Consider the following 50,876-nt stretch of genomic DNA (forward strand, 5'->3'; position numbering starts at 1 on the left):
GGCCGGGGCGTCCTGGGGGGAGGGCCGGGTGGCGCTAGCCGCGGGCGGCACGGCCGGCCCCCGTCTCCCCGCCGGCGGCCAGGCCGGCCCGCTTGCGCTCGACCAGCGCGGCGATCCGCTCGGCGGTGCGGAAGGAGTCCAGGTCGAGGTCGTCGACCTCGATCCGGATGTCGAACCGCTCCTCGACGAAGACCACCAGCTCCAGCGCGAACAGCGAGTCCGCGAGCCCCAGCGCGAAGTAGTCCTCGTCCGGTGCCACCGGCCGGCGCAGCGCGACGGTCAGGAACTCCCGTATCTCGATAGCCGTGTCGGTCACGCGGTGCTCTCCCAGGGTCCGATTTCCACCAGCAGCAGGTTCCATGCCGCCACCGGGCTGACGTTGACCAGGACGACCCGGTCGCCCTCGGCCAGCCGCCCGTTCGCCAGCGCCGTCCAGAGGTTGAGGAAGACGTCGTTCGGCCCCAGGTGGCCGTACCGGGCCAGGTTCTCCCGGCACTCCGGCAGGAGTTCGACGCCCAGCGACTCCGCCAGGAAGCGGAGTCCGCCCGCCGAGAGGTTCTGGCTGGCGTATCCGGCGATGTCGGCGCGGTCCAGGCCGTGCCGCTTCAGCAGGCGGTCCAGGAGCGCGGCGAGCCGGTTCCTGGTCTCCACCGCGAGCCGGAAGGAGTAGCCGGGCAGATCCCGGCACTCCTCCTGCCAGCTCTCCCAGGGGCGGTCCCGGTAGTCCACCCGGAAGAGGTCCCAGTACGCGCCGTTGGTCTCCTGGACCAGGTCCAGCACCCGCGCCGGGCCGGTGCGGGCGAGCAGCAGGGCCTGCCCGGCGTCGCCGTTGACGGTGACGGGGTGCCGGTAGCGGCCGGGGGTGGCCGGGGTGGACGCGTGGGCGACCAGGACGTGCCGGACGTCCGGGTCGGCGGCGAGCAGCCCGCGGGCGGCGAGCAGGGCCGGGCCGATCGAGACGCAGCCTAGGCCGCCCACCCCGAAGGTGACGGCCTGTTCGGCGCCGAGCCGGGCCTGCAGCCGGGTCGCCTCGGAGCTGAGCAGGGTCTCGGGGGCCCGGGAGTCGACGACGATCAGGGCGGACAGGTCCTGCGCGGCGAGCCCCGCGCGGGCGAGCGCGCTGCGGGCCGCCCGCTCGGCCAGCCCGGTCGGCCCGAGGTCGCGGTCGACGGCCACGGTGTCGATCCCGAGGCCGGCCAGGACGGTCCTGCGCTCGGCGTCCAGGCCCGCCACTTCCGGCAGCTCGCCGACCGGCACCCGGTGCTCCGGGAGGTGCCAGGCCGCCGCCCGGACCGCGAGCGGCGCGGGGGCGCCACCCGTCCTCGTCGTCACCATGACGTGTCCTCACTTTCCGGTGTCACTCGAACCACTCCGACCACTCCGCCACGCTCCGTCCGGGGCCGCGCTCCGTCCGGGGCCGCGGTTCAGGCACTGCGCAGGCAGCCGTCCGCCGCCGACTCGGCGAAGGCCTCCCCCAGTTCGCGCACCGCCTCGGCGACGCCGCTGCGGGGCACCCCGGCGTAGCCCACCACCAGGGCCGGCCCGGACTGCCAGGACCGGTGGTGGTACGAGCGGGCGCCGCGCACCAGCACCGAGCGGCGCAGCGCCCGGGCCACCAGCGCGGCCTCGTCCACCCGGTGCGGGAGCTGCACGTAGGCGTGCAGGCCGGCGAAGGCGCCGATGATCCGGGCCCCGGGCAGCCGGCGGCGGACGGCCTCGTGGAAGACCTCCCGGCGGGCCCGCAGCCGTTCGCGCTGGCGCCGCAGGTGCCGGTCGAGCTCGCCGCTGTCCAGCACCTCGGCGAACGCGTGCTGGGTGAACACGTCGCAGCCGAGGTCCCGTTGGGCGCGGACCTCCTCCAGCCGGCGGCGCAGCCGGGGCGGGGCGACCAGCCAGCCCAGCCGCATCCCCGGCGCCAGCGACTTGCTCGCGGTGCCCGCGTAGAGCACCCGGGACGGGGCCAGCCGCTGCAGCGCGGTGGGCCGGCGGCCGTGGTCCAGCCAGAGGTCGCCGTCGTAGTCGTCCTCGATGATCCAGCCGTCGACGTCCTCCGCCCAGCGGACCAGGGCGGCCCGCCGCTCGGCGCTGAGGACGGCCCCGGTGGGGAACTGGTGGGCGGGGGTGACCAGCACCGCGCGGGCGCCGGTGCGGGCCAGCGCGGCCACGTCGATGCCGTGCTCGTCGACCGGCACGGAGGGGCAGTCCAGGCCCGACTCGACGATGAACTGGCGCTGCTGGGGGTGGCACGGGTCCTCGACCGCGAGCGCGGTGAGGCCGGTGCGCGGCAGCGTGGCGCAGACCAGGCCGAGCGTCTGGGCGAAGCCGGAGACCACCATGACGTGTTCGGGGGTGGTGTGCACGCCGCGCGCCCGCCCGAGGTAGCGGGCGAGTTCGCCACGCAATGCCGGGACCCCGGACACCGGCGGGTAGCCGAGGTCGCGCGGACCGAGCCGGCGCACGGCCCGCTGGTAGGCGGCCAGCCACTCGCGCTGCGGGAAGGCGGAGGCGTCGGCGCCGCCGGCCCGCAGGTCCCAGCGGACCACCGGGGCGGGGCGGGCGTCGCTGAGCAGGGTCGGCATCCGGGTGCCCCGGTCCAAGTGGGTGGCGACCCGGGTGCCCGACCCCCGGGTCGCCTCCAGGTAGCCGCCGGCGACGAGCTGCCCGTAGGCCTCGACGACGACGCTGCGGGAGACCCGGAGGTCCTCGGCGAGCTGACGGCTGGACGGCAGCCGGGTGCCGGGGTGCAGCGCCCCCTCGGCGATCTCCCGCTTGATGCCGTCCCGGATCTGGGCGGTCAGCGGGAGCACGTCCTCCCGCGCCACGTCGATCAAGGTGTTCCAGGGCATGCTTGGCTCCTCCTCCCCCGCCCCCGGCTGCGGCAAGCCCTAGCGTCCGGTCGGCTCGGCGTCCAGCAGCGCCCGCAGGCACGCGGCGCGGACGGCCCGGCCGACGGCCTCGCCCTCCTCGTCGGCGATGCCGACCCCCCAGTACGAGCGGGAGTCCACGACGACTTCGAGGGCGGCGGTGACGGCGTCCAGCGGCGCGCCGGCCCGGGCCACGGCGAGGCCCTGGACGACGGCGTCGAGCCCGTAGCCGGCCACCGCCGCGGCGGCCGCCCCGGGCGTCGCCACGAGCGGCTCCGCCTCCGGCAGGCCGGGCGCGACCTCGGTGCCCAGCGCCACGTACCGCTCGACGAAGTGCTCCCACAGCTGCTCGCCGGTGATCTCGCCGCCGAGCTCCTCGCAGACCGCCTGCATCTCGGCGGCGAAGTCGATCTGGAGCCGGCGCGGCAGTTCGATGCCGTGCTCGGTACGCAGCAGGTGGGCGATGCCGCCCTTGCCGGACTGGGTGTTGATCCGGATCAACGCCTGGTAGTCGCGGCCGATGTCGCGCGGGTCGATGGGCAGGTACGGCACGTCCCAGACGTCCTGGCCGGACTCCTCGCGGGCGCGCAGGCCCTTGGCGATGGCGTCCTGGTGGGAGCCGGCGAAGGAGGTGTAGACGAAGTCGCCGGCCCACGGGTGGCGGGCGTGGACGGGCAGTTGGTTGCAGCTCTCGACGATCCGGCGGATGCCGTCGATGTCGCGCAGGTCCAGCATCGGGTCGACGCCCTGGGAGAACAGGTTCATGGCCAGGGTGACCAGGCAGACGTTGCCGGAGCGCTCGCCGTTGCCGAAGAGGGTGCCCTCGACCCGGTCGGCCCCGGCGAGGACCGCGAGTTCGGCGGCGGCGACGCCGCTGCCGCGGTCGTTGTGCGGGTGCACGCCGAGGATGGTGCGCTCGCGGTGCAGCAGGTTGCGGTGGGTGTACTCGATCCGGTCGGCGAACTCCTGCGGCGGGAACACCTCGACGGTGGAGGGCAGGTTGATCCGCAGGGTGTGCGCGGCCCGCGGGGCCCAGAAGTCGAGGACGGCGTTGCAGAGTTCGAGCGCGTAGTCCGGCTCGGTCTGGGTGTAGGACTCCGGCGCGTACTGCAGGTAGATCTCCGTGCCGGGGATCGAGTCCTGGAGCTTGAGGGCCTGTTCGGCGCCGTCGAGCGCCATGGCGGTGGTCTGCCGGCGGTCCTTGCGGAAGACCAGGCGGCGCTGGACCTCCGAGGTCGGGTGGAAGATCTGCAGGACGGCGCGCGGCACGCCCTCCAGGGCCTTGACGGTGCGTTCGATGAAGTCGTCGCGGATCGGCGTCATGACCTGGACGACGACGTCGTCCGGGATCGCGTCGGCGTCGACGAGGTGACGCAGGAAGGCGTGGTCGTCCTGGGAGGCGGTGGGGAAGCCGACCTCGATCTCCTTGAACCCCATGTCGACCAGCAGGTCGAACATCCGCCGCTTGCGGGCGATGTCCATCGGGTCCGTCAGGGCCTGGTTGCCGTCGCGCAGGTCGACGCTGCACCACAGCGGGGCCTGTTCCGCACGGCGGCCCGGCCAGCCGCGGTCGGGCAGGCCGACCGCCTCGTAGGGCCGGTACTTCCGGACCGGCATCGCGCTGTGGCGCTGGATGCCCTGGTCGCGGGCGGGTACGCCCTGCGGTGTGTCCGCGTCGGTGGGTTGAGCGGTCATCTCTCCTCCACAACGGTGGTCTGGGGGGTCTTGTGGGGACGCTCTGTCAGGCGGGCCAGGTGCTGAACTGTCTCCTCCCGTAGAGCAGCGGCGGTGCGTCGCTGAGCTCGGTGATCCGGACGACCTCGCCGAACACCATCCGCTGGCCGCCGACCGGGACCACCTGGCCGACCCGGCAGTCGGCCACCGCGTGGGCGTCGCGGACCAGGTGGGGTCCGCCGGCGCCGGGGGGCAGCCGCCAGGTGGTGGCGTCGAACCGGTCCGGGTCACCGGAGGCGAACAGTTCGGCGGTGCCGCGGCCGTCGGCGTGCAACAGGTTCACCGCGAACGCGCCGCTCTGCAGCACGGCCTTCAGGGTCGGGCTCTCCGCCCGCATGCCGACCAGCAGCGTGGGCGGCTCGACGGTGACGCTGCACAGTGCGGAGCAGGTCATGCCCCAGGGCCGGGCCGTGTCGTCCAGCGAGGTGACGATGGAGACGCCGCTCGGGAAGCCGGCCATGAAGGTCCGGAAGTCGGAGGGGGTTGAGGTGACGAGTTCCACGTGATTCACCGCTCGACTGGGTAGGGGACCGGCTCCGCGGTCCGGGGCGCGTCCGCGTCCGCGGCCGCCGTGCGCCGGTCGATGGCCCACAGCAGCGGGCCGCTGAGCACCGTCGTGAACAGGGCCATCACGACGAGGGCGAGGAACAGTGCCGGCGTGAGGATCCCGGCTTGGTAGCCCGTCTGGAGGACGGCGAGCTCGGTCAGGCCGCGGGCGTTGAGGAACACCGCGACCCGCATGCACTCCACCGGGGGCCGGCCGGCCGCCCGCGCGCCGAAGTAGCTGCCGACGAGCTTGCCGAAGATCGCGAGCGCGACCGACAGCAGGACGGCCTGCCAGGAGAACACGCTGAGCGGTGCCGAGGCGAGGCCCATGCCGGTCACCGTGAACAGCAGCGGCAGCACGAACCGGCCCCAGCCGCCGACGGTGTTGGCGGCCCTGGTCCAGGGCCCGGTCCCGTTGTCGCCCGGGAGGGCGAGTGCGACCAGGACGGCCCCGAGCACGTCGGTCAGGCCCAGCCGCGAGGTGGTCAGGGCGGCGGCCACCGCCGCGGCGGTGGTCAGCCCGATCGGCACCGCCACCGGGATCCGCTCGGCCCAGGCCCGGGGCCCCGGGAGGCCGCCGGTCCGGCGGATCGCCCACGCGCCCAGCAGGCCGACGACGAACACCAGGTACGGGGTGATCTTCCCGCCACCGTGCGAGAGGCCGACCGCGATCGCCAGCAGCGACCAGGTGACGGCGTCGATGGAGACCGCGACCGCCATGCAGAGCCGGCCGATCGCGGTGTTGAGCATGCCGCGGTCGTCCAGGATGCCGGCCAGCACCGGGACGGCGGTGACGGCCAGGGCGATCGCCAGCATCAGGACCAGCACCCCGGCCGGCGCGCCGCCGCGCAGGGCCGGGGAGCCGTCGGCCAGGACCCACGCGGCGAACGCCACGCCGCAGCCGAGCGGCAGCAGCAGCGAACCGGTGGCGGTCAGGGCGATGGTCCGCCCGCCGAGCCGGCTGCCGCCGGCCCGGATCTCGTGGACGGCGCCCACCAGGAAGAGCGCGAGGCCGAGGTGGCCCGCCTTCTCCAGGACGGCCCCGCCGTCCATGGTGGCCGGCTTCCAGTGCCACTGGCTGGCCAGCAGCGCACCGAGCAGGAGGCAGGCCATGATCTCGCCGACGATCTCAGGCTGTCGCAGCAGCTTGGCCAGGCGGCGTCCGAGCAGTGCCACGGGGACGAGCAGAGCGAGCGTCACCGCGGCCGGTACGTACGGAAGACTGTCCATGGTGCCTCCTTCCTCGGGGAGCCGAACGGGTCAGTGCATCTGGGCGAGGTACTCGTACTGGCTGGGCAGGCGCTTCACGAGCTCGGCGGACTGGTCGCGCAGGAGCTGGAACTCCTTCTCCGCGAGGGTGGAGTCCTGCAGGGCGACCGAGGGCGCGGCCTTGAGCTCGATGCCGCCGAGACCGAGCAGCATGGCCAGGTAGGAGTAGGACTCGAACCCGTGGAAGTGCGGGAAGATGGTGGCCTCCGTCGGAGGCTTGGCCCGCCACAGCTCGATCCGCTCGGCCAGGCCGTCGGGCATCACCCGGGTCTTGGCGTCCCGCCAGTAGGCGTTGTCCTCGCGGGCCGCGGCCTTGTAGTGCAGGACGAGGAACTCCCGCACGCCGTCGATGGTGTTGCCGACGATGCGGTTGTAGGAGCGGCGCAGCGCCGGATCCCAGTTCGCGTCCGGGAAGTGCTTGACCAGCTCTTCGATGCCCTGCTGGATGAAGAAGATGCCGGTCGACTCCAGGGGCTCGACGAAGCCGCTGGACAGGCCGATCGCGACGCAGTTGTTGACCCAGGCGTTGCGGGTGCGGCCGATCCGCATCTTGATGTGGTTGGCCTCCAGGCCCTCCGCGTCCGGGCCGATCTGGGCGCGCAGCGTGGCCTCGGCCTGCTCGGGCGTCGTGTACTCGTCGGAGTAGACGTAGCCGGTGCCGATGCGGCCGAACAGCGGGATGGTCCAGATCCAGCCGGCGTCCGAGGCGGTGGCGGTGGTGCACGGGCGCAGGCCGCGCTTCTCCATGTCGACCGGGACGCGCAGCGCGACCGCGCGGTTGTTGGGCAGGGTGTCCTGGAAGGAGGTGAACGGCTCCTCCAGGGTCTGGTTGATCAGCAGGCCGCGGAAGCCGGTGCAGTCGATGAACAGGTCGCCCTCGATCAGGCCGTGCTCCTTGGTGCGGACGCCGCTGATCCAGCCGCGCTCGTCCTGGACGACCTCGACGACGTCGTCCTCGATGTGCTTGGCGCCGCGCTCGGTGGCGTACTCGGAGAGGAAGTCGGCCAGCAGCGAGGCGTCGAACTGGTAGGCGTACGGGAACTGGGTGTCCTGCTCGGTGAGGGTGTCGCGCTCGGCCGAGTCGCCGCCCTCCTTGAAGTCCTGCTCGAAGAGGGTGCCGTCGAGGTAGCGCGGGGACTTCTCGGCGTCGCAGATCGCGGCCATCAGGAACACGTCCTGGTCGAAGCGGTCGCCGGAGCGGCTGTTCAGCCACCAGTCGGTGAGCGGGAGGCCGTCGACGACCCGGAGGCGCTCGAAGGGGTGGTAGAAGTAGTGGCCCTTGCGCCGCCAGTTCTCGAATCGGATGCCCAGCTTGTAGGTGGCATTGCACTTGGGCATCCAGACGTGCTCCGGCAGGCCCAGGTAGTTGAAGAAATGCCGGACGGTGCTGAAGGTCGCCTCACCGACCCCGATGGACTTGATTCGCTTGGATTCCACCAGCGTGACGGAAATGCGATCGCCGAATGCGGCGCGCAGGTACGAGGCGGCCATCCAACCGGATGTCCCACCACCGACGATGACGACGTTGCCCAGCATTCCTGACCCTCTCAGCGGTCGTTCAACCCGGAGGCCCGGGCTGTCCCATGGCTCGAAATCCTCCGACAGCGGCGCCATCGGAAACAGGCTTTTAAGTCTCAGCGGAAACACGCACTCCAGCGCCGCCCGGGCCTTCGCCGGGAGTTTTCCGACATGCCGAACAGATGGCACCCGGTGGTTGGGGGTGCCATCTGTTCGGCGGAAGTCGCCGGAATTCGGCGGGGTGGCGCGGGCCCGGACGGGCCGGCGCTCAGTCCCCGTCCAGCAGGTAGTCGTGCAGCAGCGAGATCACCCGGGCCCGCTGCGCGGTCAGGTAGAAGTGCCCGCCGGGCAGCACGTGGAAGGCGAACTCCTTGCCGGCCAGCGCCTCCCAGCCCCGGGCCCGCTCGACGCTCACCGTGACGTCGGAGTCCCCGGTGAACACCACGACCCCGCAGTCCACCGGGCGCAGCGCGGTGGGCCGGTAGGAGTCGATCAGCAGGTAGTCGTTGCGCAGGATCGGCAGGACCATCTCCCGGATGTCCGGGTCGTCGAAGATCGCCATCTGGGTCCCGCCGTGGCCCGCGACGGTGGCGAGCAGGTCGTCGTCGCCGCGCGGCCGGGCGGGCGCCCGCCCGGCCGCCGCGTCACCGGTTCCGCTCGGCGCCTGCGGCGGCGGGTACCCGGAGAGCACCAGCCGGGCCACCGGGAGGCCGTGCGCGTGCAGCGACTGCACGGTCTCGTACGCGAGCAGCGCACCCATGCTGTGGCCGAAGACGACCGTCTCGACGCCGGGGCGGTCGGTCTCCAGCAGCGCCTGCGTCAGCTCGGCCACCAGGGTCTCGGCGTCGTCGACGAAGGGGTCCTCGATCCGCTCCTCCCGCCCCGGGTACTGGACGAGTTGGAGCTCGACGGCCGCCGAGAGGTGGTTGGCCCAGGGCCGGTAGAAGCCGGCGCTGCCGCCGGCGTGCGGCAGGCAGACCAGCCGCCGGGTCGCCTCCGGGCGCGGCCGGGGGATCACCAGCCAGGGTTGGTCGTTCACTCGGTCCCTTTCTGCCGTCGGCCCCGCGGGGCCGGGTTACCGGTGCGGCCGGTCATCCGCAGGCCCGGATGATCGCCCGCAGAGCCTCGTGCATGCCCTGGAGCAGGGCGGTGACGGCCGCGTCGTCGAACCGGCCGCCCGCGTGCACGCAGGACAGCTCCATCCGGCCGCCCTCGACCGCGGCGGCGACGTCCAGCTCGTAGGTCCGGGTCTCGGCCGGCTCGTGGTCGCCGCCGCCGTGGTCCAGGTGACGCAGGATCAGCCGGTCCCCCTCGGGCAGCTGGTTGTCCCACTGGCCGAGGTAGTTGAAGCCGATCCGGGCCCTGGGGGCGGGGACCCGCAGGTCCTCCCGGGCGGCGGCGTCCGCCGCCAGCCGCAGCACGCCGTGGCCGATGCCGCGGCGCGGCACGGCGCGCAGCCGGCGCTTGGCCGTCCGGACGGCGGCGGGCGGCGCGAGGTCCGCGGGCACGTCGAGCAGGACGGGGTAGATCGTGGTGAACCAGCCGACGGTGCGGGACAGGTCGACGCCGTCCAGGATCTCCTCGCGGCCGTGCCCCTCCAGGTCGATCACGGTGCCGCCGTCGCCGGCGTGGCCCTGGGCCGCGAGCGCCTGGGCGAGGGCGGTCAGCAGCACCTCGTGGACCTGCGCGCGCAGCGCGCCGGGCACCCGGCGCAGCAGCGCCTCCGTCTCGTCCACGGTCAGGGTGTGCCGCACGGTACGGCGGTCGCCGAACCGGCCGGTGCCGACGGGCTCCCCGGCGGACTGCTCGACGGCTGCGGGCAGCGCCCGCCAGTGCGCGAGCTCGTCGTCGAAGCCGCCGGCCAGGGCGTGCTCGCGCAGCCGGCGCGACCACTGGCCGAAGGAGGTGGAGCGCGGGGCGAGCCGGACGGGCCGGCCGGCCGTCAGATCGGCGTAGGCCGAGCGCAGGTCGTCCAGCAGGACGCGCCAGGAGACGCCGTCCACCACCAGGTGGTGCGCGGTGAGGAACAGCCGGGCCGGGCGGTCCGGTCCGAGGTCGGCCAGGACGGCGCGCAGCAGCGGCCCGTCGGCCAGCCGCAGGCCCCGCTGGGCCTGCCGGAACGCCTCGGTGAGCCGCTCCTCGACGTCGTCTCCCGCACGGGCGAGGTCGAGCAGCCGGAAGTCCCAGCACCCGTCGGCCTGCTCCGCCACCTCCTGGGACCAGACCCCGGCGCCGTCGCGGGTGTAGCGGGCGCGCAGCATGTCGTGCTGTGCGACCAGCGCGGCCAGGGCCGTGCGCAGGGCCTCGACGTCGGTGCCCGGGACGAGTTCGAACAGCAGGGACTGGTTGAAGTGGTCCGGGTTGACGGTGTGGTGCTCGAAGAACCACTGCTGCACGGCGGTCAGCGGGACGGGCCCGGTGCGGTACGGGTCCTCCTCGGCCGGCCCGGCGTCGCCCGTCCCGGCGACCTTGGCGAGCGCGGCGACGGTCTTGTGCTGGAAGAGGTCCCGGGCGGTGAAGTGCAGGCCCTCCTGACGGGCCCGGGCGACCACCTGGGTGGAGAGGATGGAGTCGCCGCCGAGCAGGAAGAAGTCGTCCTCGGCGCCGACGTCCTCGACGCCCAGCACCGAGCGGAACACCGCGGCCAGCGCGGTCTCCACCGGGCCGTTCGGCGGGGTGACGACGCGGGCCAGCGCCGCCCGGGCGTCCGGCAGGGCGTCCCGGTCGACCTTCCCGTTGGTGGTGAGCGGCAGCCGCTCCATCGGGATCAGCGCGGCCGGCACCATGAAGGCGGGCAGTTCCTCGGTCAGCGCCGCGCGGACCGCGCGGACCGTCTCGCCCTGGTCGTGGCCGGGCGCGGCGACCAGGTAGCCGACGAGCTGCTTGCCGCGGTCGCTCTCGCGCACCACCACGGCGGCCTGCTCGATGGCGGGGTGGCGCTGCATGGCCGCCTCGATCTCGCCGGGCTCGACCCGGAAGCCGCGCACCTTGACCTGGTCGTCGACGCGGCCGCGGAAGTCGATCCGCCCGTCCGGCAGCCAGGCGGCCAGGTCGCCGGTGCGGTAGAGCCGCGCCTTGGGGTCGTCGTCGAAGGGGTGCGGGACGAACCGCTGGCTGGTCAGCTCCGGGCGGCCCAGGTAGCCCTGGGCGACGCCGCGGCCGCCGAGGTGGATCTCGCCGGTGACGGCGGCCGGCACCGGGTTGCCGTGCGGGTCCAGCAGGTAGACCTCGGTGTTGGGCAGCGGCCGCCCGATCGACAGCCGGGTGCCGCCCTCCTCGGCCCGGACCTCGAACATGGTGGCGCCGACGGTGTTCTCGGTCGGGCCGTAGCCGTTGATGAAGCGGTGCACCCGCGACCACTTGCGGGCCAGGCCGACCGGGCAGCGGTCGCCGACGGCGAGCACCACCGAGCCGGCGGGCAGCGCCTCGGGCTCGACCGCCGCCAGCGCCGCGGGCGGCAGCCCGAGGACGGTGGGCCGGCCGGCCGCCATGGTGCGCAGCTGCTCGCCGCCGAGCGCCTCGGACTCGTTCGCCGGGATGGCGAGGACGGCGCCGGAGACCAGGGCCAGGAAGGTCTCCCAGACCGCGCCGTCGAAGCTGGGCGAGGAGAGCTGGCACACCGTGTTGTCGGGGCCGGTGCCGACGATCAGCCGCGAGGCGTTGATCATGTTGGTCAGGCCGCCGTGGCCCAGCAGTACGCCCTTGGGCGTCCCGGTGGAGCCGGAGGTGTAGACGATGTAGGCGAGCGCGTCCGGCGCCACCGGCAGGCCCTCGGGCACCGCTCCGGTGTGCGCGTCGAGCTGCGGGCGCAGGTCCTCCAGGACCAGCGGCTCGGCCGCGGAGGCGGCGGAATCGGCCGATCCGGCGAAGTCGGCGGCCAGCGAGCGCTGGGTGAACACGAACCGGGCGCCGGTCTCGCTCAGCATCAGCTCCCGGCGGGCGGCCGGGAAGCGCGGGTTCAGCGGCAGGAAGGCGGCGCCGGCCTTGAGCACCGCGAGGGTGGCGGCCACCTGGGCGGGGCCGCGCTCGCAGCAGATGCCGACGACGTCCCCGGGGCGGGTGCCGCGCTCGCGCAGCACCTGGGCCAACAGCCCGGACAGGCGGTCGAGTTCGGCGTAGCTGAGCTGCTCGTCGCCGCGCACCACCGCGAGCTGGTCCGGGCGTTCGGCGGCCCGCTTGGCCACCAGCAGGTGCACCGGGTCCTGCTCGGGGAAGGCCACCGGGTTGCGGGCCCAGTCGACGGTGAGCCGGTGGTGCTCCTTCGGATTGAGCAGGTCGAGCCGGCCCAGCTCCTGGTCGGGGTCGGCGGCGATCGAGCCGAGCAGGGTGGTCAGGTGGCCGGCGAAGCGGCGCACCGTGTCCTCGTCGTACAGGTCGGTGCTGTACTCCAGCGCCGACCAGAGGCTGCCGTCGGGGCGCTCCTCGAAGGCCACCACGAGGTCGAAGCCGGTGCTCGCCTGCGGCAGGGCGAGCTGCTCCATGGTCAGCCCCGGCAGGTCGAGCACCGCCTCGGGGGCGTTCTGCAGGACGATCAGCACCTGGGCGAGCGGCATCCGGCTGGGGTCGCGCTCGGGCTGGACGGCGTCCACCACCCGCTCGAACGGGACCTCCGCGTGGTCGAAGCCGGCCAGCACGGTGTCGCGGACCTGCCCGAGGAACTCCCGGAAGCCGAGGCCCGGTTCGGTCCGGGCGCGCAGCACCAGCGTGTTGAGGAACAGCCCGACCAGGTCCGCCAGTTCGGGCTCGTCGCGGCCGGCCACCGGGGTGCCGACGGCGACGTCCTCCTGCCGGGAGAGCCGGGCGAGCAGCAGTTGGGTCGCCGCGGTGAGCGTCATGAACAGCGTGGCCGCGGCGGACTCGGTGAGCTCGCGCAGCCCGGCGACGGTCTCGGCCGGGACGCTGAACTCGTGGAAGGCGCCCGCCCCGGTGGGCACGGCGGGGCGCTGCCGGTCGGTCGGCAGCTCCAGGACGGGGACGCCGTCGAGCTGCTTGCGCCAGTAGTCGAGCTGCTCGTCGAGCCGCCCGTCGGAGAGCCGCTCGCGCTGCCACACCGAGTAGTCCGCGTACTGAGGCCCCGGGGCGGGCAGGTCCGCCTCGCGCCCCTGCAGCGCGGCCGCGTAGGACTGGCCGAGCTCGCGGGTGACGATCGACAGCGACCAGCCGTCGTGCGCGATGTGGTGGATGCTCAGGACCAGCACGTGCTCGCGCTCGGAGAGCCGCACGAGGAGGGTCCGCAGCACCGGGCCGGTCCGCAGGTCGAAGGGCCGGGCGGCCTCCTCGCGGACCAGCCGCAGCAGTTCGTCCTCGCGGTCCTCGGCCGTCCCGCCGCCGGCCTCCACGACCGGCAGCGGGATGTCCACGCTCGGGTGCGGGATCTGCACCGGGACGCCGTCCACCTGGTCGTAGGTGGTGCGCAGCGCCTCGTGCCGGCCGACGACGGCGGCCAGCGCGCGGTGCAGCGCCGCGTGGTCGAGCTCGCCGCGCAGCCGCAGCGCGAAGGAGGAGTTGTAGCCGACCGCCTGCGGGTCGAACTCGTACAGGAACCACATCCGCTGCTGGGCGAAGGACATCGGCAGCGGGCGGCCGCGGTCGACCGGGCGCAGCGCGGTGCTCGCGGCGGCCGCCGGGGCGGGCGCCTCGGCGCCCGCCAGCCGGTCCCGCAGCAGGGCCCGCAGGTGCTCGGGCAGGGCCGCTATGCGGTCCTGGCGGGACGTGGACGTCTGGACTTCACTCATGTCGGTTGCCTCTACTCCCCCGCCGGCGCCGACTGGCGCGCGGCCTCTCGCTCCAGCTCCTCCAGCAGCGCGTCCTCGACGAGTCGGGCGACCGCCGACACGGTGGGGTTCTCGAGGAGGCTGCGGAAGGCGATCCGGACGCCGAAGGTCTGCTTGATCCTGGTGATCGCCTGAACACTGGTCAGGGACTGGCCGCCGAGCGCGAAGAAGCTGTCGTGCGCGCCGACCCGCTCCACGTGCAGGGTCTCGGACCAGATCCGGGCGATCAGCTTCTCGGTCTCGTCGCGCGGCTCCACCCAGGCCTCGGCGGTCTCGACGGCCGTCTCGGCCGGGTCGGGCAGCGCGGCCCGGTCGATCTTGCCGTGCCGGGTGAGCGGGAAGGACTCCAGCTCGACGAAGGCCGCCGGCACCAGGTGGGCCGGGAGCCGCTCCGCGAGGTAGCCCGCGAGTTCGGTGCCGCCGGGGGCGCCGCCCGCGGCCGGGCGCAGGTACGCGACCAGGCGGGCGTGCTCGGCCTCGCCGCGGACCAGGACGACGGACTCGGCGACGCCCGGGTGGTCGTCCAGGGCCGCGGTGATCTCGCCCGGCTCGATCCGGTAGCCGCGCAGCTTGACCTGGTCGTCGAGTCGGCCGAGGAACTCCAGCCGGCCGTCGGACAGCCGGCGGACCCGGTCGCCGGTGCGGTACAGCCGCTCCTTCGGGTCGAACGGCGCGACCAGGAAGGCCTGTTCGGTCAGCTCGGGGCGGCCCAGGTAACCGCGGGCGAGGCCGTCGCCGCCCAGGTACAGCTCGCCGGGCGCGCCGACCGGGGCGAGGTTGCGGTCCGGGTCCAGGACGTAGGCCCGGACGTTCTGGACGGGCAGGCCGAGGACGGGCCGGGGGCTGTCGGCGAGCCGGCAGACCAGCGCGTCCACGGTGGCCTCGGTGGGCCCGTAGAAGTTGTAGGCGATCAGGTCGGACTGGGCGCGCAGCCGGTCCCACTGGGCCTGGCCGATCGCCTCGCCGCCGAGCGCCGCCCCGCGCAGCGGGTGCGCGCCCGGGGCGAGCAGTCCGGCGTCGTCGAGCTGGCGGAACCAGGACGGGGTGGTCTGCAGGAAGTCGATCCGCTGCTCGGCGCGGTAGGCGACCAGGGCGTGCGCGTCGCGCCGGACCTCGTCGTCGACCAGGTGCAGCTCGTGGCCGGCGACCATCCACAGCACCGGGTTCCAGGAGGCGTCGAAGGAGGCGGGCGCCAGGTGCGCCACCCGGACCTGCCGGTCGCCGCAGGCCTCGCGCAGCGGGTTGAAGACCGTGCGCAGGTGGCTGTCCAGCAGGTTGGCCAGGCTGCCGTGCTGGATCAGCACGCCCTTGGGCCGGCCGGTGGAGCCGGAGGTGTGGATGACGTAGGCGGCGTGCTCCGGGGCGAGGTCCACCTCGGGCGCGGTGCCGGGGCGGGCCGCGATCTCCTCGCGCTCGCGCTCCGGGACGACCACCGCGACGTCCGCGGGCAGCGGCAGCGCGGCGCTCGCGGCCTCGTCGGTGATCACCACCCGGGGCTTGACGTCGTCGACCAGCAGCCGCAGGCGCTCGACCGGGGCGGCCGGGTCCAGCGGGGTGTACACGCCGCCCGCCTTGAGCACCGCGAGCAGCCCGGTGATCAGGCCGGGGCCGCGCCGCAGGCAGACGGCGACCGGCACCTCGGGGCCGACGCCCCGGTCGGCGAGGTGGTGGGCGAGCCGGTTGGCCCGCTCGTCCAGCTCGGCGAAGGTGATCCGCTCGCCGTCGTGGACCAGGGCGACGGCCTGCGGGGTGGCCGCGGCCTGGCGGGCGAACTGCTCGGGCACCAGGGCGTCGGTGCTGAGCGCGGTGGTGGTCTCGTTGTGCCCGGTGAGCAGCCGCTCCCGGTGGGCGGGGGCCAGCGCGCGCAGCTCGGCGAGGGTGCGCTCGGGCTCGTCCGCGATCTCCTCCAGCAGGGCCCGCAGGTCGCCGGTCACCCGGTCGGCGGTGTCGGCGTCGAAGAGCCCGGGGTCGTAGGCGAGCCGGAAGGACAGCTGCTCGCCGGCGAAGACCGCGAGCACCATGGCGTAGCTGGTGGGCTCCTGGGAGCGCACGTCGCGGATCCGGATGCCCTGGTCGGAACCCATCTCGCCGTCGAAGGGGTAGTTCTCGACGACCACGTAGCTGTCGAACAGGTCGACCCCGGCGGGCAGTCCGGTCCAGCCGCGGATCTGGGCCAGCGAGACGTACTCGTAGCTGCGGGCCTGGACCTGGCCGCGCTGGAGGTCGCCCAGCCAGTCGAGGACGGGCTGCTCGGGCCGGACCTCGACCCGCACCGGCAGGTTGTTGATGAACAGGCCGATCATCGACTCGACGTCGGGCAGGTCCGCGGGGCGGCCGGAGACGGCCGAGCCGAAGCAGACCCCCCGCTCCCCCGAGTAGCGCGAGAGCATCAGCGCCCAGGCGCCCTGGGCGAGGGTGTTGGTGGTGAGCCGGTGGCGCCGGGCGACCTCGGCGAGGCGTGCGGTGACCTCCGGCTCCAGCTGGAAGACGCTGGTCGCCTCGCTGCCCTGGCGGGCCGCCTCCTCGCCGGCCCGGTCGGCGGGCAGGGCGGTCGGGGCGGTGAAGCCGTCCAGCAGCTCCCGCCAGTAGCGCTCGGCCTCGCCCAGGTCCTGCTCGCCGAGCCAGGCGACGTAGTCGCGGAACGGGCGGCGGGCGGCCGGGCCCGGCCGGTCGTGACCGGTCAGCCGCAGGTAGTCGTCGACCACCTCGGAGACCAGCTCGGCGCTGCTCCAGCCGTCCAGCAGCAGGTGGTGCGAGGTCCAGACGACCCGCAGGGCGTCGTCCGGCTCGTCGATCAGGGCCAGGCGCATCAGCGGCGCCACGGCCAGGTCGATGCCGCGGGTGCGGTCCTCGGCGAGGAAGGCGGCGAGCCGCTGCTCGCGCTCGGACTCCGGCAGGGCGCGCCAGTCCAGCCGCTCGACCGGCACCGTGACGTGCTCGCGGACGACCTGGAGCGGCTGGTCGGTGTCCACCCGGGCGAAGCCGGTGCGCAGCATCGGGGTCCGGTCGGCGAGCCGCTGCCAGGCCTCGGCGAAGGCGTCCGCGTCCACGCCGCCCTCCAGCAGGAAGGACAGCTGGCCGAGGTAGACGCCCTCGCCCTCCTCGGTGAGGCTGTGGAACAGCAGGCCGTGCTGCATCGGCGTGGCCGGGTAGAGGTCGGCGATCCGGCCCTGTCCGGTCAGCTCGTCGAGCAGCGGCTGGTCGACCCGGGCGAGCGGGAAGTCCGAGGGGGTGGCTCCGGAGGCGGCGGCGCCGGCCTCGCGGCAGTGCGCGACGATGCCGCGCAGCGCCTCGACCAGCTGCTCGCCGACCCGCTGGACGGTCTCGGTGGTGTGGGTCGCGGTGGAGTGGAACAGCTCGAAGCCGAGCTTGCCGTCGCGCACGTAGGCGACGATGTCGAGCGGGTACTCCAGCAGCTCCTCGGGCGACTGCTCGGTGCCGTAGCCGAGCCGCACGTCGTGCAGCAGGCCGCCGTCGTGGCCGTCGACCACCCGGCCGAGGTAGTTGAAGCCGACCTGGGCGCGGGGCTGTTCGGCCAGCAGCTCGCCGGGCGCCCCGGCCGGGCTGAGGTGGCGCAGCGCGCCGTAGCCGATGCCGCGCTGCGGGACGGCCCGCAGCTGCTCCTTGACCGAGCGCAGCCGGGCGCCCCAGTCGGCGTCGTCGGCGGTCTCCAGGGCGACCGGGAAGGAGGTGGTGAACCAGGCGGTGGTGCGGCTCAGGTCGACGTCGTCGAAGATCTCCTCGCGGCCGTGGCCCTCCAGGTCCACCAGGACGGTGGAGCCGCCGGTCCAGTCGGCGAGCACCCGGGCGAGCGCGGTCAGCAGGACGTCGTTGACCTGGGTGCGGTAGACCGCGGGGACCTCGCGCAGCAGCGCGTCGGTGCTCTCCGCGTCCAGGCCGACCCGGACGGCGGCGGCGGTGGCGACGGTCGGGGTGCCGGTGAGGTCGGCGGGCAGCGGCTCGCCGCCCGCGCGGCCGGCCGCGAACCAGTGGTCGAGCTCCTCGTCGAAGCCGCCGACCGCGGTGTGCTCGGACAGGCGCCGGGACCAGTCGAGGAAGGAGGTGCTGCGCGGGCCCAGGTCGACCGGCCGGCCCTCGGCCGCCTGCCGGTAGGCCGTCTCCAGGTCGCCCAGCAGGATCTGCCAGGACACCGCGTCGACCACCAGGTGGTGGGCGGTGAGGAAGAGCCGGGCGCCCGCGGTGCCGCCCAGGTCGGCCAGCACGGCCCGGACCAGCGGGCCCTCGGCCAGGTCGAAGCCGGACTGGGCGGCGGTGGCGGCGGCCAGCAGCGCGCCCTCCGGGTCGGCCTCCAGGGTGAGGTCCAGCCGCTCCAGCGGCCAGCCGTCGCCGGGGGCGGCGATCTCCTGCTGCCAGCGGCCGTAGACGGTGCGGAAGCGGGTGCGCAGGGCGTCGTGGTGGGTGAGGAGCGCGTCGAGCGCGGTGCGCAGGTGCGCCTCGTCCGGGAGCTCCCGCAGTTCGGCCAGCACGGACATGGTGCTGTGCTGGGGGGCCTTGGTGTGGTGCTGGAAGAAGGCCCGCTGGATCGGGGTCAGCGGCGCCCTTCCGGTGACGGGTTCGGTGTTCACGCCGGCCGGCTCCTCGGGTTCGTGGGTGGTGATCGCCGCGGCGATCCCGGCGATGGTCTGGTGGCTGAAGATGTCCTGCGAACTGAGGCGCAGGCCCAACTGCCGCGCCCGGGAGACGACCTGGATGCTCAGGATCGAGTCACCGCCCAGGTCGAAGAAGTTGTCGTCGACGCCGACCTCCGGCACCCGGAAGACCTCCGCCCAGAGCCCGGCGAGTGCCTGCTCGGCGGGCGTCCTGGGGGCGGTCCTGGTGACGACCGGACGGTCGGTGGCGGCCGCCGCGGGCAGGGCCCGCCGGTCGACCTTGCCGTTGGCGTTCAGCGGCAGCCGGTCGAGCCGGACGAAGGCCTGCGGCACCATGTGGCGGGGCAGCGAGCCCTCCAGGTAGCGCCGCAGTTCGGCGCTCTCCGGCGCGGTGCCGGGCCGGGACACGACGTACCCGGTCAGGACGGCGCCGGGTTCGGTGCGCAGCGCCGCGACGGCGTCGAGGACGTCGGGGTGGCGGCGCAGGACGGCCTCGATCTCGGCGAGTTCCACCCGGAAGCCCCGGATCTTGACCTGGTCGTCGCCGCGGCCGAGGAACTCGATGTCGCCGGTGGGCAGGTAGCGCGCCTGGTCGCCGGTGCGGTAGAGCCGGCCGTCGGGGTAGGGCGTGAACGGGTCGGCGGAGAAGCGCTCCTCGGTGAGGTCGGGGCGGTTGAGGTAGCCCCGGGTGACGCCGGTGCCGCCGAGGTAGAGCTCGCCGACGACGCCGACCGGCAGCGGTTCCAGGTCCGCGTCCAGGACGTACATCCGGGTGCCCGGGATGGGCCGGCCGATCGGCACGCTCGCGACGTCCGGCAGGCTCTGCGGGGTGACGGTGAAGTACGAGGACTCGACGGTCGCCTCGGTGACGCCGTAGGAGTTGAGCACGACGGTGCCGGGGGCGACGCTCTTCAGCAGCCGCCGGCAGTCGTCGGTGCGCCAGTTGTCCGAGCCGACGGCCAGGTAGCGCAGCGGCGGGAAGGTCCGGCCGGTGCGGGCGGCCTCGTCGGCCAGCGCGTTCGCCAGCGAGGGCACCGTCTCGACGTGGGTGACGCCCCGGCGCTCCATCAGGTCGAGCAGGCGGACCGGGTCGGTGGTGGCGTCCTTCGGGCAGAGCACCAGCGTGCCGCCGGCGGTCAGCGCGTGCGTCAGGTCGGAGACGAAGACGTCGAAGGCCATGCTGGCGAGGTTGAGTTGGCGCACCGGGCCCTGGTCGAGCCGGTACGCCTCCCGCCAGGCCGCGGCGGCCCGGGCGACGCTGCGGTGCTCGACCGTGACGCCCTTGGGCTTGCCGGTGGAGCCGGAGGTGTAGATGACGTAGGCGAGGTTGTCCGGGGTCACCTCGGTGCTGGGCGCCTCGGCGGGCCAACTGTCGATCTCCGCGCGGTCGGCGTCCAGGCAGAGCACGGTCGCGTCGCACAGCGGGAGCCGCTCGGCGAGCTCGCGCTGGGTGACGAGCATCGCGGCGGCGCTGTCGTCCAGCACCAGGCGCAGCCGCTCGGCGGGGTGGGAGGGGTCCAGCGGCAGGTAGGCGGCGCCGGCCTTGAGGACGCCGAGGGCGGCGACCACGGTGTCGGGGCCGCGCTCCAGGCAGATGGCGACCACCGTCTCCGGGCCGATGCCCTGCCCGACCAGGTGCTGGGCCAGCCGGTTCGCCCGGGCGTCCAGCTCCGCGTAGGTCAGCACGGTGTCCTCGAAGACCACCGCCTCGGCGTCCGGGGTCTGCTGCGCCTGCTCGGCGATCAGCTCGTGCAGGCAGGCGTCCGCCCCCGGGGTACCGGTGTCGTTCCACTCGTACAGGACCCGGTCGCGGGCGCGCAGCGACAGCATCGGGACGTCGCCGACCCGCTGGCCGGGGGCGCTCGGCATGCTGCCGAGCAGGACGGCGAGCTGGTCGGCCAGCACCTCGGCCTGGGCCCGGTCGTAGAGCGCCGGGTCGTAGGAGAGCAGCAGGGTCAGCGAGCCGTCGTCGTCGTAGGCGGTGAGGTCGAGGGTGAAGCTGGTGGTGTCCACGGCGCGGACGTCGCTCAGCCGCAGTCCGTGGCGTTCGGCGGCCGCCCCGTTGCCGGGGTAGTTCTCGAACACCACCAGGGTCTGGAACAGGGCGCTGCCGCGCGGGACCTTGCTGCTGCGCTGGATCTCGGCGATCGAGGAGTGCTCGAACCGCCGGGACTCGGCCTGGTCGGCCTGCAGCGCCGCCAGCCACTCCACCAGCGGCACGTCCTGGTCGACCTCGGTGCGCAGCGGCAGGGTGTTGAGCAGGTTGCCGACCATGGTGTCGGCACCCGGCAGGTCGGTCGGGCGGCCGGCCACGGTGGTGCCGAAGCAGACGTCGCGCTGCCCCGAGTGGCGGGCCAGCAGGATCGCCCAGGCACCCTGGACGGCGGTGTTGAGGGTGAGCCGGTGGCGGCGGACCATCGCGACCAGCGCGTCGGTCTCGGCGCCGGACAGGCCCACCCGGACCTGGCCGGCGGACTGGGACTCGTGGCCCTGGGGCACCGAGCGGCCGAACGGCAGCGGGGTCGGCGCGTCCAGGTCGCCCAGCAGGGCGCTCCAGTGGGTGGCCGCCGCGTCCTTGTCCTGCCGGGCCAGCCAGGCGACGTAGTCGCGGAACGGCCGGCGCTCGGGCAGGACCGGGGCCTTGCCCCGGCCGTCGGTGAGCGCCTGGTAGACGGCGAAGAGGTCGGCGAACAGGTGCGAGGTGCTCCAGCCGTCCAGCACCGCGTGGTGGAAGGTCCACACGACGCGGACGGTCCGCTCGTCCTCGCGGGCCAGGGCGAGCCGCATCAGCGGCGCCCGGGACAGCTCGATCCCGGTGGCGCGCTCCTCGTCGATCAGCGCCTTCAGCCGGCGGTCGAGCTCGGCGGCGGGCAGGCCGGTCCAGTCGAGGTGGCGCACCGTCAGCTTCGCGGTGCGCTCGACCACCTGGACGGGCTCGGGGACGCCGTCCCAGACCAGCCGGGTGCGCAGCGCGGGGGTGCGGTCGACCACCTGCTGCCAGGCGGCGGCCAGCGCGTCGACGTCCCGCACGCCCTCCAGCCGGAAGGCGACGTGGTCGGAGTAGGCGCCGACGCCGTCCTGGTTGAGGGTGTGGAAGAGCATCCCGCTCTGCATCGGGGTCAGCGGGTGGATGTCCTCGACCGTGGAGCCGGCCGGCACCAGCCGGTCGACCGTCGCCTGGTCGAGGGTGAGCAGCGGGAAGTCCCCGGGGGTGGCGCCGCCGGCGCCGGGCGCCAGGCAGTGCTCGACGAGCTCGGTCAGGGCCGCCGCGAAGTCGTCGGCGAGACGCTGCACGGTGGCCTGGTCGTGGCGCTGCGGCGCGTAGTGGAAGTCGAAGGTCAGCACGCCGTGCCGGACCTCGCCGACGATGTCCAGCAGGTGCGGCCGCTCCTCGTCCGGGTGGTGGTCCAGGCCGTAGTCCGGCTCGACGGCGCGGAACAGCTCGCTGCCGGCCGCGGCGTCGCTCCACTGGCCGAGGTAGTTGAAGCTCACCAGCGGCTGCGGCGCCCCGGCCAGGGCGCGGGCCTTCGGGTCGTCGCCGCGCAGGTAGCGCAGCGGGCCGTAGCCGGCGCCGCGGCCGGGCACGGCGCGCAGCAGTTCCTTGGTGTCCCGGATGAGCCGGCCCAGCGGGCGGTCGGCCGGGGACTCCAGCAGCACCGGGAAGATCGAGGTGAACCAGCCGACCGTCCGGGAGATGTCGATGCCGTCCAGGATCTCCTCGCGGCCGTGGCCCTCCAGGGTGATCAGGGTGCGGGCCCGGCCGGTGAAGCGGGCGAGCGCGCGGCCGAGTGCGGTCAGCAGGACGTCGTTGACCTGGGTGCGGTACACGGCGGGCACGTCCTGCAGCAGCTGCCGGGTGCGCTCGGCGTCGAGGCCGGCGGAGACCGCGCGGGTGTCGCCGACGGTGTTGCGGCCCTCCCGGTCGGTGGGCAGGTCGGCGGCGCCGGCCGGTACGGGGCGGGCCCAGTGGTCCAGTTCGGCGTCCAGGCCGCCGTCCCGGGTGAAGGCGGCGAGGCGGCGCGCCCAGCCGCGGTACGACGTGCCGGCCGGGCCCAGGTCGACGTCCTCGCCGCGGACGGCCTGCCGGTAGGCGCTCTCCAGGTCCTCCAGCAGGATCCGCCAGGAGACGCCGTCCACGGCCAGGTGGTGCACGGTGATCAGCAGGCGCGCGGGTTCGGTGCCGTGGTCGAACAGCAGGGTGCGCACCAGCGGCCCCTCGGCCGGGTCCAGCGAGGCCTGGGCGGCCTCGGCGAGGGTGCGCATGGCGGCGGCGCGCTCCTCGGGGGCGGCCTGGTCGAGGCTGACCCGCTCGATCCGGGCCTCGGCCGGCGGGGCGTCGGCGTCCGGCGCGGTGACGACCTGGAGCCGCCGGCCGTCGGGGCCGGTGGTGAAGCGGGTGCGCAGGGCGTCGTGCCGGCGCACGAGGCCGGCGAGGGCGCGGGCCAGCGCCGGCTCGTCGACCGCGCCGTCCAGGGTGATCAGCACGGACTGGTTGAAGTGGTGGGCGCCGCGGGTGTGGTGGGCGAAGAACCACTCCTGGACGGGGCCGAGCGGAGCCGGCTCGTGGTCGTCGGCGTCGGCCTGGACGACCGGCGCCTCCTCCACCGGCCGGGCGGCGCGGGCGAGGTCGGCCAGCGACTGCCGGGAGAAGATGTCCTTCGAGGTGATGACGAGTCCGGCCCGGCGGGCCTTGGCGACCACCTGGATGCTCAGGATGGAGTCGCCGCCGAGCTCGAAGAAGTTGTCGTCGGCGCCGACCCGGGCGATGCCGAGCACCTCCGACCAGACCTCGGCGAGCGCCTGCTCGGCCGGCTCCTCGGGGGCCCGGTAGTCCTCCCGCTCCAGGGTGGTGTCGGGCGCGGGCAGGGCCCGGACGTCGACCTTGCCGTTGGGCGTGAGCGGGAAGGCGTCGAGGGTGACGAAGGCGGTCGGCACGCTGTAGGAGGGCAACCGCTCCTCGGCGAACGCGCGCAGGTCGAGCGGCGCGAGCACGGCGGCGGGCTCGGCGCGCAGGTAGCCGACCAGCCGCTTGTGGTCGCCGTCGGCGAGGGCGACCACCAGGGCCTCGGCCACCGCGGGGTGGGCCTCCAGGACGGCCTCGACCTCGGCGGGCTCGATCCGGTAGCCGCGCACCTTGACCTGGGTGTCGGCGCGGCCGAGGTACTCGACCAGGCCGTCGGCCCAGCGCACCACGTCCCCGGTGCGGTACATCCGCTCGCCGCTCCCGGCCGCGAACGGCGAGGGCTGGAAGCGCTCCTCGGTCAGCTCCGGCCGGCCCAGGTAGCCGCGTGCGACGCCGGGGCCGGCGATCCAGAGTTCGCCGGGGGTGCCGGGCGGGACGGGCCGGCGGCGCTCGTCGAGGACGTACACCGCAGTGTTGGAGATCGGGCGCCCGATCGGGATGGCCCGTACGCCGTCGGTCTCGCGGATCAGGTGGGAGACGGCGAAGGTGGTGGTCTCGGTCGGCCCGTAGCCGTTGACCAGCCGCTGCGGCGGCCGCCCGCCGGCCAGCACCTCCGCGATCCGGCGCGGGTTCAGCGCCTCGCCGCCGACCACCAGGTGGCGCAGGCCGCCGAAGGCGGTCGGCTCCAGGCCGACGACCTGGTTGAAGAGGCCGGTGGTGAGGAACATCGCGGTGGTCCCGGTCGAGCGCAGCGCGGCGGCGAAGGCCGGCGGGTCGAGCAGGACGTCCTTGGTGATGACGGCGATCCGGGCTCCGACCACCAGCGGCGCCCAGAACTCGAAGGTCGCCGCGTCGAAGGTGGCGTCGGCGACCTGCGCCACCACGTCGTCGGCCTGCAGCGGGGCGTAGTCGGCCCCGCAGACCAGCCGGACGATGGAGCGGTGCTCGACCACGACGCCCTTGGGCTTGCCGGTGGAGCCGGAGGTGTAGATGACGTAGGCGGCGCTCTCCGGGCCCGCGTCGGTCTGCGGCGGTCCGGCCGGGAGGGCGGCCAGCTCGGCCGCGCACTCGGCGGGCAGCAGGGCCGGGACGGCCGGGTCGGGCAGCCGTTCGAGCAGGTCCCGGTCGGTGACGCAGAGCGCGGCCGCGGTGTCGGTGAGCATGAACTCCAGCCGGTCGGCCGGGTAGTCCGGGTCCAGCGGCACGTAGGTGCAGCCGGCCTTGAGCACGGCCAGCAGGGCGACCACCAGGTCCGTGCCGCGGGGCAGGCAGACCGCGACGTACTGGCCGGGGCGGGCGCCGCGGTCCAGCAGCAGGCGGGCCAGCCGGTCGGCCCGCTCGTCGAGCTGGCGGTACGTCAGATCCCCTTCGGCGGCGGTGACGGCGACGGCGTCCGGGGTGGCCGCGGCCTGCTCGGCGACCAGCGAGTGGACGGTCCGGTCGGCCGGGTAGGGCACCCGGTTCTCGGCCCAGTCGCGGGTGACGGTGCCGAGTTCGGCGGCGGTGAGCAGCGGCAGGTCGCCGACCGGGCGGTCGGCGTCGGCCGCGACGCCCTCCAGCAGGAGCAGCAGCCGGGCGCAGAGCGCCTCGACGGTGGCGGCGTCGAACAGGTCGGTGTTGTACTCCACCGTCCCGCCCAGCGAGCCGTCCTCGGTCGGGGTGAACTCCAGCGTCAGGTCGAAGATGGAGGACACCGACGGCGCGCGGAACTCCTCGACGGCCGGGCCGCCGAAGTCGGGCAGGCCGCCGGGCGCGTTCTGCAGCACGAGGGCGGCCTGCACCAGCGGGGTGCGGCTCGGGTCGCGCTCGGGCTGGATCTCGTCCACCAGGCGGTGGAAGGGGACGTCCTGGTTGCTCAGGGCGTCCCAGAGCTGGTCGGTGGTGCGCTCCAGCAGCTCGCCGAAGGGCTCGTCCAGGTCGATCCGGCCGTGCAGGACCAGGGTGTTGACGAAGAAGCCGACCAGCGGCTCCAGTTCGGAGCGGTCGCGGCCCACCGACACCGTGCCCAGGCCGACGGTGCGCTGGCCGGTGTGCCGGGCCAGCAGCACCTGGGTGGCGGCGGCGAGCACGGCGAACAGCGTGGTGCCGCGTTCGGCGCCCAGCGCGTCGAGGCCCGTGGCGACCTTGGCGTCGACCCGGAAGGCGTGCAGGGCGCCGACGGTGGTGCGCACCGCCGGGCGGGGCCGGTCGGTCGGCAGCTCCAGCGGCTGGATGTCCGCCAACTCATCGCGCCAGTAGTCCAGTTGTCCGGCGATGAGGTCGTCGGTGCAGCGCTCGCGCTGCCAGCGGGAGTAGTCCCGGTAGCTGACCGGCAGCGGGGCGAGGGTGTGCGGGCGGCCCTCGACGGCGGCCCGGTAGAGCTCGCCCAGCTCGTTGGTCAGCAGGCCCTTGGACCAGCCGTCGGCGGCGATGTGGTGCAGGTTGAGGAAGAGCGCGTGGTCGTCCGGAGCGTGCCGGACCACCGTGGAGCGCAGCAGCGGGCCGCTCGCCAGGTCGAAGGGGGTGGCCAGCTCGCGGCGCAGCAGCGCGGCGAACTCGGCCTCGCGCTCCTCGGCGCCCAGCGCGGTCAGGTCCACCGGCTCGGTGTCCGGGGTGTAGGCGGCCCGGACCTCCTGGCGGGCCACGCCGTCCTCGGTGGCGAAGACGGTGCGCAGCGGCTCGTGCCGCTCGACCAGGGCGGTCAGCGCGGTGCGCAGCGCGTCCAGGTCCAGGTCGCCGCGCAGCCGGATGCCGAACGAGGTGGTGTACTCCACCGCGTCGGTCTCGAACTCCTGGAGGAACCAGAGGCGTTCCTGGCCGAAGGAGAGCGGGGCGGGCCCGTCGCCGCCGGGGCGGATCGCGTCGCGGTCGCCTCCGCCGGCGGCCGCGAGCCGCTGCCGCAGGATCTCGGCGGCGTCCTGCCCCTCGGCCGTGGTGCCGTCACTGTGTCGCTGGTCTGTCATCGGTTGCTCCCCCGCGCGGCACCGCGCGTCGTCTTCCGGTCCGCCGGTGTCCGGCGCACGTCGTCGAGTACTTGCTTGCGGACCTGGTCCGCCAGGGCCGCCACGGTGCGGGCGGCGAACACGTGCCGCGCCGAGACACCGACGCCGAACACCTCCCGGATCCGGGCGGTGACCTGCAGCGTGAGGACCGAGTTGGCGCCGTGGTCGAAGACGTTGTCCTCGGCTCCCACGACGGGCACGCCCAACACCTCGGCCCAGATCCGGGCCAGGGCCTCCTCGGTCTCGTCACGCGGGGCGGTGGGCTCGGCGGCGGGCCGCTGTTCCACCGGTTCGGGCAGGGCCCGCCGGTCGATCTTGCCGCTCGTGGTCATCGGGAACGCGTCCAGGACGACCACGACCGGGGGGACCATGTAGCCGGGCAGCCGCTCGGCGAGCCGGGCCCGGATCTTCTCCGGGTCGGCGACGCCGTCCGCGGGCACCACGTAGCCGGTCAGCACGGTCTGCCCGGACGGCTGGGTCCGGGCGACCACCGCGGTCTGCTCGACCGTCTCGTCGTCGAGCAGCGCGGTCTCGATCTCGCCCAGCTCGATCCGGTAGCCGCGCACCTTGACCTGGTTGTCGATCCGGCCGAGGAACTCGATCGTGCCGTCGGACAGCCAGCGGACGAGGTCGCCGGTGCGGTACAGCCGCGCACCGGCGGTGGCGGCGAGGTGGTCCGGGACGAACCGCTCCTCGGTGAGCTCCGGCCGGCCCAGGTAGCCGCGGGCCACGCCGGCGCCGCCGACGAAGAGTTCGCCGGGGACGCCCACCGGGACGGGCTCGCGGCGCTCGTCGAGCACGTAGCCGGTGGTGTTGGCGATGGGCCGGCCGATCGAGGGCAGCCGCCCGACCGGGGCGTCCTCCTCCGACTCCAGCACCGTGCCGGTGGTGAGCACGGTGGTCTCGGTCGGGCCGTACAGGTTGGACAGCGAGAAGGCGGTGCCGCGCGGCAGGCGGCGGCGCACCACGTCGGCACCGGTGAGGATGTGGCGCACCCGGCCCCGGTGGAGCGCGGGCTGGTCGAGCAGGGCCTCCAGGCGCGGCGCCGGGATGAGGATGAGGGTGATCCCCTGCTCGACGATCCAGCCGGCGAGCAGGTGCGGGTCCTCCAGGACGTGGTCGGGCACGAAGCGGATCTCGACGCCGCAGGCGAGGGCGCCCCACTGCTCCAGCACCGTGGGGTCGAAGCCGGGGGGCACCATCTGGGTGGCCCGGTCGCCCGGCCGGGCGTCGAAGAAGTCCCGGTACCAGTCGCAGAGGTTGACCACGCCGCGGTGCTCGATCAGGACGCCCTTGGCCTTGCCGGTGGAGCCCGAGGTGTAGATCACGTACGCGAGGTCCGACGGGCCGACGGCGACCTCGGGCGGTCCGTCGTGCGCGCCGGGCTCGGCGTCCTCCACGTACAGCACCTCGACGCCGGCCGGCACCTGCGGGCCGGGCAGGTCCCGCTGGGTGAGGAGCACCGGCACCGCGGCGTCCTCGATCACGTAGACCGTCCGGTCGTCGGGCAGTTCGGGGTCCAGCGGCAGGTAGGCGCCACCGGCCTTGAGCACGGCGAGCTGGGCGATCGTCATCTCGGCGGCGCGCCGGGTGCGGACGCCGACGACGGTGCCCGGGCCGACCCCGCGGTCCACCAGCCGGTGGGCCAACGCGTCCGTCAGCGCTTCGAGTTCGGCGAAGGTGAGGGTGCGGTCCTCGGTCCGCACGGCCACCGCGTCCGGGGTGCGGCGGGTCTGTTCGGCCACCAGCCCGTGGATGGTCTCCGTGTGGAACCGGGCCTCGGTCGCGGTGGAGTTCCAGCCGGTGGTGACCAGCCGGCGCTCCTCCTCGGTCATCAGCGGGATTTCGTCGACGAGCCGGTCCGGGTCGGCCGCCATGCCCTCCAGCAGCACGGTGAGGTGGCCGGCGATCCGGGCGACGGTCTCCGGGTCGAAGAGCGCCGTGCTGTACTCGACCAGGCCGCCGAGCCGGCCGTCCCGCTCCTCGAACTCGAAGCCGATGTCGAACAGCGCGTGCATCCGCGGCAGCGCGGTCTCCTCGACCCGCAGGCCGTCGGGGCCGGGGAGCACGTCCTGGGCCCGCTTCAGCATCAGCGCGGCCTGGATCAGCGGCGTGCGGCTGGGGTCGCGGTCCGGCTTGAGCTCGTCGATCAGCCGGTCGTACGGCAGGTGCTGGTGGGTGAAGGCGTCCAGGACGCCCTGCCGGACGTCGGCCAGGAAGGCACCGACGGTCGTCTCGGGGGTGGTCCGGGCGCGCAGCACCAGCGTGTTCACGAAGAAGCCGAGCACGTCCTCCAGTTCGCTGTGCTCGCGGCCGGAGACGATGGTGCCGACCGCGACGTCGCGCTGGCGCGCGTAGCGGGAGAGCAGCAGCTGGACGCCCGCCGTGAGCGCGGTGAACAGGGTGATGCCCTCCCGGCGGCAGAGCCGGGTGAGGGCGGCCACCAGCTCGGGGCCGAGCTCGAAGGGGTGGCCGGCGCCCCGGGTCGCGCGGGTGGCGGGCCGGGGCCGGTCGGTGGGCAGCTCCAGCGGTACCACGCCGTCGAGTTGGCGCTTCCAGTAGGCGAGGTCGGCGGCCTCCCGCTCGCCGCGCTCGCCGTGCTGGTGCACCGCGAAGTCGGCGTACTGCAGCGGCAGCGGGCTCAGCGGGGCGGTCCGGCCGGTGGCCTCCTGATCGAGTAGGGCGACGAGTTCCCGGGCCATCACCTCCTTGGACCAGCCGTCGGTGACGATGTGGTGCATGTCCAGGACGAGCAGGTGCTCGGCGTCGCCCAGCCGGATCAGCCACGGGCGCAGCAGCGGGCCGCCGCGCAGGTCGAAGGAGCGGCTCAGCTCGGTGCGCAGCAGCGCGTCGAGCTCCTCGGCGCGCCCCTCGGCCGCGAGGTCGGTGAAGCGCACCGCCCGGTGGCCGGGGGCGTGCACGACCTGCACGCCCTGGCCGTCCTCGGTGGCGAAGGTGGTGCGCAGCGCCTCGTGCCGGGCCACCAGGGCGTCGACGGCGCGCCCGAGGGCGTCGCGGTCGAGCGGCCCGGTCAGCCGCAGTCCGAGCGGCGAGTTGTACTCGGTGCCCTGGGACTCGTAGTCGTACAGGAACCAGAGCCGCTGCTGGCCGTAGGAGAGCGGCAGCGGCCGCTCGCGCCCGACCGGTACCAGCCCGGCCCGGCGGGCGGGTTCGCTGCCCAGCCGGCCGGCCAGCCCGGCGACGGTGGGCGACTCGAACAGGGTGCGGATCGGCACCTCGACGTCCAGCACCGAGCGGATCCGCCCGATCAGCCGGGTGGCGAGCAGGGAGTGGCCGCCGAGGTCGAAGAAGCTGTCCTCGACGCCGATCGAGGCGACGCCGAGCACCTCGCAGAACAGGTCGCACAGCTGCTCCTCGCGAGCGCTGCGCGGCCCGTGCCCGGTGCCGGCCGCGGCGGTGCCCGGGTCCGGGAGCGCGGCCCGGTCGGTCTTGCCGTTGGGGGTCAGCGGGATCTCGGGGATCGGCACCACCACGGCCGGGACCATGTACCCGGGCAGCGTCGCGGCGGCGTGCGCGCGCAGCTCGGCCGGGTCGGCGCCGCCCTCGCCGGCCGGCACCACGTAGGCGACCAGCCGGGTGTCGCCGGCGGCGTACTCGCGGGCCACCGTGACGGCGCGGGCCACCGCGGGGTGCTGCTCCAGGACGGCGTCGATCTCGCCGGGCTCGATCCGGAAGCCGCGGACCTTCAGCTGGAAGTCGGCGCGGCCGACGTACTCCAGGTTGCCGTCGGCGGCCCAGCGCACGATGTCGCCGGTGCGGTACATCCGGTCGCCCTCGGCGCCGTACGGGTCGGGCAGGAAGCGGTCCCGGGTGAGGTCCTCGCGGTGCAGGTAGCCGGTGCCGACGCCGTCCCCGGCGATGTACAGCTCGCCGGCGACGCCGACCGGCACCAGGCGCAGCGCCTCGTCGAGGACGCGGACCCGGGTGTTGCCGATCGGCCGGCCGATGGTCGGCGCGCCGGGGCGGTCGTCGAGCCGAGCGGCGGTGGACCAGATGGTGGTCTCGGTGGGCCCGTACAGGTTGGTGACCTCCCTGCCGAGCGCGCGCATCCGCTCGGCGAGGGCGGCCGGCAGGGCCTCCCCGCCGACCAGCATCCGCAGGCCGCGCAGCGCCTCCGGGACCTCGTCGCACAGGGCCTGCCAGAGGCTGGGGGTGGCCTGCACGACGGTGGTGCCGGTGCGGCCGAGCAGGGCGCCCAGCTCGGCCGGGTCGGTGACGCTCGCCCGGTCGGCGAGGACCACGGTGGCGCCGGCGACCAGCGGCAGGTAGAGCTCCAGGGCGGCGATGTCGAAGGCGATCGTGGTGACGGAGGTCCAGACGTCCTCGGCGGCCAGCGGGAACAGGTCGGCCATCGAGACCAGGAAGTTGGTCAGCGCGTGGCGGCTGATGACCACGCCCTTGGGGCGGCCGGTGGAGCCGGAGGTGTAGATGACGTAGGCCGGGTCGGCCGGCGTCGCGGCCGGGCCCTCCTGCGGGGCGGCGCCGGCGGCGAGCCGGGCCCGTACCTCCGCGTCGTCGACCAGCACCCGGTGGGCCGCGGTGGCGGGCAGCCGCCCGGCCGTCGCGGTGTCGGTGACGAGCGCCGAGGGGGCGGCGTGGTCGAGGATGTAGCCGATCCGGTCGGCCGGGTAGTCGGGGTCGAGCGGCACGTAGGCGGCGCCGGTGCGGGCCACCGCGAGCAGGGCGACGACGAGGTCGGCGGAGCGCGGCAGCGCCAGTGCGACGAGCCGGCCCGGGGCGGCGCCGTGGCGGCGCAGCTCGCCGGCCAACCGCTCGGCCCGGTCGTCCAGTTCGGCGTAGCTGAGCACGGTGTCGCCGGCGACCAGGGCGGTGCGTGCGGGCTGGGCGGCGGCCCGGGCTCGGAACAGCGCGGAGACGTCGGCCTCGGGCACCGGCCGGTCGGTGGCGTTCCACTCGGTCAGCAGGGCGTGCCGCTCGGCCGGGTCCAGCACCTCGTAGCCGTCCGGGTCGCCGTCCGGCGCGGCGACGGCGGCGGCCAGCAGGCGCGGCAGCGCGTCGGCGAGCCGGCGGACGGTCGCCGGGTCGAACAGCTCGGTGCTGTAGCCCACGGTCAGCCGCAGCCCCGGGCCGTCGGGCGCGGTGCGGAAGCGCAGCTGCAGGTCGAACGGGGAGTGCCGGCGGGGCAGTCGGGCGACGCGGGCGTCGAGCGGGCCGAAGTCCGGCCGGGCGGGCAGGTCCTCGGCGAGGTCGAAGGCCACCTGGGCCAACGGGTGGCGGTTGAGCGCGCGTTCGGGCCGCAGCTCGCCGACCACGGTCTCGAACGGGACGCCGCCGTGGCGGCGGGTCGTGTCGGCGACCGCCGCGCAGTCGCGGACCAGCTCGCGGAAGGAGGCGCCGGGCCGGCGCAGGACCCGCAGCACCACCGGGTTGGCCAGCGGGCCGACCACGGCGGCGCGCTGCGCGTCGTCGCGGCCGGGCAGGCTGCCGATCAGCGGGATGTCGGCGCCGGCGCCGAAGCGGCCGAGCAGCGCCACGACCGCGGCGTGCAGCACCGCCTCGACGGTGGCGCCGCAGTCGGCGGCCAGCTCGGCGAGGGAGGTGGACAGCGGGCCGTCCAGCTCGGTGCGGTACTCGTCGGCGGCGTACCGGGTGACGGCCGGCCGCGGCCGGTCGACGGGCAGGTCGAGCTGCGCCGGCGCGCCGTCCAAGGCGGCGCGCCAGTGGGCGAGTTCGGCCGTGGCTCGCTCGCCGGGCCGCTCGGGGGTGCCGTTCAGCTCCAGGTCGGCGGCGGCCGCCGCGGCGTACTGCGGGGCGGGCTCCGGTGCGGCGGTGGCCGCCGCGTACGCCCGGGCCAGGTCGTCGACGATCAGGCCGAGGGACGGCTCGTCGGCCGCGATCTCGTGCACCGTCAGGACCAGCACGTGGCCGTCCGGCCCGGTGGCCAGCAGCCGGGCCCGCAGCGGGGGCTCCCGGGTGAGGTCCAGGCCCTCGCCCCCGGCCCGGGCCAGCTCCTGGTCGAGCCGGTCGGCGGCGACCGGCTCGGGCCGCAGCCCGGCGAACGCCTCGCCGTCGGGGGCGGGTTCGGGGCGGCAGCGGCCCTCGACCTCGCGGTGCACGGTGCCCAGCAGCGGATGCCGCCGGACCAGGGTGCCCAGTGCGGCGCGCAGCTGCTCCGGATCCAGGTCTCCGGCCAGCCGCAGCGCCACCGTGTGGGTGTGGCCGGCGGCGCCCTCCTGGAAGCGGTTCAGGAACCACAGGCGCTGCTGCGCCGGCGACAGGACACTGTCGTTGGTCATCGTCACTTTCGCTCTCCAGCCTGTTCAGGCGACGCGTCGCAGGACGCGTCCGCCGAACTGCATGTGGTCCGCGCGCCCGGTCTCCGGGTCGAGCAGGAAGCGGCCGAGGTGCTCCACCTCGGGCAGCCGCGGGTGCCGGGCGGCGAAGAATCGCCCGCCTCGGCCGGTCAGGTCGTACTCCGTCCCGTCGTCGTCGACCAGGACGGTGGCGCCGGGGACGTCGGCGCCGGAGTGGATCCGGTACACCGTCTCGCCGTTGGCCCATCGTCCGGCGCAGTCGGGCAGGTCCTGCTCGGCGCCGGCGGCGGGGCCCGGGGCGTACCCGGCGACGTCCACGCCCTCGGCCCGGAGCTGTGCCAGCAGGTCCTGCCAGGCGGCGAGGCCGGCCAGGGAGTCGGCCTGCAGGGCGATGACGGTGCCGCGCTCCGGCTGGATCCGCAGGTGGCAGGTGGCGCCCGCGCCCACGCCGTCGAGGCCGAGCCAGCGGTCGGCGCCGTTGCCGTACCGGGCCCAGCCGTGGCCCCAGCCGTCGGCCAGGCCGAACGGCAGGGTGTCGAAGGGTGGTTCGGCCATCTCCCGGACGGCCTCCTGGTCGAGCAGGAGGGCGTGCGCGGCGTCGCGGTCGGCCAGGTGGAGCCGGGCGAACGCGACCAGGTCGGTGACCGTGCCGGCGATCGCGGTGGCGGGGGCGAGGTCGCGCGGGATCGCGTCGGCCGCCAGGAAGGCCGGCTCGACGTCCAGCGGCCGGAGCAGGAAGTCCGCCACGGCGGTGCGCCAACTCGCCCCGGCGGCGGCCTCGATGACCTTCCCGGCCAGCGCGAACCCGGCGTTGGAGTACGAGAACGCGGTGCCGGGGGCGAACAGCGGGCCGGCCGCGACGGCGGCCCGCAGCCCGCCGTCGCCGGGGCCGTCGCAGATCATCCCGGAGGAGTGGCTGAGCAGGTGGCGGGTCGTCAGTTCGAGCCCGGAGAAGGGCGGTTCGGTCAGGTACTCGCCGACCGGTCGGTCCAGGTCGAGGTCGCCGTCGAAGGCCAGCTGCATGGCCAGCGTCGCGGTGAAGAGCTTGGTGAGCGAGGCGAACGGCGCGGCGGGCGCCGGCCCGGGCTCCGCCCCCACCTCGGCGACGTGGAGTTCGCCGGCGTCGTAGAAGGCGCACCGCAGGGACGGCACACCGTGTTCACGCGCGAGCCGTCCGGCCTTTTCACGCCATGACTGTGAATTCACTAAAACCCACCCACCGCATTCACCGGAATCCGAAAAAGGCGCAGCACGACAGCCCCGTTCGGCCGCGTTCCGTCCACGGCTCGTCGGTACGGGGATTACGCAAAAGGGGAATTTGCTCTGGTGAATGCAGGCTAACACCGGGCGGCGGGGGCGGTCAGGGTCGTTAAGCGGCAGCCGAATGACCCTGGTTGCCGCACTGCGACATGCCGCTCGACCTGCCCGGAAACCCGAAAACGCCGATGGGGTCCGCGGTCGCGGACCCCATCGGCGGGTCGGTGTTCCAAAGGGTCGGGCAGGACTACTCGCGCAGCCCGATGGCCTCCACCGGGCGGGCGCGCAGGGCGAGCTTGGTCGGCACCAGAACGGCCGCCGCCGCCAGGGCCGAGGTCGCCGCCACGATCGCCAGGTACAGCAGCGGCGGAATGTGCGGAACCAGGGACCCGGTCAGGCCCATGCTCACCGTCATCAGCGGCACGATCGGCACCAGACTGCCGACCACCACCGCGATCAGGATCAGCATGAGCGTCTCGGTGCGCATCATCCGCATGACCTGCTCGGGGGTCGCGCCCACCAGCCGGAGCAGCGCGAACTCCCGTGCTCTGGACAGGGTGGTCATCACCAGGGTGTTGGCGACGGCCACCGCGATGTACCCGAAGACCAGGATCAGCGGCAGCGCGCTGCCGAACAGGTTGGCCGTGCCCGCCTTCTCCTGGGCGGCGGACAGCCCGCCCTTGTCCCGGACCTGCACCCCGGGGTAGCGGTCGTTGAGCCCGGTGAGCTCGGCGATCACCTTCTTCTTGTCCGCGCCGTCCTTGGCCCGGACCAGCACGGAGTCGTACATCCGGCGCGAGCTGTGCTGGAGCACGGTGTCGTAGGACAGCGTGATGTCACCGAAGCCCAGGCCGCGCTGGTAGACGGCGATCACCTTCGGCTCCAGCGTCTGCCCGTCGGGCATGTGCACCTTGATCGCGCCGCCGACGCCGGCGCCGAGCGTGGCCGAGGCCCCGCTGCTGATCGCCACCGTGTCCGCGGACAGGTCGTCCAGGGAGCCCGCGGTGACACCCAGGTCGACGACCCGGCTCAGGTTGCCCGGGGTCAGCCCCTGCGCCTTGTAGTCGAAGATCTCCGGCGAGCCGAGCATCTTCGTCGAGGCGAACAGGTCGACCCGCACCGTCCCGGCCGCGGCGTCGATCCCGTCCAGGCCCTGGATGAACTTCGGCGCGGTCACCGGCAGTCCGCCGGACTCGCTGGTCACCGTGTAGTCGGCGAGGACGCCGGCCTGGGCCTGCGCCTCGGCCGCACCCGAGGTGGTGGTCGGGATGAACAGCTGCACCGAGGCGAAGCCGATCGCCAGGATCAGCGGGCCGATGCCGGCGGCCAGCCGCCGGGCGTTGGCCCGGGTGTTGGCCACGGCCAGGAACCCGAGGGTGCCGAACCGCCGCTGGAAGGGCGCGGCCATCAGCCTGGTCGCCCTCGCCACCACCGGCGGGGCCAGCATGAGGATCGCGATCACCATGATCAGCCCGCCGCTGCCGGCCGCGGCCACCGCGAAGATGCTGCCGAAGAACAGCGGCAGCAGCGACGCGCCGAAGCCGAGGACGAACAGCAGGATCCCGATCGCCACCCGCGCCCCGCCGATGCCCGGCTGCTCGGTCTGGGCCTCGCTGAGCGCCTCCACCGGCCGGATCGACACCACCCGGCGGGCCACCGCGAACGCCGCCACCTGCGCGGCGATCACGCCGATGCCGACCGCCGCGATCGCCGGGATCGGGCCGTAGGAGAACTCGAAGTCGTCCGGCAGGATGCCGATGGCGCCCAGCGCCCCGCGCAGCATCCCGGCGGCCAGCATGCCGGGGAAACAGCCCAGGATCGAGGCCACCAGCGAGATCACCAGGGCCTCGCCCGAGATCATCTTGTGGATCTGCTTGGGCGTGGCACCGACCGCGCGCAGCAGCGCCAGCTCGCGCCGCCGCTGGTGCACGCTGAGCGCCAGGGTGCTGCCCACCACCATCATGGTGATCAGCACGACGGTGCCGCCGAGCGAGCCCGCCAGCTCCTTCAGGCTGCCCCGGGCCGAGGCGACGTCCGGGTTCTCGACGCTACTGCGCCCGTCACCGGTGTAGACGTCGATCAGCGAGCCCTTGAGCACCTTGTCGATCCGGTCGCCGAGCTTGCCGGCGTTGGTGTCCTTGGGCGCCAGCACCCCGATGGCGCTGACCTGGTCGGTGCGGCCGAACAGGGTGCGCGCCTCGTCGTCGGAGAAGAACACCGGCGGGGTGCGCAGCGCCCCGCCGCCGCCCTTGTAGGTCACGATGCCGACGACCTTGTACGAGCTGGCGTCCCGGGTGGAGGCGATCTTGGCGCTGTCGCCCACCTTCACCTTGGCGTGGGCGGCGACGGACTTCTCCAGCACCACCTCGCCGGAGCGCTTGGGCTCGTCGCCGTTGCGGTCGTACGGGCCGAGCGCGGCCGCGCCCCAGTTGGTGCCGTTCGAGGTCCGGTCGTCGGCGCCCTTGACCAGGCTCTCGCCGTCCTTCGAGACGACCTGCGCGGGGAAGGTGAGCACCGGGACGGCCTTGTCGACGCCCTCGGTGCGGGCGACCTTGTCGACCAGGTCGATGGGGACGCCGACGGCGTCCTTGAGGTCCTTGGACTTGCTCTTCTTGGCCTCGTGGACCGTGAAGTGCTTCTGACCGCCGACCACGACCGCAGCGCTGGCGTAGCGCTGGACCGGCACCCCGTTGCCGATGCCGGACTGCAGGATGATGCCAAAGGCCGTGACGAGCACGGACGCGCCGAACAGGGCGACGAACGCCCCGACGAACCCGGCCTTACGCTCCTTGACGGTCTGTACGACGAGCCTGAACACGCCTCACCACTCCCCCAGCCGGGTCATCCGCTCGGCCACCCGGTCCGGCGTGGGGTGCGTCATCTCCTCCGCGTAGCGCCCGTCCGCGAGGAACACCACGCGGTGCGCGTAGGAGGCCGCGATCGGGTCGTGGGTCACCATGATCACCGTCTGCCCGAGGGTGTCCACGACCTCGCGCAGCAGCGTCAGCACCTGCTTGGCGGTGCGGGTGTCCAGCGCCCCGGTCGGCTCGTCCGCGAAGACCACCTCCGGCCGCGCCGCCAGCGCACGGGCGATGGCCACCCGCTGCTGCTGGCCGCCGGACAGCTCGGAGGGCCGGTGACTCATCCGGTCCGCCAGCCCCACCTGCGTCACGACCTGCTGCAGCCACTGGTTGTCCGGCTGGCGGCCGGCGAGCATCAGCGGCAGGGTGATGTTGTCCGCGACGGTCAACGCCGCCATCAGGTTGTACGCCTGGAAGATGAAGCCGACCCGCTCCCGGCGCATGATGGTCAGGTCGACCTCGCTGAGCTGCGCCAGCTCCGTACCGCCCAGCACCACCGAACCGGCGTCCGGGCGGTCCAGCCCGGCGGCACAGTGCAGGAAGGTGCTCTTGCCCGCTCCGGAGGGGCCCATCACCGCGGTGAAGGTGCCCCGGGCGAAGGCCAGGGACAGATCGCGCAGCGCGTGCACGGCCCCGGCGCCCTTGCCGTACGTCTTCCGGACCCCGTCGAGGCGGACGACCCAGTGAGCGTCCAGAGCGGCACTGCCGTCCGGCCGCGGCGGAGTCACGTACTCCTCCTCCGCGGCCGCGCTCTGGATCTCCTCCGTCCGCGCTCCGCGTCCCTTTCTGCTCACTTCCGGCCTCCACCACTCGCACGCACTACTTGACGTTCACGAAGGTAGGTGCTGGAGCGGGTGCGGAACCAGGGCGCGAACTGGAGACTCGATGGTGCAGAAAAGTGCCACCCACCGCTGCATTTGGGACGGTGGTAGGGTGATCGGGATGACGACTCGGAGGGTTTTAGGAGCCGTGCGCGCCCCCAGTGTGGCCGAGTTACGACGGTTACAGCCCGAGCAGTGGGTCCGCCAGACCGTCGTGCGATTCCCTCCGGCCGCGGGCTACGTCCTTCTCTGCCTCGTGACCGGACTCGCCGGGCTGCTGCTGTTCTACCTGATCGCCGTCGTCTTCGCGCTCTGCCTGGTCGGGACGGGCTTCCTACTGCTGCCCCGGACCCTTCGAGTGCTGCGCAGGTACGCGGAGGTCCACCGCCGGCGGGTGGGGCGGCTGCTGGAGACCGAGGTCCGCACCCCCTACCGCGACCTGGAGCCCGGCCGCACCGGCCCCCGCAAGCCCTCCCTGCGCGACCCCGCGGTCCGCAAGGACCTGCTCTGGCTGGTCACCCACGGGGTCGTCGGCTCGGCCCTGTGCATCTTCGCCCTGAGCATCTGCGGCAACGCCTTCAACTGGCTGTCCGCACCGGTGTGGTGGAAACTCGCGTCCGGCGAGCGCAACTCGATCATCCTGATGAACGTCGACTCGTGGCCGAAGTCCTTCCTCGCGGTGTTCATCGGCGTCGGCTACGCCGTGGTGGCGATGGCCGCGATGCGGGGGCTCGCCCTCGTGCACGCCAAGATGTCCCGGTGGCTGCTGACCGCCCGCCCCCGGGTCGCGCTCGCGCAGCGCGTCCGCGAACTGTCGGTGACCCGTGCCGAGGCGCTGGACGCGCACGACGCCGAACTGCGCCGGATCGAACGCGACCTGCACGACGGGGCGCAGGCCGGCATCGTGGCGGTCTCGCTGCGGCTCGGCATGATCAAGCGGGCGCTCGGCCAACGGCCCGAACAGGTACCGGAGATGGTGGACGCGGCCCAGCACCTCGCCGAGCAGGCCCTGGAGTCGCTGCGCCACCTGGTGCGCGGCATCTACCCGCCGGTGCTCGCCGACCGCGGCCTGACCGACGCCGTCCGGGCGCTCACCGCGCTCTGCGGGGTCCCGACCCGGATAGACATCGACGAGTCGACCGGCGCGGCGCCGCGCGCGCCCGCCGCGGCCGAGGCCGCGGCCTACTTCGTGATCTCCGAGGCGCTCACCAACATCACCAAGCACAGCGGCGCGCGCAGCGCGCTGGTGTGGCTGCGCATCGCCTCGGACGCGATCTCGATCCGGGTCGAGGACGACGGCAAGGGCGGTGCCACCGAGGGCTCCGGAAGCGGCATCCTCGGACTCCGGCGGCGGGTCGCCGCCTTCGACGGGACCACCGAGCTGTTCAGCCCGCCCGGGGGCCCGACCGTACTGAAGGTGGAGATTCCATGCGGATCCTGATCGCCGAAGACAACGCCCTGCTCCGCGAGGGGCTGGTCCTGCTGCTGAACAGCGAGGGGCACGAGGTCTGCGCGACCGTGGACAACGGCGACGACCTGCTGCCCGCGCTGCTCGAACACCGCCCGGACGTCGCCGTGGTGGACGTCCGGCTGCCGCCGACGTTCCGGGACGAGGGCCTGCGGGCCGTGGTCGAGGCCCGCAAGCAGCTGCCCAACCTGCCCGTCCTGGTGCTCTCGCAGTACGTCGAGCGGGCGTACGCCACGGAGTTGCTCGCGCAGAGCGCCTCCGGGGTCGGCTACCTGCTGAAGGACCGGGTGGGGCGCGCCGAGGAGTTCCTGCACGCCCTGGAGCGGGTCGCCGACGGCGGCACGGCGATGGACCCGGAGGTCATCTCGCAGTTGATGGTCCGTCGGGCCGGCGACGACCCGCTGTCCTCGCTGACCCAGCGCGAGCGCGAGGTCCTGGCGCTGATGGCGGAGGGGCGCAACAACGGCACCATCGCCGAGATGCTGTTCATCGCGGAGAGTTCGGTGAACAAGCACATCGGCAACATCTTCGCCAAGCTGAACATGCCGACGCCGGACAGCGGCCACCGCCGGGTGCTCGCCGTGCTCACCTACCTGCGGGCCTGAGCGGTCGGACACACCGGAAGGGGCGGCGCCGGTCCGGCGCCGCCCCTTCCTCGTGCCCGCCGCCTCAACTCCCGGGCTGGTCCCCCCGGTTGTCGGGCAGGGCGGGGAAGGCGCGCACCGCGGGGGTGACGGCCACGCCCAGTGCGATCAGCAGGAACGCCGCCGCACAGCTCAAAACGGTGGGCACCGCGTGCACGGTCTCCAGCAGCAGCCCGCAGAGCAGCGGGCCGAGCGCCGCGGCGGCGCCCATCGAGACCCCGATCAGGCCGGCCAGCCGGCCGCGCATGGCGTCCGGCGTGACCATCATCTGATGGCCCGCCACCAACGCGGTGGCGGTCGGCGCGAGGAACGCGGCGGCCCCCAGCACCAGCCCGGAGGGCCAGCCGGTCGGCACCACCGCGAGCAGCGGCACCAGCACGGCGGTGGCCCAGGTCAGCACCATCAGCGCGGTGTACGGCGTCAGCGACCGGCGCAGCCGCCCGGCCGACAGCGCGCCGAGCACCCCCCCGCCGCCGACCAGGGCGCCGATGGCACCGATCTCGGCGCCGGGCCGGCCGTCCTGCTGGGCCATCACCACCACGGTGATCAGCAGGCCGCTGAACACCAGGTTGAAGGCGGTGCCGAGCAGCACGGTGGCCCGCACCGCCGGGTTGCCGCGCAGCCAGCGCAGCCCCGACGCCATCGACTGCAGCGTGCTCTCGGCCGGGCCGTCGCCGGCCGCGGACGCCTCGGCCCCGCCCGCCCCGGCCGCGCCGCCGTCCCCCGGTCGCGGCGCCGCCGGCGGCCGCAGGAACAGCAGCGTGACGAAGGCGATCGCGGAGGTGATCGCCTGGGTGAGGAAGGGCAGCAACCGCTGGAGGCCGTACAGGAATCCACCGATTCCCGGGCCCACGATGGTCGCCAGGTAGTAGCGGGCGGTGTTGCGGGTGACGGCGTCGGCGAGTTGCGAGGACGGCACGACGCTGGGCAGCAGCGCCTGGTCGGCGGTGCCGAACAGGGAGGTGCACACCCCTTCGACGACCGCCACCACCAGGATGACCGCCAGCGGCGCGTGGCCGAGCGCCACCAGGAGCGCGAGCAGGCCCAGCGCCACGGCCCGCCCGAACTCCGAGACCAGCATCAGCGCCTTGCGGCTGACCCGGTCGGCCAGCGCGCCCGCGGGCAGCGCGGCGAGCGCCCGCGAGCCGGCGATGGCGAACTCGGCCAGCGAGGCCTCGAAGGCGGTGCCGCCGAGCCCGAGCACCAGCAGCGGGTACGCGATCAGCGTGCCCTGCGCCCCCAGTTGGGAGACCACGTTCGCGGTCCACAACACGTTGTACTCGCGGTTGCGGGACAGCGGCGGCGGGCCCGGCTCGGCGGCCACGGCGGCGTCGGCCGTCGTGCTGCCCGAGGTCACTGCGGCGCGGTCGGCAACGCCACCGCCGGCGCCGACACCCGCTCCACCGGGCGAAGCTCGGACCACGCGTGCGCCCCGGCCATGCTGACGAACAGGTCCCGCGGCGGGACGAAGGGGGCCCGCCCGTGCGCCACGCTGATGTTGTCCACGATCAGGACCTCACCCGTGTGCACGTTGACGTCGATCTGCTGCGCCCGGTAGGCGGCCTGGAGCTGCCGGACCACCTCGTCCGGGATCTCGCTGCCGTCCGCGTAGAAGGTGTTGGTGGGCATCCCCCACGGGCCGTACTCCTCCAGCAGGAAGTCGGCGACGTCCTCGCGCAGGGTGCGGGCGTGGAAGAAGGTCATGTGGTTGAACCAGGAGCGGACGCCGGTCTCCGGGTGGGTCGCGACGGCCCAGCGCAGCTGGCGGGTCCGCAGGTGATTGCGCTCCAGCCACTCCAGCTCGATGTTGTTGGCGTCACAGTAGGCCTGGACCTCGTCCGGGTCGCTGGTGCCGAACGCCTCCTGCCAGGAGAGGCCGAGGCCGGGGCGGAAGTTGCGGACGAGCAGGTACCCCTCGCGCTCGAAGCGCTCGGCGGTCTCCTGGGGCAGCGCGCCGTACAGGGCGCGGCAGTCGGCCAGCAGGCTGGCACCGCCGTCCGGCGACTCCTGGCGGCAGAAGAAGAACAGGTAGCGCGGGACGTTCAGGTTGTACGACTGCTCGGTGTGGAGGAAGATCTCCTCGGTCGCCGGGTGGTCGGTGGCCGTGAACACCCCGGGGTGCAGCTCGGTCCGCGGCGAGGAGCGCTCGGTGTAGTCGAGCGGCCGGCCGACCACGGCGTTCACGAAGGTGTCCAGCTCCGGCCATTCCTGCCAGTCGAAGCCGCTGAGCACCACCGCGCCGTGCTCGGTGATCCGCTCCCGGATGAACTCCCCCTGCTCCTTGCCGAGGTCGACCAGCCTGTTCCCCGCGGTCTCGGCGGAGATCCCGAGGACCAACCCGTCGTGCCGCGCTTCGGTCGAGATGCTGATGGCGGTTGTCACGGTGTGACTCCCTTCTGCGGGCTGCGGGCGCGAAGCCGCTCGGCAGCGGTGTCGAGGGTGTGGAGTGGACGGTTGAAGGCGATCCGGACGTAGCGCTCGCCATCGGCCGGGTCGACGAAGAACGAGGTTCCCGGCGCCACCAGCACACCGGTCTCGGCGAGCAGCGTGCGGACGAACCGCGGGCTGGGCTCGTCGGTCAGCCCGTCGATCCGGGCCAGGACGTAGCAGCCGCCGGCCGGGCGGGTGAAGTCGAAGCCGGCGTCCCGCAGCAGGTCCACGGTGCGGTCGCGCCGCTCGCGCATCCCCTCCGCGTGGTCCCAGCGCTCCGGCAGCAGCAGGTCCGCATTGGCCGCGGCGTGCTGGAGCGCGGCCGCCGCGCCGCCGGTGGTGGCCACGTGCACCTTGCGCAGCAGGGCGGTGAGCTCCGGCGCCGCGCGGAGGAAGCCGAGCCGCCAGCCGCTGATCGAGTGGCTCTTGGAGAGGCTGCCGATCACCACGGACCGGTCGGCCAGGCCCTCGATCTCGGTCACCGAGCGGTAGCCGGCCGACTCGTAGACGTACCCGGCGTACACCTCGTCCGAGATCACCACGGCGTTCCAGCGGCCGCAGAGCTCGGCGAGCAGGTCGAGGGTGGCGCGCTCCAGGATGACGCCGGTGGGGTTGGCCGGGCTGTTCACGATGACGGCGCGGGTGCGCGGTCCGAAGGCCGCGGCCAGTTCGTCCGGGTCGACGCTCCAGTCGGGTGCCCGCAGCCGGACGGGGCGCGGGCGCGCGCCGGTGAGGGCGATGGCGCTGAGGAAGTTCTCGTAGAAGGGCTCGAACACGATCACCTCGTCGCCGGGGTCGACGAGGGAGAGCAGGGCGACGCCCAGGCCCTCGCTGCCGCCGACGGTGACGGTGATCTCGCTGCCCGGGTCCGGGGCGCCGGGCAGGCCGGCGGCGATCCGCTCGCGCAGCAGCGGCACCCCGGCCGGGTCCTGGTACTGGTGGATGCCGGCGCGCAGCGCGGCCACGGCCGCCTCGACCAGCTCCGGCGGCGTGTCGGGGTAGGCCGGGGTGCCGACCGCGAGGTCGACCGTGCCCGGGGGCAGGCCCTCCAGGAGCAGCGAGGCCAGCCCGCCGCCGGGCATCCCGCCCACCCGCTCGGCGCCCAGGGCGCGGCGGGCCGGCGTGTCACGGTCCGTGGTCACACTCATGCGCTTACCTCGCTTCGCTCGGCCCGGTCGAAGGCGCCGCGCGGGATCTCAGGCAGCCAGGCCGGGCGGCGCGCCTCGTACGCCTCGATGTCCTCGTTCCTGAGCAGGGTCGCCGCGATCACGTCCTGCCCTTCGAGCAGCCGGGCCCGGGCCCGTTCGTCGACCGTGAACGGGTGTTCGCCGCCGGGCCGGCGCAGCAGGCCGGCCCGCAGGTCCACGGTGACCCGCAGGCCCTCGGGGGACTCCGCGAGGGCCATCAGCTCCTCGACCACGGGGGTCGGCAGGTCGACCGGGACGAGCCCGTTGTTGAGGCTGTTGCGGCGGAAGATGTCGCCGAAGCCGGTGGCCACGACGGCGCGGAAGCCCCAGTCACGCAGCGCCCAGACGGCGTGTTCGCGGGAGCTGCCGATGCCGAAGTCCCGGCCGGCCAGCAGGACCGTGGCGTCCGCGTACCGCGGCTGCTCCAGGACGAAGCCGTCCTCGGCGCGCCAGCGGGCGAAGAGCGCGTCCTCGTAGCCGCTCTTGACGACCCGCTTGCAGAACTCGGCGGGCAGGATCTGGTCGGTGTCGACGTCGTCGCGGCGCAGGGCGACCGCGCGACCGTGGTGTTCGACGAAGGGTTCCATACTGAGCTCGTCCTCTCTCCGGCCGGGCCGGCTGTCAGGCCAGGTCGGCGGGGGCCGCGAGCCGACCGGCCACCGCCGTCGCGGCGGCGACCGCGGGCGACACCAGGTGGGTGCGGGCCCGCGCCCCTTGACGGCCTTCGAAGTTGCGGTTCGAGGTGGAGGCGCAGCGCTCGACACCCTCGAGACGGTCGGTGTTCATGCCCAGGCACATCGAGCAGCCGGGCAGGCGCCACTCGGCGCCGGCGTCCAGGAAGACCTCGTGCAGCCCCTCCGCCTCGGCCTCGGCCCGCACCTGCATCGAGCCGGGGACGACCAGCAGCCGGGTGCCCGCGGCGACGGTGCGGCCGCGCAGCACCCCGGCCGCGGACCGCAGGTCCTCGATCCGGCCGTTGGTGCAGGAGCCGAGGAAGACGACGTCGATCGCGAGGTCCCGCATCGGGGTCCCGGGCCGCAGCCCCATGTAGGACAGGGCCCGCTCGGCCGCCGCGAGTTCGAGCGGGTCGGCGAAGGTCTGCGGGTCGGGGACGGTGGCGGCCAGCGGCACGGTCTGGGCGGGGTTGGTGCCCCAGGTGACGAGCGGGGTGAGCCCGTCGACGTCGAGGACGACCGTCCGGTCGAACACGGCGCCGGGGTCGGTGGCCAGGGTGGACCAGTCGGCGACGGCGGCGTCCCAGTCCGCCCCGGTGGGGGCGTGCGGACGGCCGCGCAGGTACTCCAGGGTGGTCTCGTCGGGTGCGACGATCCCGGCCCGGGCGCCGGCCTCGATGCTCATGTTGCAGAGCGTCATCCGGGCCTCCATGGAGAGCCCCCGCACCGCCTCGCCCCGGTACTCGATGAGGTGGCCCTGCGCCCCGTTGGCCCCGATCCGGGCGATCAGCGCGAGGATCAGCTCCTTCGCCCCGACCTCCGGGGGGAGTTGGCCGGTGAACTCGACGGCCAGCGTGCGCGGCCGGCTGATCTCCAGGCACTGGGTGGCCAGGACGTGCTCCACGTCGCTGGTGCCGATGCCGAAGGCGAGCGCGCCGAAGGCGCCGTGGGTGGCGGTGTGGCTGTCGCCGCAGACGATCGTCATACCGGGCTGCACCAGGCCGAGTTCGGGCCCGACGACGTGCACGATCCCCTGCCGCTGATGGCCGACCGAGTAGAGCTCGATGCCCTGGTCGGCGCAGTTGCGGCGCAGCGTCTCCAACTGGACCAGGCTGACCGGGTCGAGTACCGCGTCCGCCGTGGTGGCGACGTTGTGGTCCTCCAGCGCCAGGGTCAGCCCCGGGCGCCGGACGGCGCGGCCGGCCAGCCTCAGCCCGTCGAAGGCCTGCGGGGAGGTGGCCTCGTGGGTCAGGTGGAGGTCGATGTAGAGGAGGTCCGGTTCGCCGGGCCGGGAGGCCACGACGTGGCGCTCCCACAGCTTCTCCGCGAGTGTCCGTGCTGGGCCCATCGTCGTCCCTTTCTCCCCTGCACTACCCGTGCACCACGACCCTGAGGCGGAACGCCGGGTACCGCCTGCCGTCCGGCCGTACGGATCTCAGCCTCCATGCCGCCGCCCACCGCCCACCACGTCTTTAAGCCGGTGCGAAAACGCCCAGGACAGGCGATCACGTGCACGAAGAAAGGTGCAGAGAACTGCACCTCGGATCGGAAGTAAGCCCCCATGAAATCGGCTTCGCCCGGCCTCAGGATGGAGTCATCGAAGGCGGAACCAACGCCAGGACGACGGGCAGACAGATCATCGGATCCCACGGGAGCCAGGGAGGAAGCATGTACCCGATGCGGAGGAGCCGCGGGGCCGAGCCCAGAGGCCGGCGAAGCAGGACGGTCGTGCTGACCCTGGCCGCCGTCCTCCTGGTCGGCGCCGGAACGTCCGCCTGTGAGGTCAGTACCAAGGCCGCCGACCGGATCGAGCTGTGCGCGAAGATCTTCGGCAAGACCTTCACCGATCCGTTCCCGGACAACGTGGAGGAGGCCCGCAAGAAGATGCGCGACCGGGCCGACGAGCTCGACGGGCTGGCCAAGCAGGCCGGGGACGACAAGCTCCGCGACGCCATTCACTCGACCGCCGAGAAGATGCGCAACGCCGACATCCGGGAGAAGGGTACGGCGCGCACCGTGGTGGGTTACATCGGTGAGCAGAACGACCGCATCAAGGAACTGCGCCAGACCTGCCTCGACCACCACGACTACCCGTGATGACTGGGCTTCCGAACCAGCGTCACCGTTGAGGCTCCCATGGAGCCCACGGTGATCCCAGACCGGAATCGGTGAACAGGGCACTAACAGTTCCCCCACCGATTCCCTTGGCCGGGCCCCTCGTTGGGTCCCCCGTCTTCCGAGGGGCCCGGCCGTAAATCTCCCCGTACCAATACAAGCCAGGAGCAGTCATGCCCGATTCGACCGGCTGGAAGCCCACTAAGGAACGCCCGATGTGGCCCTGGGTCGTCCTCGCGGTGGTCGCCGTTGGCGTTCTGATCAACGTGCTTATCACGATCTGACGAGCAGATCGAATCCGCACCTGAGGAACTTCCGCGCTCTTGGCAGGTAGGCCGAGGGCGCGGACCCACGTCCGGCGTGACTCCGGCCTCATTGGCCCCTCTCGTCACACCCGTCACTCGGGCCACCCGGCCCGAGTGACGCGGGTAGACCCGAGTCGAGCAGGCTATCTGGATCAGGTGCAGAGAACTGCACCTTCGAACTGGCGAAGACTCGACTGTCACCCCCTTAAAGCGGGACGTAGCGTAGTCGGTACGGGAACCGGCATGACCATGTCGGGCTTGCGGTCACGCAAGTCCGCTCATCCACCTCACCGTGGACCCCGGCTCCCGACCCGCATACGTCAACGGCATTCTGGGGGACTCGTGCCACGTCTGCACTTCACATCGGCAAGCCTGTTGAGAACGCGTATCATGCCGACCCCTGACTGGGTCAGCGAATCGCTCTTCGCCCTGGATCTGCTCTCTTCCCGGCACCGCCAGGCGAAACGCCGACTCCGATGGCATAAGACCCGTCCGGCCGGGCCGGCCCGTCGACTGGGCCCCGCCCACCGCCTCGGGGCCACTCAACGGCTCGTCGAACTCGCCCGAACCATCCGCCCGTTCCCCGACCTGGACGCCATGGTCCGGCGCGCCCGCCGCACCGGAGACGACACGGACACGCGCCTGCTCCGGGACCTGGAATCCTTCTACCGCATCGTGGTCGCCCCGCACTGGGACATGATCTCCCTCACCGTTCAGAGCGACCGGAAGAAGCGGTTGGAAATCCTCCAGGACTGCGGCGCCCGCGGCCTGCTGAGCACCCTTCACCCCGCCGTCCGGCTCTCCACCTGCTCCCTGGAGATACCCGGGCAGAGCGAGGACGTACAACTGGAGGAGTGCGGACTGACGATTGCGCCGTCCTACTTCCTGGCGCCCGATTCACCGGTTCTGGTGGACGACCACACCATTGCCGACGGACCGACACTCTTCTATCCCATTCTCCCCGACGGACCGGCCTGTACGACCGAGGACGCGATCGAAGCGGCAGCAATGCCGGCCTGAGATCAATCACCTCCGATCACGACAGCGTCGGCACCTTCAAGGGGGAACACCGAAATGCGACGCATATTCTTCAGTCCGGCGAGCCTGGCCAAGGTATCGTCGGCCGCCCACCTGGATCCGATGAGGGAGGCGCTCTGCGCCCTGGAAACCTTCGCGACGGGCGGCGGAGGCCCCGTCTTCCATTCCTGGCGCCGACGGGTCGCGGGTGAACGGGACGGCCGCGCGCTGGCCGAACTCGCCCGCACCGTCCGCCCTTTCCCCGACCTCTACCGAATCCTCGAAAACTCCTCCGCGGCCGGATCCGGAAACGAATTCCGCCCGCGGGTTCTGCGCGACCTGGAGACATTCCACCGCATCGCGGTGGAACCGTACTGGAGTCAGGTCTCCACCCTGCTCGAAGTGGACCGGAACGCCCGGGCCCAGATCATGATGAGCGGCGGCGTCGACCAACTGCTCAGCACGCTGCACCCGGCGATCCGCTGGCGCCCCCCGGTGCTGGAGGTCCCCGGGACGGGGCACGACATCAAGCTGGAGTCGACCGGCCTGGAGATCGCCCCGTCACTGTTCCTGTTCTCCCGGTCGCCGATCCTGGTCGAACAGCAGGGCGACCGGCCCTTACTGCTGCTTTACCCGATCCCCGTCCCGCGCGAGCGGGAGAACCTCTGGGATCCGGCACCCGACGGCGAGCAGGCCCTGGGGGCCCTGCTGGGCCGCACCCGGGCAGCCGTCCTGCAGGTGCTGACGACCACCTGCACCACCACCGAGGTCGGCGAGCTGGTGGGCATCTCCACCGCCGCGGCGAGCCAGCACACCGCGGTCCTGCGGGCCGCCGGCCTCATCACCACCCTGCGCTCGCTCAACAAAGTCCACCACACCCTGACCCCCCTGGGCGGGGCACTTCTCCGTGGGGATCCACTGGTCTGACAATTCGCCCTATACCGACGATTCCCGAAGTAACGAACCGGCGACACACCGCTACGCACGATCCGGATCTGACACGCATGGTCTAGGAAAGTGCACCATACATACGGATGCGGGCAGCATGGCCTAAACCCATTACGAGCGAGTAGGTTCAGGGCATGCAAGCACGATGCCTTGTCGCCGCACGCATCAATTACGGAAGCCTGGGAGCCGATTCATGATGGGAGGAGCATCAGCTGAGCGGGAAGCCGCCCCCAGCTGTGCCGTCACGCTGGAAAACGTGTCGAAAATCCACCCGGGCACGAACGGTCCCACGGCGGTCCTGCGCGAGTTCTCGCTCGGTGTTCGAAAAGGCCGCTTCTGTGCCGTCATGGGAGACGAACGCGCCAGCACGACGGCGCTCCTGGAGTGCATGGCCGGCGTCACCACCCCGTCCACCGGAACGGTCCATTGGGCCGACAGTGAACGGGGTGCCGTCGGCGCACTCTGGGGTCAACACGAGCCCGTTCACCCGAATGTGACGGTCCGTGAATTCGTCGACCCCGGCGCTCCCGCACTCGGCCGCCGCCAGGCCTGGCAGATCAGTCAGGTCACCCGACTGTGGCACTGGCGGCGGCCGCTGCGGAAGCTGGGCCGGGTCCAGCAGCACAACGCCATGCTGGCCCGGCTGCTGGCCGCCTCCCCACGCCTGCTGCTGGTCGACACCCCGGGACACGACGACTCCCCCGAACTCGCCCGCGCCATCGGCGCCTCGCTCCGGCGCGCGGTCCGCGCCCTCGACCTCACGGCGGTCCTCGTGACCACCGACCCCGAAGCCGCCGCGTGCGCCGACAGCGTCGTCTTCCTGCGCCACGGCCGCCTGGCCGACGCTCTCGGCCCCTCCACCCCCGCCGAGATCGCCGACTGCCTCCAGCACCTCCGAAGAGGCCCGGCCTCCTGATCCACGCCCCGGCTTCCCCGGCGCCCTCTCCCCGGGCGCCCACCGGCGCCCCTTCCCGTGGCCCCCTTCCCCGGCGCCCCGGTCGAGCGGGGCCCGGCACCTCCCCAGCCCGTCGGTCCCCCGGCCCTCGCGTGCCCTCCCGCGCACGCCGCCGCACCCCGGACCGTCGCCCCCGCACCCGGCCGACCCGGCCGACGCACGCTTCACGCCCCGCGCCCCGCGTAGCGGTCGTCCTCCTCCCGGCGTCGGGCCACCTGCTCGGGAACCAGGCCCGGCCGGCAGCACGGGACCCGGGTTTCAGGCCCGCAGGACCCGTACGCCGGCGGCCGTGACGGCCTGCTCCTGGGCGTCGGTCAACTGGTCGTCCGTGACGAGCTCGTGGATGTCCGGGAGCGGGCAGATCTCCGCGAAGGTGACCCGCCCCACCTTGCTGCTGTCCGCCAGGACGACGGACCGGGCCGCGCTGCGCAGGAAGGCCCGGTCCGTGGTCGCCTCCATCTCGTCGTGCGTGGTGCAGCCCTCGCTCGCGGTCAGGCCGTCCACGCCGATGAAGGCGATGTCCAGGTGGTACTGCGAGAGCATCCGCTCAGCCGCCGGTCCGACCAGCTCGTAACTCGCCGTCCTGGCGATGCCCCCGACCACGACCAGGCGGATCTCGGGCCGGACGATCAGATCGGCGGCGATGTTGACGGCATTGGTCACGATGGTGACCCCGCCGCGGTCGGCGAGCACCCTCGCCAGTTCGCCGGTCGTCGTGCCGCCGGTCAGCCCGACCACGGCGCCGTCCGGGACCAGGCTCCCGGCGGCGAGGGCGATCCGCCGCTTCTCGGCCTGCCGCGTTCCGTGCCGGTGGCGCAGCGGCAGCTCCAGGCCGACCGCGCCGGTGACCGCACCGCCACGCGTACGGTGCAGCAGCCCCTGGTCGTGGAGCTCCTGGAGGTCGCGCCGGATGGTGGCGGTCGAGACCTCCAGCAGCCCGGCCAGCGCGTGCACATCGGCGCTGCCCTCCTCGGTCACGTGCGCGAGGATCCGGGCCGTACGGTCAGCTTTGAGCATGCGGGGAGTTTAGACGACACCCCTGTGCGGCGGGCCGTCGGCGCCCCTGGGACGCCTGCGACCTGCGCCGCCACGATTCGTGCGACATCGAGTACACCAATTCATGTGCTCAATATTGACTGGAATGCAGCACTAATGATCAACTCTGATCGAAGTCATCGACCCTCTCGGACAGCACGAGGCCCCGACGACGGGATCGCGAGTGCTGCCCGTCCCGTCCCTGGAGGCGACCACCGTGGGCATGGACCGTACCGTCTTGGCCGGGGCCCGGCTGGTCCTGCCCGGCGCCGTCGTCGAGGGCGACCGCCTGGCCGTCGAGGGCGACCGCATCGCCGGCCTCGGCGGCGAGAGCGAACCCGGCGACCTCGACCTGACCGGTTACACCGTCGTCCCCGGCTTCGTCGACCTGCACGTCCACGGCGGCGGCGGCGCCTCCTACACCTCCGGCATCGCCGAAGAGGCCCTGCTCGCCGCCCGCACCCACCTCGAACACGGCACCACCACCACCGTCGCCTCCACCGTCACCGGCGAGATCGACGAGGTCGCCCGCCAAGCCGCCGTCCTCTCCGAACTCGTCGAGGACGGCATCCTGGCCGGCATCCACTTCGAGGGCCCCTTCATCTCCCACAACCGCTGCGGCGCCCACCGCCCCGACCTGCTCCGCGACCCCGACCCCGCCCTG

The 50,876-nt window shown here is 73.6% G+C and carries 28 protein-coding genes (1 of these 28 running past the window's edge); 7 read left to right on the plus strand and 21 right to left on the minus strand.

Annotated elements, in window-relative coordinates; all coding sequences use genetic code 11:
- From ACIO5E_RS06365 to ACIO5E_RS06435, 15 genes are all read right to left on the minus strand, one after another.
- Positions 1–51, minus strand: partial view of an acyl-CoA dehydrogenase family protein gene (locus tag ACIO5E_RS06365; protein WP_400664353.1) — the beginning only. It extends 1,113 nt beyond the left edge of the window; 51 of the gene's 1,164 nt are visible here — the first part of the coding sequence; the start codon lies at positions 49–51; the stop codon falls past the left edge of the window.
- A complete protein-coding gene (locus ACIO5E_RS06370; protein WP_400664355.1) occupies positions 35–316 on the minus strand; it encodes a phosphopantetheine-binding protein in 282 nt (93 codons plus the stop codon). The genes ACIO5E_RS06365 and ACIO5E_RS06370 overlap by 17 nt, the downstream gene beginning before the upstream one ends.
- Positions 313–1,335: a 3-oxoacyl-[acyl-carrier-protein] synthase III C-terminal domain-containing protein gene (locus ACIO5E_RS06375; protein ID WP_400664357.1), complete on the minus strand. Its 1,023-nt coding sequence runs from the start codon at positions 1,333–1,335 to the stop codon at positions 313–315. Before ACIO5E_RS06375 ends, ACIO5E_RS06370 begins: the two co-directional genes overlap by 4 nt.
- An 89-nt stretch (positions 1,336–1,424) precedes the next feature.
- Positions 1,425–2,846: a PLP-dependent aminotransferase family protein gene (locus tag ACIO5E_RS06380; RefSeq protein WP_400664359.1), complete on the minus strand. Its 1,422-nt coding sequence runs from the start codon at positions 2,844–2,846 to the stop codon at positions 1,425–1,427.
- Positions 2,847–2,885: 39 nt separating this feature from the next.
- Positions 2,886–4,559 (minus strand): 2-isopropylmalate synthase, encoded by a 1,674-nt coding sequence (locus ACIO5E_RS06385; RefSeq protein ID WP_400664361.1) that lies wholly within the window; start codon positions 4,557–4,559, stop codon positions 2,886–2,888.
- Positions 4,560–4,605: 46 nt separating this feature from the next.
- Positions 4,606–5,100: a flavin reductase family protein gene (locus tag ACIO5E_RS06390; RefSeq protein WP_400664363.1), complete on the minus strand. Its 495-nt coding sequence runs from the start codon at positions 5,098–5,100 to the stop codon at positions 4,606–4,608.
- A 5-nt stretch (positions 5,101–5,105) separates the two neighbouring features.
- The gene (locus ACIO5E_RS06395) at positions 5,106–6,374 is read right to left on the minus strand and encodes a cation:proton antiporter (protein WP_400664365.1); all 1,269 of its coding nucleotides are present in this window, start codon (positions 6,372–6,374) and stop codon (positions 5,106–5,108) included.
- 30 nt (positions 6,375–6,404) lie between these two features.
- Positions 6,405–7,949, minus strand: coding sequence for a tryptophan halogenase family protein (locus ACIO5E_RS06400; protein ID WP_400664367.1), 1,545 nt, complete (start codon positions 7,947–7,949; stop codon positions 6,405–6,407).
- A 250-nt stretch (positions 7,950–8,199) separates the two neighbouring features.
- Positions 8,200–8,970, minus strand: a complete 771-nt coding sequence (locus ACIO5E_RS06405) for a thioesterase II family protein (RefSeq protein WP_400664369.1) — start codon at positions 8,968–8,970, stop codon at positions 8,200–8,202.
- Between the two features lie 52 nt (positions 8,971–9,022).
- Positions 9,023–13,666 carry an amino acid adenylation domain-containing protein gene (locus ACIO5E_RS06410; protein WP_400664371.1) on the minus strand — a complete coding sequence of 1,548 codons (4,644 nt, stop codon included), beginning with the start codon at positions 13,664–13,666 and terminating at the stop codon, positions 9,023–9,025.
- An 11-nt stretch (positions 13,667–13,677) separates the two neighbouring features.
- A complete protein-coding gene (locus ACIO5E_RS06415) occupies positions 13,678–26,160 on the minus strand; it encodes an amino acid adenylation domain-containing protein (protein ID WP_400664373.1) in 12,483 nt (4,160 codons plus the stop codon).
- Entirely contained in the window at positions 26,157–32,477 is a 6,321-nt protein-coding gene (locus tag ACIO5E_RS06420) for an amino acid adenylation domain-containing protein (protein WP_400664375.1), read from the minus strand. Before ACIO5E_RS06420 ends, ACIO5E_RS06415 begins: the two co-directional genes overlap by 4 nt.
- A 24-nt stretch (positions 32,478–32,501) precedes the next feature.
- Positions 32,502–33,839 carry a serine hydrolase domain-containing protein gene (locus ACIO5E_RS06425; protein ID WP_400664377.1) on the minus strand — a complete coding sequence of 446 codons (1,338 nt, stop codon included), beginning with the start codon at positions 33,837–33,839 and terminating at the stop codon, positions 32,502–32,504.
- Between the two features lie 160 nt (positions 33,840–33,999).
- Positions 34,000–36,570, minus strand: coding sequence for an ABC transporter permease (locus ACIO5E_RS06430; RefSeq protein WP_400664379.1), 2,571 nt, complete (start codon positions 36,568–36,570; stop codon positions 34,000–34,002).
- A gap of 3 nt (positions 36,571–36,573) precedes the next feature.
- Entirely contained in the window at positions 36,574–37,341 is a 768-nt protein-coding gene (locus tag ACIO5E_RS06435; RefSeq protein WP_400664464.1) for an ABC transporter ATP-binding protein, read from the minus strand.
- A gap of 307 nt (positions 37,342–37,648) precedes the next feature.
- Between ACIO5E_RS06435 and ACIO5E_RS06440 the strand changes: the two genes are divergently transcribed.
- Together ACIO5E_RS06440 and ACIO5E_RS06445 are read left to right on the plus strand one after the other, a co-directional pair.
- Positions 37,649–38,875, plus strand: coding sequence for a sensor histidine kinase (locus ACIO5E_RS06440; protein ID WP_400664381.1), 1,227 nt, complete (start codon positions 37,649–37,651; stop codon positions 38,873–38,875).
- Positions 38,863–39,507 carry a LuxR C-terminal-related transcriptional regulator gene (locus tag ACIO5E_RS06445; protein ID WP_400664383.1) on the plus strand — a complete coding sequence of 215 codons (645 nt, stop codon included), beginning with the start codon at positions 38,863–38,865 and terminating at the stop codon, positions 39,505–39,507. The genes ACIO5E_RS06440 and ACIO5E_RS06445 overlap by 13 nt, the downstream gene beginning before the upstream one ends.
- Before the next feature lie 64 nt (positions 39,508–39,571).
- Here ACIO5E_RS06445 and ACIO5E_RS06450 read toward each other — a convergent pair whose 3' ends face one another.
- The 5 genes from ACIO5E_RS06450 to leuC are packed head-to-tail and all read right to left on the minus strand — an operon-like array spanning position 39,572 to position 45,185.
- Complete coding sequence (locus tag ACIO5E_RS06450; RefSeq protein WP_400664385.1) at positions 39,572–40,903, minus strand: MFS transporter; 1,332 nt, start codon at positions 40,901–40,903, stop codon at positions 39,572–39,574.
- Entirely contained in the window at positions 40,900–41,928 is a 1,029-nt protein-coding gene (locus tag ACIO5E_RS06455) for a TauD/TfdA family dioxygenase (RefSeq protein WP_400664387.1), read from the minus strand. The genes ACIO5E_RS06450 and ACIO5E_RS06455 overlap by 4 nt, the downstream gene beginning before the upstream one ends.
- Positions 41,925–43,124: a pyridoxal phosphate-dependent aminotransferase gene (locus ACIO5E_RS06460; protein ID WP_400664389.1), complete on the minus strand. Its 1,200-nt coding sequence runs from the start codon at positions 43,122–43,124 to the stop codon at positions 41,925–41,927. Before ACIO5E_RS06460 ends, ACIO5E_RS06455 begins: the two co-directional genes overlap by 4 nt.
- Positions 43,121–43,750, minus strand: a complete 630-nt coding sequence (gene leuD, locus ACIO5E_RS06465; RefSeq protein WP_400664391.1) for a 3-isopropylmalate dehydratase small subunit — start codon at positions 43,748–43,750, stop codon at positions 43,121–43,123. Before leuD ends, ACIO5E_RS06460 begins: the two co-directional genes overlap by 4 nt.
- A gap of 34 nt (positions 43,751–43,784) precedes the next feature.
- On the minus strand, positions 43,785–45,185 hold the full coding sequence (leuC, locus tag ACIO5E_RS06470; RefSeq protein ID WP_400664393.1) for a 3-isopropylmalate dehydratase large subunit: 1,401 nt from the start codon (positions 45,183–45,185) through the stop codon (positions 43,785–43,787).
- 380 nt (positions 45,186–45,565) lie between these two features.
- Between leuC and ACIO5E_RS06475 the strand changes: the two genes are divergently transcribed.
- The 4 genes from ACIO5E_RS06475 to ACIO5E_RS06490 all read left to right on the plus strand — a co-directional run bounded on the left by ACIO5E_RS06475 (position 45,566) and on the right by ACIO5E_RS06490 (position 49,138).
- On the plus strand, positions 45,566–45,934 hold the full coding sequence (locus ACIO5E_RS06475) for a hypothetical protein (protein WP_400664395.1): 369 nt from the start codon (positions 45,566–45,568) through the stop codon (positions 45,932–45,934).
- A gap of 665 nt (positions 45,935–46,599) precedes the next feature.
- Positions 46,600–47,277 (plus strand): hypothetical protein, encoded by a 678-nt coding sequence (locus ACIO5E_RS06480; protein WP_400664397.1) that lies wholly within the window; start codon positions 46,600–46,602, stop codon positions 47,275–47,277.
- A gap of 54 nt (positions 47,278–47,331) precedes the next feature.
- Positions 47,332–48,201: a winged helix-turn-helix domain-containing protein gene (locus ACIO5E_RS06485; protein ID WP_280684693.1), complete on the plus strand. Its 870-nt coding sequence runs from the start codon at positions 47,332–47,334 to the stop codon at positions 48,199–48,201.
- 217 nt (positions 48,202–48,418) lie between these two features.
- On the plus strand, positions 48,419–49,138 hold the full coding sequence (locus ACIO5E_RS06490) for an ATP-binding cassette domain-containing protein (protein WP_400664466.1): 720 nt from the start codon (positions 48,419–48,421) through the stop codon (positions 49,136–49,138).
- Positions 49,139–49,435: 297 nt separating this feature from the next.
- On the opposite strand, the gene ACIO5E_RS06495 is transcribed toward ACIO5E_RS06490, so the two are convergent.
- Entirely contained in the window at positions 49,436–50,194 is a 759-nt protein-coding gene (locus ACIO5E_RS06495) for a DeoR/GlpR family DNA-binding transcription regulator (protein WP_400664399.1), read from the minus strand.
- 241 nt (positions 50,195–50,435) lie between these two features.
- Between ACIO5E_RS06495 and ACIO5E_RS06500 the strand changes: the two genes are divergently transcribed.
- A partial coding sequence (locus ACIO5E_RS06500) for an amidohydrolase family protein (RefSeq protein ID WP_400664401.1) occupies positions 50,436–50,876 on the plus strand: 441 nt, incomplete at its 3' end.

The organism is Kitasatospora sp. NPDC087314, from assembly GCF_044744365.1.
Taxonomy (GTDB): Bacteria; Actinomycetota; Actinomycetes; order Streptomycetales; family Streptomycetaceae; genus Kitasatospora.

Bases quoted from the DNA above. Each gene is read 5' to 3' on its own strand.
- ACIO5E_RS06460 (WP_400664389.1), bottom strand. From the start codon at position 43,124: ATGAGTGTGACCACGGACCGTGACACGCCGGCCCGCCGCGCCCTGGGC.
- ACIO5E_RS06395 (WP_400664365.1), bottom strand. From the start codon at position 6,374: ATGGACAGTCTTCCGTACGTACCGGCCGCGGTGACGCTCGCTCTGCTC.
- ACIO5E_RS06445 (WP_400664383.1), top strand. From the start codon at position 38,863: ATGCGGATCCTGATCGCCGAAGACAACGCCCTGCTCCGCGAGGGGCTG.
- ACIO5E_RS06385 (WP_400664361.1), bottom strand. From the start codon at position 4,559: ATGACCGCTCAACCCACCGACGCGGACACACCGCAGGGCGTACCCGCC.
- ACIO5E_RS06415 (WP_400664373.1), bottom strand. From the start codon at position 26,160: ATGACAGACCAGCGACACAGTGACGGCACCACGGCCGAGGGGCAGGAC.
- ACIO5E_RS06495 (WP_400664399.1), bottom strand. From the start codon at position 50,194: ATGCTCAAAGCTGACCGTACGGCCCGGATCCTCGCGCACGTGACCGAG.
- ACIO5E_RS06375 (WP_400664357.1), bottom strand. From the start codon at position 1,335: ATGGTGACGACGAGGACGGGTGGCGCCCCCGCGCCGCTCGCGGTCCGG.
- ACIO5E_RS06490 (WP_400664466.1), top strand. From the start codon at position 48,419: ATGGGAGGAGCATCAGCTGAGCGGGAAGCCGCCCCCAGCTGTGCCGTC.
- ACIO5E_RS06380 (WP_400664359.1), bottom strand. From the start codon at position 2,846: ATGCCCTGGAACACCTTGATCGACGTGGCGCGGGAGGACGTGCTCCCG.
- ACIO5E_RS06420 (WP_400664375.1), bottom strand. From the start codon at position 32,477: ATGACCAACGACAGTGTCCTGTCGCCGGCGCAGCAGCGCCTGTGGTTC.
- ACIO5E_RS06485 (WP_280684693.1), top strand. From the start codon at position 47,332: ATGCGACGCATATTCTTCAGTCCGGCGAGCCTGGCCAAGGTATCGTCG.
- ACIO5E_RS06410 (WP_400664371.1), bottom strand. From the start codon at position 13,666: ATGAGTGAAGTCCAGACGTCCACGTCCCGCCAGGACCGCATAGCGGCC.
- leuC (WP_400664393.1), bottom strand. From the start codon at position 45,185: ATGGGCCCAGCACGGACACTCGCGGAGAAGCTGTGGGAGCGCCACGTC.
- ACIO5E_RS06400 (WP_400664367.1), bottom strand. From the start codon at position 7,949: ATGCTGGGCAACGTCGTCATCGTCGGTGGTGGGACATCCGGTTGGATG.
- leuD (WP_400664391.1), bottom strand. From the start codon at position 43,750: ATGGAACCCTTCGTCGAACACCACGGTCGCGCGGTCGCCCTGCGCCGC.